General features: G+C 48.2%; 44 protein-coding genes and 2 tRNA genes (2 of these 46 cut by a window edge). 40 read left to right on the top strand and 6 right to left on the bottom strand.

The annotated features are described in order from the left end of the window. The 5 genes from hrcA to H141_RS20915 form a co-directional block, all read left to right on the top strand. Window positions 1-277: the 3' end of a heat-inducible transcriptional repressor HrcA gene (hrcA, locus tag H141_RS0108720; RefSeq protein ID WP_019675873.1), read on the top strand. It extends 752 nt beyond the left edge of the window; the window shows 277 of its 1,029 coding nt (coding positions 753-1,029); its start codon lies off the left edge, out of view; it ends in the stop codon at window positions 275-277. Window positions 278-306: 29 nt separating this feature from the next. Further along, entirely contained in the window at window positions 307-900 is a 594-nt protein-coding gene (grpE, locus tag H141_RS0108715; protein ID WP_019675872.1) for a nucleotide exchange factor GrpE, read from the top strand. A 203-nt stretch (window positions 901-1,103) separates the two neighbouring features. Next, window positions 1,104-3,857: an FAD-binding and (Fe-S)-binding domain-containing protein gene (locus tag H141_RS0108710; RefSeq protein ID WP_019675871.1), complete on the top strand. Its 2,754-nt coding sequence runs from the start codon at window positions 1,104-1,106 to the stop codon at window positions 3,855-3,857. Window positions 3,858-3,942: 85 nt separating this feature from the next. Beyond that, on the top strand, window positions 3,943-4,785 hold the full coding sequence (locus tag H141_RS0108705) for an alpha/beta fold hydrolase (protein ID WP_240473109.1): 843 nt from the start codon (window positions 3,943-3,945) through the stop codon (window positions 4,783-4,785). Then, the gene (locus tag H141_RS20915; RefSeq protein WP_019675869.1) at window positions 4,782-6,293 is read left to right on the top strand and encodes a sensor histidine kinase; all 1,512 of its coding nucleotides are present in this window, start codon (window positions 4,782-4,784) and stop codon (window positions 6,291-6,293) included. The genes H141_RS0108705 and H141_RS20915 overlap by 4 nt, the downstream gene beginning before the upstream one ends. Window positions 6,294-6,349: 56 nt before the next feature. Here the strand turns inward: H141_RS20915 and H141_RS0108695 are convergent, their stop codons facing one another. Next, window positions 6,350-8,794 (bottom strand): EAL domain-containing protein, encoded by a 2,445-nt coding sequence (locus H141_RS0108695; RefSeq protein ID WP_157610815.1) that lies wholly within the window; start codon window positions 8,792-8,794, stop codon window positions 6,350-6,352. A gap of 142 nt (window positions 8,795-8,936) precedes the next feature. On the opposite strand from H141_RS0108695, the gene H141_RS20910 reads away from it, so the two are divergent. The 12 genes from H141_RS20910 to H141_RS0108635 all read left to right on the top strand — a co-directional run bounded on the left by H141_RS20910 (window position 8,937) and on the right by H141_RS0108635 (window position 26,168). Continuing rightward, window positions 8,937-11,852, top strand: a complete 2,916-nt coding sequence (locus H141_RS20910) for a response regulator (RefSeq protein ID WP_205620361.1) — start codon at window positions 8,937-8,939, stop codon at window positions 11,850-11,852. A 4-nt stretch (window positions 11,853-11,856) separates the two neighbouring features. Further along, window positions 11,857-12,243: a response regulator gene (locus H141_RS0108685; protein ID WP_019675866.1), complete on the top strand. Its 387-nt coding sequence runs from the start codon at window positions 11,857-11,859 to the stop codon at window positions 12,241-12,243. A 24-nt stretch (window positions 12,244-12,267) separates the two neighbouring features. After that, window positions 12,268-14,760 (top strand): sensor histidine kinase, encoded by a 2,493-nt coding sequence (locus H141_RS0108680; protein ID WP_019675865.1) that lies wholly within the window; start codon window positions 12,268-12,270, stop codon window positions 14,758-14,760. After that, window positions 14,745-17,498 carry a PAS domain-containing protein gene (locus tag H141_RS0108675; protein WP_019675864.1) on the top strand — a complete coding sequence of 918 codons (2,754 nt, stop codon included), beginning with the start codon at window positions 14,745-14,747 and terminating at the stop codon, window positions 17,496-17,498. The genes H141_RS0108680 and H141_RS0108675 overlap by 16 nt, the downstream gene beginning before the upstream one ends. A gap of 21 nt (window positions 17,499-17,519) precedes the next feature. After that, window positions 17,520-19,145 carry a diguanylate cyclase gene (locus H141_RS0108670; RefSeq protein WP_019675863.1) on the top strand — a complete coding sequence of 542 codons (1,626 nt, stop codon included), beginning with the start codon at window positions 17,520-17,522 and terminating at the stop codon, window positions 19,143-19,145. Between the two features lie 136 nt (window positions 19,146-19,281). Next, on the top strand, window positions 19,282-21,195 hold the full coding sequence (gene dnaK / locus H141_RS0108665; protein WP_019675862.1) for a molecular chaperone DnaK: 1,914 nt from the start codon (window positions 19,282-19,284) through the stop codon (window positions 21,193-21,195). A 57-nt stretch (window positions 21,196-21,252) separates the two neighbouring features. Further along, on the top strand, window positions 21,253-22,398 hold the full coding sequence (gene dnaJ / locus H141_RS0108660; RefSeq protein WP_019675861.1) for a molecular chaperone DnaJ: 1,146 nt from the start codon (window positions 21,253-21,255) through the stop codon (window positions 22,396-22,398). A gap of 100 nt (window positions 22,399-22,498) precedes the next feature. Further along, window positions 22,499-23,299: a M48 family metallopeptidase gene (locus H141_RS0108655; RefSeq protein WP_019675860.1), complete on the top strand. Its 801-nt coding sequence runs from the start codon at window positions 22,499-22,501 to the stop codon at window positions 23,297-23,299. 174 nt (window positions 23,300-23,473) lie between these two features. Beyond that, a complete protein-coding gene (locus H141_RS0108650) occupies window positions 23,474-24,058 on the top strand; it encodes a hypothetical protein (protein WP_019675859.1) in 585 nt (194 codons plus the stop codon). A 3-nt stretch (window positions 24,059-24,061) separates the two neighbouring features. Further along, entirely contained in the window at window positions 24,062-24,244 is a 183-nt protein-coding gene (locus H141_RS0108645; protein WP_019675858.1) for a hypothetical protein, read from the top strand. A gap of 2 nt (window positions 24,245-24,246) precedes the next feature. Next, window positions 24,247-25,107: an HprK-related kinase A gene (locus tag H141_RS0108640; RefSeq protein ID WP_019675857.1), complete on the top strand. Its 861-nt coding sequence runs from the start codon at window positions 24,247-24,249 to the stop codon at window positions 25,105-25,107. Further along, window positions 25,101-26,168, top strand: a complete 1,068-nt coding sequence (locus tag H141_RS0108635) for a nucleotidyltransferase family protein (RefSeq protein ID WP_019675856.1) — start codon at window positions 25,101-25,103, stop codon at window positions 26,166-26,168. The genes H141_RS0108640 and H141_RS0108635 overlap by 7 nt, the downstream gene beginning before the upstream one ends. Before the next feature lie 6 nt (window positions 26,169-26,174). Here the strand turns inward: H141_RS0108635 and H141_RS0108630 are convergent, their stop codons facing one another. Then, window positions 26,175-27,500 carry a Na+/H+ antiporter NhaC family protein gene (locus tag H141_RS0108630; protein ID WP_019675855.1) on the bottom strand — a complete coding sequence of 442 codons (1,326 nt, stop codon included), beginning with the start codon at window positions 27,498-27,500 and terminating at the stop codon, window positions 26,175-26,177. Window positions 27,501-27,655: 155 nt separating this feature from the next. On the opposite strand from H141_RS0108630, the gene H141_RS0108625 reads away from it, so the two are divergent. From H141_RS0108625 to greA, 6 genes are all read left to right on the top strand, one after another. Next, window positions 27,656-29,527: an MFS transporter gene (locus tag H141_RS0108625; protein WP_026349336.1), complete on the top strand. Its 1,872-nt coding sequence runs from the start codon at window positions 27,656-27,658 to the stop codon at window positions 29,525-29,527. 111 nt (window positions 29,528-29,638) lie between these two features. Beyond that, on the top strand, window positions 29,639-30,793 hold the full coding sequence (locus H141_RS0108620; RefSeq protein ID WP_019675853.1) for an iron-containing alcohol dehydrogenase: 1,155 nt from the start codon (window positions 29,639-29,641) through the stop codon (window positions 30,791-30,793). A gap of 300 nt (window positions 30,794-31,093) precedes the next feature. Further along, window positions 31,094-31,903 (top strand): 4-hydroxy-tetrahydrodipicolinate reductase, encoded by an 810-nt coding sequence (gene dapB / locus H141_RS0108615; RefSeq protein ID WP_019675852.1) that lies wholly within the window; start codon window positions 31,094-31,096, stop codon window positions 31,901-31,903. Between the two features lie 233 nt (window positions 31,904-32,136). Beyond that, the gene (gene carA / locus H141_RS0108610; RefSeq protein WP_019675851.1) at window positions 32,137-33,279 is read left to right on the top strand and encodes a glutamine-hydrolyzing carbamoyl-phosphate synthase small subunit; all 1,143 of its coding nucleotides are present in this window, start codon (window positions 32,137-32,139) and stop codon (window positions 33,277-33,279) included. A gap of 29 nt (window positions 33,280-33,308) precedes the next feature. Further along, entirely contained in the window at window positions 33,309-36,530 is a 3,222-nt protein-coding gene (carB, locus tag H141_RS0108605; protein ID WP_019675850.1) for a carbamoyl-phosphate synthase large subunit, read from the top strand. Next, window positions 36,527-37,003, top strand: a complete 477-nt coding sequence (greA, locus tag H141_RS0108600) for a transcription elongation factor GreA (protein ID WP_019675849.1) — start codon at window positions 36,527-36,529, stop codon at window positions 37,001-37,003. Before carB ends, greA begins: the two co-directional genes overlap by 4 nt. A gap of 50 nt (window positions 37,004-37,053) precedes the next feature. Here greA and H141_RS0108595 read toward each other — a convergent pair whose 3' ends face one another. From H141_RS0108595 to radD, 3 genes are all read right to left on the bottom strand, one after another. Beyond that, the gene (locus H141_RS0108595) at window positions 37,054-38,190 is read right to left on the bottom strand and encodes an RNA polymerase sigma factor (RefSeq protein WP_026349335.1); all 1,137 of its coding nucleotides are present in this window, start codon (window positions 38,188-38,190) and stop codon (window positions 37,054-37,056) included. A gap of 4 nt (window positions 38,191-38,194) precedes the next feature. Continuing rightward, entirely contained in the window at window positions 38,195-39,127 is a 933-nt protein-coding gene (locus H141_RS0108590) for an alpha/beta fold hydrolase (RefSeq protein ID WP_019675847.1), read from the bottom strand. Between the two features lie 171 nt (window positions 39,128-39,298). Continuing rightward, on the bottom strand, window positions 39,299-41,101 hold the full coding sequence (gene radD, locus H141_RS0108585) for a DNA repair helicase RadD (RefSeq protein WP_205620360.1): 1,803 nt from the start codon (window positions 41,099-41,101) through the stop codon (window positions 39,299-39,301). A gap of 70 nt (window positions 41,102-41,171) precedes the next feature. Here radD and H141_RS0108580 point away from each other — a divergent pair, with 70 nt between their 5' ends. Further along, the gene (locus tag H141_RS0108580) at window positions 41,172-41,573 is read left to right on the top strand and encodes a hypothetical protein (RefSeq protein WP_019675845.1); all 402 of its coding nucleotides are present in this window, start codon (window positions 41,172-41,174) and stop codon (window positions 41,571-41,573) included. On the opposite strand, the gene yhbY is transcribed toward H141_RS0108580, so the two are convergent. Then, window positions 41,574-41,870: a ribosome assembly RNA-binding protein YhbY gene (gene yhbY, locus H141_RS0108575; protein ID WP_019675844.1), complete on the bottom strand. Its 297-nt coding sequence runs from the start codon at window positions 41,868-41,870 to the stop codon at window positions 41,574-41,576. Window positions 41,871-41,952: 82 nt separating this feature from the next. Here yhbY and rlmE point away from each other — a divergent pair, with 82 nt between their 5' ends. From rlmE to nlpI, 16 genes are all read left to right on the top strand, one after another. Beyond that, the gene (gene rlmE, locus H141_RS0108570; RefSeq protein WP_019675843.1) at window positions 41,953-42,582 is read left to right on the top strand and encodes a 23S rRNA (uridine(2552)-2'-O)-methyltransferase RlmE; all 630 of its coding nucleotides are present in this window, start codon (window positions 41,953-41,955) and stop codon (window positions 42,580-42,582) included. Between the two features lie 56 nt (window positions 42,583-42,638). After that, entirely contained in the window at window positions 42,639-44,561 is a 1,923-nt protein-coding gene (gene ftsH, locus H141_RS0108565) for an ATP-dependent zinc metalloprotease FtsH (RefSeq protein WP_019675842.1), read from the top strand. A gap of 135 nt (window positions 44,562-44,696) precedes the next feature. Beyond that, window positions 44,697-45,536, top strand: a complete 840-nt coding sequence (gene folP, locus H141_RS0108560; RefSeq protein ID WP_019675841.1) for a dihydropteroate synthase — start codon at window positions 44,697-44,699, stop codon at window positions 45,534-45,536. Then, on the top strand, window positions 45,533-46,867 hold the full coding sequence (glmM, locus tag H141_RS0108555; protein WP_019675840.1) for a phosphoglucosamine mutase: 1,335 nt from the start codon (window positions 45,533-45,535) through the stop codon (window positions 46,865-46,867). Before folP ends, glmM begins: the two co-directional genes overlap by 4 nt. 116 nt (window positions 46,868-46,983) lie before the next feature. Then, a complete protein-coding gene (gene tpiA, locus H141_RS0108550) occupies window positions 46,984-47,721 on the top strand; it encodes a triose-phosphate isomerase (protein WP_019675839.1) in 738 nt (245 codons plus the stop codon). A gap of 2 nt (window positions 47,722-47,723) precedes the next feature. Next, window positions 47,724-48,047 (top strand): preprotein translocase subunit SecG, encoded by a 324-nt coding sequence (gene secG, locus H141_RS0108545; protein WP_019675838.1) that lies wholly within the window; start codon window positions 47,724-47,726, stop codon window positions 48,045-48,047. A 12-nt stretch (window positions 48,048-48,059) separates the two neighbouring features. Next, window positions 48,060-48,144 (top strand) — tRNA-Leu (locus tag H141_RS0108540). Window positions 48,145-48,219: 75 nt separating this feature from the next. Next, window positions 48,220-48,296: transfer RNA gene (locus H141_RS0108535), tRNA-Met, on the top strand. 238 nt (window positions 48,297-48,534) lie between these two features. After that, window positions 48,535-48,990 carry a ribosome maturation factor RimP gene (gene rimP, locus H141_RS0108530; protein ID WP_026349333.1) on the top strand — a complete coding sequence of 152 codons (456 nt, stop codon included), beginning with the start codon at window positions 48,535-48,537 and terminating at the stop codon, window positions 48,988-48,990. A 34-nt stretch (window positions 48,991-49,024) separates the two neighbouring features. Beyond that, window positions 49,025-50,521 carry a transcription termination factor NusA gene (nusA, locus tag H141_RS0108525; RefSeq protein ID WP_019675836.1) on the top strand — a complete coding sequence of 499 codons (1,497 nt, stop codon included), beginning with the start codon at window positions 49,025-49,027 and terminating at the stop codon, window positions 50,519-50,521. Window positions 50,522-50,546: 25 nt separating this feature from the next. Beyond that, window positions 50,547-53,231, top strand: a complete 2,685-nt coding sequence (infB, locus tag H141_RS0108520; protein WP_019675835.1) for a translation initiation factor IF-2 — start codon at window positions 50,547-50,549, stop codon at window positions 53,229-53,231. A 106-nt stretch (window positions 53,232-53,337) separates the two neighbouring features. Then, window positions 53,338-53,754, top strand: coding sequence for a 30S ribosome-binding factor RbfA (gene rbfA, locus H141_RS0108515; RefSeq protein ID WP_019675834.1), 417 nt, complete (start codon window positions 53,338-53,340; stop codon window positions 53,752-53,754). Further along, window positions 53,754-54,707, top strand: a complete 954-nt coding sequence (truB, locus tag H141_RS0108510) for a tRNA pseudouridine(55) synthase TruB (protein ID WP_019675833.1) — start codon at window positions 53,754-53,756, stop codon at window positions 54,705-54,707. The genes rbfA and truB overlap by 1 nt, the downstream gene beginning before the upstream one ends. Window positions 54,708-54,806: 99 nt before the next feature. Then, window positions 54,807-55,076, top strand: coding sequence for a 30S ribosomal protein S15 (rpsO, locus tag H141_RS0108505; protein ID WP_019675832.1), 270 nt, complete (start codon window positions 54,807-54,809; stop codon window positions 55,074-55,076). A 188-nt stretch (window positions 55,077-55,264) separates the two neighbouring features. Continuing rightward, window positions 55,265-57,394, top strand: a complete 2,130-nt coding sequence (gene pnp, locus H141_RS0108500) for a polyribonucleotide nucleotidyltransferase (protein WP_019675831.1) — start codon at window positions 55,265-55,267, stop codon at window positions 57,392-57,394. A gap of 1 nt (window position 57,395) precedes the next feature. Next, window positions 57,396-57,671 carry the 5' end (the start) of a lipoprotein NlpI gene (nlpI, locus tag H141_RS0108495; RefSeq protein WP_019675830.1) on the top strand. The gene runs 621 nt beyond the window's last position, so the window shows 276 of its 897 coding nt (coding positions 1-276); it begins with the start codon at window positions 57,396-57,398; its stop codon lies off the right edge, out of view.

The raw sequence follows: 57,671 nt of genomic DNA, 5'->3' as shown, positions 1-57,671 counted from the left end.
GCAGGTTTTTCAGATGTTGGAGCAGCCAGCCGGCTTAATAAATTTATTGCAGAAAATTACTACCGATGAGCACCCAAAACTCATTCTGGGTAAAGAGTCTGGCTTTGTTGAACTGGCAGCGGTTAGTGTGATCAGCCAGCGCTACCAAACTAAGCCACACCGCTTTATTGCTTTGTTAGGACCCAGACGGATGAACTACGCCAAATTGGTACCATTAGTGGAAGCGTGCGCCCATCACTTAAATTTAAACTTGAATCGACAGAATCCATCCCCATAATACACCTACTTTCATTTGGAGTAGTTAGCATGACCGAGCAAACAAAGCCGAACGAGCAGGCTGAAGAGATTAAGCAGGACACCACCGCGCCGGAAAGTACGGCCAACGATCAGGCTGATACCGTTGAATTGTCTGGTGAGCAAGCGATCATTTCTAAACTGGAAACTGAACTGGCGCAGGCGCAAGCTAAGCTGGCTGACCAGCAGGATTTAATGCTGCGAATTAAAGCTGATGCTGAAAACGCCCGTCGTCGTGCCAGCCAGGACGTGGAAAAGGCCCATAAATTTGCCCTGGAAAAATTTGCCGGTGACTTATTACCGGTAGTGGATAATCTGGAGCGGGCGCTGGCGTTTATTAATCGCGAAGATGAAGCTTTTACCGGTATTGTAGAAGGCGTAGAGCTGACCATGAAGAGCTTCCTGGACACCGTTGCTAAATACGGTGTACAGCAAATTGACCCGCAAGGTCAGCCATTTAACCCGGATTTACATCAGGCGATGACCATTCAACCATCTGCAGATGTCGCACCTAATACCGTGACTTTTGTAATGCAAAAAGGTTATGAATTAAATGGCCGTTTATTGCGCCCGGCTATGGTTGGGGTGTCAAAGGCACCGGAATAGATTGATTTTAATAATAAAAAACCGGCTTTTGCCGGTTTTTTATTAACTACAGTAATGGCTGTCAGATAAGTCGCTCTGGTGAAACCCAATCATATCGCAAGCAAAAAACAGACTTGCTTTGCATAAATAAAATTTCGATAACTACTCTGCTGTTACCTTATTATCGGTTAGTCTACGTTAAGTGTTTTTCGCCAGAGGTTTGCATGCCACCGCAGTTTATTCAGGCTGTAAAACAGCTGATCCCCGCGTCGCGCTATTTTGACGATCCTATCGCTACCCTGGCGTATGGCACCGATGCCAGCTTTTATCGGTTACTGCCCAAATTAGTGCTGCGGGTTGAATCTGAGGCAGAAGTGGTGACACTGCTGAAGCTGGCAAATCAGCATAAAGTGGCTGTTACCTTTCGGGCGGCGGGTACCAGTTTATCCGGTCAGGCGGTAACAGATTCGGTGCTGCTGGTGCTGGGCGAGAACTGGCAGCAGCGCGAGGTGCGCGGCCTCGGTGAGCAAATCCGGTTGCAACCCGGGGTAATTGGCGCCGCGGCCAACAGCATGCTGACTAAGTTTCAGCGTAAAATCGGCCCAGACCCGGCGTCCATTAATAGCTGTAAAATTGGCGGCATTGTTGCCAATAATGCCAGTGGTATGTGCTGCGGTACTGCCCATAACAGTTTTAATACCCTGGCGGCGATGCGCCTTGTTTTATTTGATGGCACCGTGCTGGACACCGAAGATAGCGCCAGTGTTGAGGCATTTAAACACAGCCACCCAGAGTTGCTGGCTGAGTTGTCGTCATTAGCCGGGCAAACCCGCGCTGACGAGGCGTTGTGCGCTAAAATCCGCCATAAATACCGCTTAAAAAATACCACCGGTTTTTCACTGAATGCATTAACCGAATTTACCGATCCGATTGATATTCTGACTCACCTTATGGTCGGCTCTGAGGGCTGCCTCGGTTTTATCAGTGCCATCACTTATAACACTGTGCCGGATTACCCGCACCGGGCCAGTAGCCTGCTGGTGTTTCCATCTGTAGAGCAATGCTGTCAGGCAGTAACCTTATTAAAACCGTTGCCGGTAGCGGCGGTCGAGCTATTGGACCGGCGCAGCTTGCGCTCCGTTGAGCACAAAGCCGGCATGCCGGATTGGGTGAAACAAGTATCCGCTAATGCCTGTGCTTTACTGATTGAAAGCACCGCAATATCCAGCCAGACCTTACAGCAGCAATTAGCGCAGTTACGGGCGGTGGTGCAGGGCTTTGAGCTGGAGCGGCAGGTTGATTTCAGTACTGACCCTGCGGTATATAACCAGCTTTGGGCGATACGCAAGGGTACCTTCCCGGCAGTCGGTGCAGTGCGCGACACTGGTACTACAGTAATTATTGAAGATGTCACTTTTCCGCTGGCGCAACTGGCTGCAGGTGTGGCCCGGCTGCAGCAATTGTTTGCTAAATACAGCTATGACGAAGCCATTATTTTTGGCCACGCGCTGGAAGGTAACCTGCACTTTGTTTTCACCCAGGGCTTTGACACCCCGGCAGAAGTTAAGCGTTACGACAACTTTATGCAAGAAGTGACGCAGCTGGTGGCGGCAGAATTTGGCGGCTCGCTAAAAGCCGAGCATGGCACTGGCCGGAATATGGCGCCCTTTGTTGAGCTGGAGTGGGGAAAGGATGCTTATCAGCTGATGTGGAAGCTTAAAAATCTGCTGGACCCACAGCATATCCTTAATCCCGATGTGGTGCTAAGCCATAACCCGCAGTTGCATCTGCAAAATTTAAAACCGTTACCAGCGACGAACCCGCTGGTAGACAAATGCATAGAATGTGGCTTTTGTGAACCTGTTTGCCCATCGCGAAAACTGACGCTGACGCCACGGCAGCGCATTGTAACCCAGCGCGAAATTTCCCGCCTGCAGGCAACCGGCGAAGATGTAAAGCGGCTGAAGGCACTGCGCAAAGCCTATCAGTATGCCGGCAATGATACCTGTGCTGCCTGTGGTATGTGCAGTACAGCTTGTCCGGTCGGCATTAATACCGGCGAGTTAACCCGGGCGCTGCGGGCTGAACAGAACCGGCGCTGGCAGGGTATGGCGGCTTTGATGGCACGCCATTTTGCCGGTGTTAGCGCCATAGCGCGTTTTGGCCTGAGGGCAGGGCAGCTTCTCAAAAAGGTGATACCCGGCTGGCACCGGGCGATGCCTTCGGTTAATCGTAAAAAACTAACAGCCACTGATAGCACAACGCCCGCAAACAGCACCCTTACGCCAGTGATCTATCTGGCCAGTTGCAGCAGCCGGGTAATGGCGCCGCAAGCCAATAGCCGGGACAGTCGCAGCTTAATGCAGGTAAGTACTGACTTACTGGCCAAAGCAGGTTATCAGCTGATTGTTGCTGAGGGTTTGGCCAGCCAGTGCTGTGGCATGCCGTTTCAGTCAAAAGGTCAGTTTGCCGCGGCTGAACAGAAACAAACTGAACTAAACCAGTGGTTGCTGGCAACAAGTAATTGGGGTCAGATCCCGATTTATTCTGATAGCAGCCCTTGCAGTTTAACCCTGCAGGGTAAACTGGATTCAAGATTGAAGATAATCGACAGTATCGACTTTCTGTATCAGCATGTGTTACCAAAACTAACCATTACCCCGCAGCCAGAGCCGGTGGCGTTGCATATTAGCTGTAGCGCCAGCCAGTTGGGCCAGAGCGCAAAACTGCAGCAATTAACCGCTGCCTGTACCGGGCAGGTGGTGATACCCGAAGGGATCAGTTGTTGTGGCTTTGCCGGCGATAAAGGCTTTGTGTTGCCAGAGTTGAATGCGTCTGCGCTATCAAACTTAGCGGCGCAGGTAAGTAAGTGCTCACGAGGGGTGTCGAGCAGCCGCACTTGTGAGATTGGCTTATCGCGGCATAGCGGGATTGAGTATCAGCATCTGGTGTATCTGCTGGATCAACAAAGTGCTTAGATTGCTGGCGCTCACTTATTGCAGCAGTTATATTCAGCTAATCTACAGGTAAATAGATGCAGGGCTGTTTTTTTAACGGTTACTGATGCCAGAATCCCTGCCGGAGAGCATGATGAATGTCCTGAAAAGAAACAATGTAAAAGTCACGGGTTCAAAAAATGCTCCAATTATTATGTATGCTCACGGTTTTGGCTGCAGCCAGGCAATGTGGGCTGCTGTTACCCCCGCTTTTGAACATTGCAGCCAACAAATTCTGTTTGATTTTGTCGGTAGTGGCCAGTCAGATATCAGCCAGTACAGCTTTTCGCGTTATGCCAGCCTTAACGGTTATGCTGAAGATATACTTGAAATTTGTGATGCGTTAGGATTATCTGCTGATATTATTTTTGTTGGTCATTCAGTAAGTTGCAGTATTGGCATTCTTGCTGCTAATCGCAGGCCAGGGCTTTTTAAGTCAATGATTTTACTTGGCCCCTCACCTTGTTTTCTGAATGTTCCGCCGGATTACCAGGGCGGGTTTGAACAGGCAGATTTAGCAGGCTTGATAGAGCTGATGGATCAAAATTACCTCGGCTGGGCTAATTACCTTGCTCCTGTTGTCGCAGGTGCGGGCGCCGATCCGCAGATTGCCGGCCAGTTATCAGACAGTTTTTGTTCTACCGATCCTGTTATTACCAGACAATTTGCCCATGCTACTTTTTTTGCCGACAACAGAGCCGATTTTGCAAAACTTGCAGTACCGACATTGATATTGCAGCACAAAGAAGACGCCCTGGCATCAATCGAAGTTGGCCAATTTGTCCACCAGCAAATAAAAGATAGTCAATTGGTTACTCTCGATGTCGCAGGGCACGCTGCGCATATGAGTCATCCGGCGCTGGTGATTGAGGCTATGCAGCGCTTTTTGCAGCAGGAACTCAACTGTTGAACAATCTGGGTGAACTGAATGCGTTACCCTGCGCGGTAATAGTGACTGATACCGGCGGCACTATTCTGTTTATTAATCAGTGGGCACAAACAGCGTTTGCTTTAACCGAGCAGGCACTGCCTGACAGGCTGGAACGCATACTCCCCCGGGCGGGCCAGATTTTTTTGCAAACGCACATTTTGCCAATGCTACGTAAAGAGAGCGTGATAAGAGAGATATATCTGCAAGTTAACGGCGCAGCATCAACTCAAATTCCGATGCTGCTAAATGCCCAACAAGGTTTTTTTGGCGAAATAGCCTGCTTTCGCTGGGTTATGTTGCCGGCACAGCACCGGGCTGAATTCGAGCAGCAATTATTAAAAAACAGGCAGCAAATACAAGAGTTTGCAACAGAGGCTGAGTCTGGCAGACAAATCCTGCAAACGGTAATGGATGGCGTCAAGGATGTAGGCATCCTGGCACTTGCCGCTGATGGCAGTATCAGGTTTGCGAATAGTGGTGCCGGACTCATTTTCAAAACAGCAACGGATACATTGATTAAAAGTCGTATCGGAGACTGGCTTTGCTTACCAGAAAATTTGTTCAACGCTTTTTGTTCGCCGTCTGAACCAGGTGTTACTGCCGTGCAGCCAATGGTATTGCACGATTTTGAAACTAGGTTGCAGTTAACCGACGGTCGGAAAATTGATGTGCAGGTACAGTTAAGACAATTGGAGTCATTTACCACATTACAAGCATTCAGGTTTATCGTTATTATCACTGATATTCAGCAGCGCAAGCAGTATCAGGCCTTGCAGGATACTTTTATTGCCAATGTCAGCCATGAACTCAGAACGCCACTTACCTCTATTCTTGGTGCGCTTAAACTGCTGAGTGTTGATAAGAAGTCTGTTTTGACAGCGCAAAGTCAGAATCTAATAGATCTCACCGTAAAAAATGCCGACAGATTAAAGCAGCTGATTGTGGATATTTTAGATTTCTCAAAACTTTCTGCCGGTCAGCTGTCTGTAAATTTACAAACGGAATTTTTAACCAGCCTGTTGCATCAGGCAAGTGATGAACTGCTGCATTACCTGCCAGCAAAACAAATACGGATAGAAATCAGGCAACCTTTGTCAGATATCAAGATCCAGACGGACGCCGGCCGTTTTTTACAAATAATGTCTAATTTACTCTCAAATGCCAAAAAGTTTTCAGCCGCCAACAGCGTCATAAAGGTAGACGCTGAAATAATAGCTGGCTTTGTTAAAGTCACTATTACCGATCAGGGGCCCGGAATATCTGAAGATTTTATTCCTTTGCTGTTTAGTCAGTTCCGCCAGCAAGATGACGCAACAGGCAGGCAGTACGAAGGTACGGGCTTGGGTTTGTCTATTTGCAAACAGCTTACAGAGTTAATGGGCGGTGAGATTGGTTATCAGCAAAGTGCAGTGGGTGGCGCAGTTTTCTGGTTTACCACTGCGCTGGCACCGGCAGAGGATAGTGGTTTGTTGCCATCTTATAATTGAGCCGGACCAGATATTACCCAAGGTACGCAGCTTTGAATCTGAATAAAAGATCATTTTTAAAGTGACAACACCAGATTATTAATCTCTGCCGGTAGCACGGGTTTACTGAAATAGTAACCCTGAAAGTAATGGCAGTTCTCTTGTTGCAGTAAAATTAACTGTTGAGGATGCTCAACGCCTTCGGCGGTTATTTTAAGGTTTAGCTCTTGCGCCAGGTGAATAATGGCTAAAGTCAGGCGCCGTGCTTTTGTATCGTCTAACTTATTGATAAAGCTACGGTCAATTTTCAGAATATCTACCGGGTAGCGGTCCAGGTAGCTTAATGAAGAAAAACCTGTGCCAAAATCATCTAACGCGATACTGGCACCTAACTGCTTCAGGCTGGACAGCTGACTCATTACAACATCACTTTGCTCTATCAGAATACTTTCTGTAATTTCTATGATAAGTGCTGTTGCCGGCAAAGCATGTTTAGCCAGCAAGGCCGTTAAATGCGGAACCAGATCAGGGTTAGCAATATCAGCTGCGCTAAAATTAATGCTTAAACGCAGATTAGGCTTGGTTTTACGCCAGTGAGCCAGCTGGCAGATACCCTGTTGCAACATTTGCATCGTTAAAAAGGTTATCAGGCCTTCTTCTTCCAGCATTGAAATAAAAACCTCCGGGCTGATAAAGCCCAGCTCAGGGTGTTGCCAACGGGCCAAAAGTTCGACACTACAAAGTTGAGCGCTGTTATCAACAATGGGTTGGTACAGCGGATAAAAGGCCTGTTGCTGCAGTGCTGGTTTCAGACCTTGCTGTATCTGATAGCGCCGGCTGATCTCAGATTGCATACTACTGTTGTAATGTCGAATTTGATAACCGCTATTTTTCTTAGCTTCATGTAACGCCATATTAGCTTGCTGCAGCAATGTGTCGGCCTGTTCACTATGATTTTCCGGCCGGCAGATACCAATACTGGCCGTCAGGTTAATGTCTTTGAGTAAATCGTCAGTGTATTGCGACAGTTGAAACAAGAGTTTTTCAGCCAGTTTATTCACACTTGCGGTATCGTCGGTAGGCAACAGCAGCCAGAATTCATCACCGTTTTGCCGGTACAACTTATCTTCCGTTTCCAGTTGTTGCGCCAGGCGCCACGCTGCAGTTTGCAGTAGTAAATCGCCCGTGCTGTGGCCATATACATCATTTACCAGGTGAAATTTATTTATATCTAGTTTTAACAAATAAAATGGTAGCTGCTGCTGTTGTAAAACGGTAATGTCCCGCTGCAGCTGCCGTAGCGTCGGTAGTGCTGTTAAGGTATCTAACTGTTGAATCAGTTCCGGCTGGCGCATTAGCTGGCGCTTTTGCTGGCGCAGCAAGCGGCTACGCTTCACTCTGGCCTCTACCACCATCAGCAAGCGCCACGGTGCTATCGGTTTATGAATAAACTCATCACCGGCCAGGCGCACTGCCGCCAGTTTTTCATCAACGCTTTCATCTGCGGACATAAACACCAGCGGGGTGTCGATGAGTTCACTGTGCTGACGGATAATTTGCCCCAGCTCCAGCCCATGACACTCTGGCATATGCAGATCAATCAGCACCAGCTCGGGTAAATGTCGCAAGATCAGTTGCAAAGCTTGTTTGGGCTGCTGACAACAATAGACCTGGTAGCCAGCAAGTTTTAGTATCTGGCGGTAAAAACGTAGTACATCGTTATCGTCATCAATCAGCATGACACGGTAAGGGTCTTGCTCTGGTTTTTGTAACAAAGTAGCTAACATTTGGCATAATTTTTCTGCACTGACCGGTTTGGCTAAATAGTGGCTGCTGCCTGCCCGGACTGCCGCCAACCGGTTACTAAAATTATCGTAAGCTGAAATAAACAACACCGGAAAGGAGGCTCCCTGCTCTTGTCTAACCTGTTGTATATAATCGGCCCCGGCAGTTTCGCCTTCGGGAAATTCCATATCACAAATTACCGCCAGCGGTTGCTCCTGCCGAACGGTCTCGGCTAATTGTTTAACATCCTGTAGCGCAATTACCGCATAACCAGCGTCAGTTAAAGCCTGAGCATGATGCTGTAATAAATCGGTATCGTCATCAACGAATATCACCTTGATTTTGCCAGAGCCAGCAAGGCTAAAGCTACCGCCAAGGCTTGGTGTCACCGGAGTTATAGTGCTGTCATTTATAAGTTCATCGACAAGTGCTAACACGGCGTTGTGGATAAAGCTTAGCGTGGCGTTATCGCTGACATAATCGCTATACAGCAACTTATTTAGCTGTAATGCCTGCTGCGAGACTTCAGGAAAACCATATATGGCGCCCGAGCCAGCCAGTTGATGGCTTAGTCGCTGCAATTGCTGTAATGCATCCTGGTTGGCATTTTCGTTAAACAACAACCAGCTTTTTTGTAGCTCAGCTGCTTTATGTAATAAATTTCTACGGTACTGCAGTTGCATAGTGCGCCATTTGTTGCCGCTGAGTGAGTTAGCCATGCTGGTTTTAATAGTCATATTTAATATGTTTATTAACTTTAGCAAAATAATTTACATAAAAGTCGACTATTTTCCTTTTTTAATTACAGCTCATCGTTACGCTTGCAATTCAGTGTCAGCTGGTTAATGCTGAAATGATATGAAAGGAGTGGTTAAAGCGATGATTAACAAAATAAAGCAGCGTTATTTTTCTGACACTAACCTTTATCTGTTGATCACTGCCGCCGTATTGCTGATTATGCTGGCTTCGGCCTGGTATGCCATGCAGCAGCGCCAGCAAAGTTTTACTGCCCGGCTAAGCCATTTACATCAGTTGCAATTAAACCAGTTAGCACAATTAAATTATGATGCCCGACAGCAAGTTATGTTATCTGCGCAGCTGGTTGCAGCGGATCAGCAAATTAAACAATTACTGCTCTCTGCAGCTGCGAGCTATCGAATAAATGACCAGGAAACTGAACTTGGTCTGTTACGTGCCCAGGCGTTACCACTGTTAAACCACTACTGGCAAACCTTACTTCCTTATGGTGCAAGCCAATTGCACTTGCATCTTGCACCTGATGCTTACACTTTTTTACGTGCTCACCGGCCAGAGCGGCACAGTGATCGGTTAGCCGATGTTCGGCCTTTGGTTATGCAAAGCCTTAACAGTGGTGAAAGCACGGTCGGGATAGAATTGGGACGGCATGGTCTGGGGCAACGTGCTGTAGTGCCGGTAACTGATCAGCAGGGTAAGGTACAGGGTGCTGTTGAGTTTGGCGTAGACTTACAAAAAGCCTTTTTACAGGTTCAGGCCGGTTTAACTGATACCGGCAGTGATAACAGCTCAGCTATTATTTCGATGGCACTGTTAGTGGTGCCAGATATTACTGATGTACTTAACCCCGAGCTGCAGCAAAATTGGTATCAGAGTGAATATTGGAGCACGCCGGCATCATTTTCGCCATTACGTTATTGGCTCGACAGTAACGCCCTGCCGCAACAGCTTACTGAAGCACGGCAACTACAGCTTAGCTACGATGACAGAGACTATCTGGTCTCACTGCTGCCGATACCGGTTTGGGGTGAAAACCAACCCGAAGCACAACTACTTAGCATAAGTTGGCAGGATGTTACCGCACAAATTTATACCCAGCAAAAAGCGGACAATCTCATCTGGCTGATCTGGTTAGCTGCAACGTTATTGCTGCTTGCGCTGGGGCTGGTGTTGGTGTCTCACCTGCGACGTCAGGCACAGCATGAGGTGGCTGATCAGCAAGCCCTATTACGACAGTCAGAGCAAAAACTATCAGCGCTGTATCAGCTCTCGCCGCTTCCAATTTTACTAAACCGTTTTAGTGATGGTGCTTATATTGAAGCGAACCCTGCCATGGAGCAGCTGGTGGGCTATACACCAGAGGAGTTAAAGCAGCTTAGTTACTGGGATTTAACCCCGGAACGTTATGCCGAGGCTGAGCAGCAACAACTCAAAGCACTGACAGAAACCGGGCGTTACGGCCCTTACATAAAGCAATATCGCCACAAGAATGGCGAGCTGATAGATATTGAACTGAACGGTGTCCTGTTTAGCGACGCGCAGGATGAAAAGTTTATCTGGACGATTATCAAGGATATCAGTGACATTAAACGTATCGAAAAACTCAAAGATGATTTTGTATCAACCGTTAGTCATGAACTTAGAACGCCACTAACGTCTATTGGCGGTTCGCTTGGCTTAGTGTTAGGTGGTATTGGTGGTGAATTAAGCCCGAAGGCAGAAAAACTGTTAACTATTGCTCATAAAAATAGCCAGCGTTTAAATATATTAATTAATGATTTGCTGGATATAGATAAGCTAACGGCTGGTAAGCTTCGTTTTGAAGCAGCACCGGTTTTTTTACCAAAACTGTTGCAAGACGCGATTGAGCACAATCAGCCTGTTGCTACGCAGCATGCTATAACGCTAAACGTAGTGAGTTGTCCGCCAGTGCATTTATTGGTAGACGCAGCGCGAATTCAACAAGTGTTAACCAACCTATTGTCCAATGCCATTAAGTTTTCACCGGCTAATGCAGAAGTTTCACTGGCCGCTGAAATTACTGATGAACGTGTGCGAATTTCAGTACAAGACCAGGGGCCGGGCATTTCGGAGGTTGATCAGCAACGCCTGTTTCAGCGCTTTTCGCAATTAGATCAGAATACTGAACAGGTAAAATCCGGTACTGGCTTAGGTTTGGCTATAAGTAGAGAAATAGTGCTGCAATCCGGAGGTGAGATTGGAGTCAGTTCATGTCCGGGTGAGGGCGCAACGTTTTGGCTGGAATTACCGCTTTACCGGGCAGCCTTGCCGGTAAATAGCCCTGATGCCATTCTGGTTATTGAAGACGACCCAGATACGGCGCATTTGCTCTGCGAGTTTTTAAGAGCTGAACAATACCAGGCAGACTGGGTTGCCGATAGCCAGGCAGCTTGGCAGAAAATGGCTGAACGAAAATATGCCGCCATTACATTGGATTTAAAATTACAAAACGAAAATGGCGCCGACTTTTTTTTGCGGTTACGGGATAATCCTGCGACCGAAAATTTGCCAGTGTTAGTTATTTCAGCACATATTGAACGTGGCAAACTGCAACTGGCTGCTTTAGCTAATGCCATAGACTGGATAGAGAAGCCGGTAAGCCCGGAAATTCTCAGTTTAAAACTGGGGCAGTTATTAAGCCAGCTGCCCCGGCAGGAGCGCAATCATCGAATTTTGCATGTCGAAGATGACAGCGATATTGTCGCCATTATGCGTTTGCAACTGGAGAATCAATGTGAATACTTTGCAGTCGCAACGTTATCACAAGCCAGAGCAACATTAGGCAAAGAGCATTTTGATTTGATTTTGCTGGATTTAGGTTTACCTGATGGTAATGGCATCAGTTTGCTCACTAGTATTTCTGAAACACAGGGCAATATTCCCGTGGTCATTTTTTCAGCACAGGACGTAAGTGTTGAAAATAAACTAAAAGTGCAGGCAGTATTTAGTAAAAGCCGGATAAATACTGAATTATTAGCTAAATATCTTAAAAGAACCTTAACTGAACTATCGAGGTAAACCAATGACTTTACAACGGGTAATGCACGTAGAAGATGATGAGTCTATTAGGGCCGTGGCAGAAATAGCCCTGACTGATGTTGCTGGCTTTACCTTATTAAGCTGTGACAGTGGTCAAAGTGCCTTAGCTCAGGCGGAGGCGTTTGCCCCACAGCTAATTTTATTGGATGTAATGATGCCACAGATGGATGGCCTGCAAACGATGGCTGCGTTGCTCCAGTTGCCTTCGCTGAAAAATACGCCAGTGGTGTTTATGACAGCAAAAATACAGCAATCGGAGAAACAACGGTATTTAGATGTCGGCGCAATTGGTATTATCGAAAAGCCGTTTGAGCCAATGGAACTGGGCGACACCCTCAGCGAGCTTTATCAACAACACATTACATCCTAGATTGCAGGTCAGAGGGCAGGTGTTATGACCAATACGGCTAAGCAAGGCATAATTACTGCGCCCAGCCCCAGATATTTGTGTTTGTTACTGTTATTTGTGCTTGCCGCAGTTGGTTTGAATTATACCAGGCTACCGCTGTTTTTCAGTGTTGAGTTTATTTTTGGTTCAGCCATCGCCGTACTGGCGTTATTGGTGTTGGGACGCACTGCCGCAATTGTAGTTGGTTGTGCGGCTGCTGCGGTTACGCTGTTTATCTGGGGCCATCCTTATGCCTGGTTAGTTTTTACCGCTGAAATTATCTGGTTAAGTTGGCGTTGGCGGCCGGAGAACGGTCTTAATCTGGTAAAGCTGGATCTGTTGTTCTGGTTATGCGCCGGCTTACCAGCCGTCAGCCTGTTTTACGCATACGGCCTGGATGTTAAATGGCAAACCGCGGTGCTTATCGCCTTGAAACAGATGACCAATGGGGTGTTTAACACCTTACTTGCCAGCCTGCTGATATTGGTATTGCAGTCGCAGCATTGGGCTGACCGCTTTTTGGTTTTGCCGTTAATTAGTTTGCGCCAGCTGTTATTCCATATTCTGATTGCCTTAACCTTATTTGTCGGTTGCACTCCTTTATTAATGGATGCCCGAAAGCTGCAGGCTGAATACACTTTTAATGTTGAGCAAAGGCTGCAATGGCTGGCCGATACGTTACACAAACAATTGCAGAAGCACGCATCCCTGCAACAGCTTACAACCACTGAGGTTACTGGATTGCTGGAACAGGCTTTACCTGAAGAGAGTATCAGTGTACTGGTACTCGATAACAATGGCAGGGTGCTAAATAGCTCAGGGTTAATCACAAGCCTGAATAACGTTGTAAATTCGATGCCTGAGCCAGGTTTTTCGCACTGGCAGCCGGAGGGGGTGTCGCCACTTTTGCAGCGTTGGGGCCAGAGCCGCTTTGTACTTGTGCAGCACCCTGTCACCTTAGAAGGTGTTGGTGCTATTGTTATTGAATTCAGCGCCCGGGAGGTGATGAGTAAACTTGAACAGGATAGTGCCCGTCATCTAACCCTGTTAGTGGCCTTTTTATTGCTGGTCACCTTAGTTGCAAACTGGCTGAGCAGGGTTATCAGTTTGCCACTGCACAGGTTGGCGCTCGCCAGCGAAAGATTAAAGTCCAGTATTGCTGCCGGAGCTGATACGGATATTCCGACCAGTAAAGTCGAAGAATACCATACCCTGGGACAGAACTTGCAGGCTATGAGCCGGGAGCTAGCTGCCGCTTTTACCATTGGCAAAGCGAATGAAACTGAGCTGGTCAGAAAAGTTAATGAGCAAACTAAACAATTGCAGCAGGCAAACAGTCAGCTTGAAGCCATTCTGGCTGCTGCTTCCGATTTCTCTATTATTGCTACGAATAAGGATGGAATTATCAGTTATTTCAGCCGCGGGGCAGAAAAGCTGCTTGGTTACAGTGCTGCAGAATTAGTGGATAAGCAATCACCGGCCATCCTGCATGTGGCTGATGAGGTAATGCAAAGATCGCAAGAGTTAACAGTACAGTTAAAGCAGCCTGTTGCAGGTTTCCGGGCTTTTGTGGTGCTGGCAGAGCAGCAGGGTACTGACACCCGGCAGTGGCAATATGTTCGGAAAGATGGCAGTTGCTTGCCAGTATCGTTGACGGTAACACCTATTTTAAGTGAGTCTGGGACTGTCACTGGCTATTTAGGGGTAGCAAAAGATATTTCAGAGCGGCATCGTAATGAAAAGCTGAAGAATGAATTTATCTCTACCGTAAGCCATGAGTTACGTACACCATTAACATCCTTATATGCCGCGTTAAAGATGGCTAACTCTGGCAGACTGGGTGAGCTACCAGGAAAAGTCGCTAGCCTGCTGCAATTAGCTGAGAACAACAGTAAGCGACTTGGCCGCTTAATCAATGATTTGCTTGATATAGAAAAACTGACTGCCGGCAAGTTCCAGTTGTCACTGGAGGTGCAGCCATTACAGCCGCTGGTAATACAGGCGATTGATGAAATTTCCAGTTACGCCGCTCAGTACAAAGTGACTTTGCAAACTGATTTTGCCACTGAGCCGTTATTTGCCCGGATAGATGCTGGCCGCTTTGTGCAGGTAGTGACCAATTTATTATCGAACGCCATTAAATTTTCGCCTGCTGATGCCATAGTAAAGGTTAAAATGTATGCTGACGCTGCTTTTGCCAGGCTTGAGGTAAGTGATTTGGGTCAAGGTATAGCTGATGATTTTAAAGAGCGGATATTTGAAAAATTTGCTCAGAATGACGCGGCCAGTACCAGGCAGCAGGGCGGCACCGGGCTGGGACTGGCAATAAGTAAAGAGCTCACTGAGAAAATGGCAGGTAATATCGGTTTTGTTTCTGAGCCTGGCCAGGGGGCAACCTTCTGGTTAAGCTTTAACCTTTGTGTTTCGCCTGTTCAACAGCCTGTTAATGTTGTGACTAACGCAACGGGATCCCCGGAGAACCAATGCAGCCACCAATAATACCATCAAACGAACACAGCCGCTTGCTGGCGCTTGCTGGCACTGAATTGCTGGATACTGCCGCTGAACCCAGGTTTGATCGGTTAACCTCGTTGGTGCAGCAATGTCTGGGTACTGAAATTGTCTTAATTTCGCTGGTAGATAAAGACCGACAGTGGTTTAAATCGCGCCAGGGATTGAATGCTTGCGAGACAGGCCGTGATATTTCCTTTTGTGGCCATGCTATTTTAAGTGACGATATTTTTGAAATCCCAAATGCCAGCCAGGATCCGCGTTTTGCTGATAACCCCCTGGTTACCGGCGCGCCCAATATCCGTTTTTATGCCGGAGTGCCGTTAGCTCATCAAGGCCATCGCATTGGCACCCTTTGTATTATTGACCAAAAACCCCGCCAGCTTAACCAGGGCGAGCGCCAGATCCTGGCTAATTTTGCCAAAGTAGTAGAGCAGGAAATTACTGACCGGTTGCAAGAACAGTCGCATCAGCAACTTGCCGCCAGTGAACTGATGAACCGCTCGGTACTGGAGGGGACCCAGATTGGTACCTGGCAGTGGAATGTGCAAACCGGTGCCACGATATTCAATGAGCGTTGGGCAGAGATATTGGGTTATACCCTGAACGAGTTGTTGCCGGTAGATATCAATACCTGGTTATCTTTTGCCCACCCGGATGATCTGGCTGAATCAGCCCGGTTGTTAGAATTGCACTTTGCTGGCCAGTTGGCATTTTACGACTGTAAATGCCGGATGAAACACAAAAATGGCGATTGGGTTTGGGTGCATGATCGGGGCCGGGTAGTAAGCTGGACCGAAGATAACAAACCATTGATGATGTACGGCACCCATGCTGATATTACCGAGCAAAAACAAGCTGAGCTGGAGCTCAAAGCCAGCCGTGATCAGTTTCAAACTCTGGTTGCTAACATTCCTGGTATTACCTATCGCTGCAAGGCTGATAAAGACTGGACTATGCTGTATATGAGTGGCAGCATCGACCCGCTTTCCGGTTATCCGGCCAGCGATTTTATTAACAATGAAGTTCGCAGCTATGCCAGTGTTATTCATCCTGATGACCACGAACGGTTAGATTTAGCTGTGGGTCAGGCCATTAATGATAACCAAAGCTGGCTATTGCAGTATAGGATTATTCATAAGTGCGGCGTTATACGTTGGGTAGAAGAACGTGGCCGGGCAGAATATAACGAGCAAGGTGAAGTGAACTTTCTTGATGGTTTTATTCTGGATATCACTGAAGAAAAAACATTAAAACAACAGTTGTTAAAGCTAACCTCTCAGTTACCGGGCGTAGTGTATCAGTATCAGCAGTGGCCGGATGGCCGGGCATGTTTTCCCTACGCCAGTAATAATCTTCAGAAAATTTATGGTGCTTTGCCTGAGCAGGTAAAAGACGATGCGACATTTATTTTCAGTAAAATTCATCCGGACGATCTGGCTGAACTGGCTAACAGTATCGAACAATCAGCGGCAAACTTGTCACTCTGGCAACATCAGTACCGGGTTTTTCTGGATAACAAACAGCTAATCTGGCTGTCTGGCCGCGCTACGCCAGAGGCTATGCCCGATGGCAGTACCCTCTGGCACGGTTATCTTGAAGATATTACTACCACAAAACAGCACTATTTAGAGCTGGAACGGCTTAACAAAGAATATAAGCTTAGCCAGCAACGGCTGGAAATGGCCAGTGAAACGGCATTAATTGGTTTTTGGCAAGCGTCGCTGGTTACTGGTGAGCTGTGGTGGTCACCGGTTATTTACCAGATTTTTGGTTTTGATGAAAATATTACTCCCAGTGTTGCCTTATTTAAAAGCACCTTACACCCTGATGACAGAGATCTGGTTACGGCCAGTGAACAGCATGCACTGGAAATGGGTTTACATGATGTCGTACACCGGATTATCCGCCCTGACGGTGCTATTCGTTGGGTGCATGAACTGGCCAGATTACTACCGGTTGCAGACAACCCTGATCAAATTCTGGTTGGCTCGGTGCAGGATGTAACCGAGCGGATGCAGTTGCAGCAAATGAAAGACGCTTTTATTTCAACTGTGAGTCATGAGCTCAGAACGCCGTTAACCGCCATTAAAGGTGCGCTTGCTCTGCTGAATTCGGGTAAATTAGGTCAGGTGCCTGAAAAGTTGCAGAAATTAATGCAGGTGGCCAGCAGTAACAGTGACCGTTTGGCGCAACTGATTAATGATTTGCTGGATGTTGAAAAGCTTGCAGTTGGCAAAATGCCATTTGACATCCAGTCACTGCAAGTACAAGCAGAGTTAAAGCAAGCAATTGATAATCTGCAACCTTTTGCGGGGCAGCATCAGGTTAATATCACCTTGCAACCGCTTGCCGCCGGGTTAATGGTACAGGCGGATTCATTGAGGTTGCAGCAGGTGCTTACTAATTTATTATCAAATGCGATTAAATTTTCACCTAAACAAGCCGAAGTACTGGTTACCGCAAAGCAACAGCGAGATAAAGTGCTTTTTGAAGTAATTGATGCTGGGTCAGGTATTCCTGTTGCGTTTCATGCCCATATTTTTGAGCGTTTTGCCCAGGCCGATGGTTCAAATTTGCGTCAGAGCGGTGGTACCGGGCTGGGTTTGGCTATTTGTAAAGAGCTGGTACAGCAAATGGGCGGTACTATTGGTTTTAGTTCGAAGCAAGAAAAAGGTTCGACCTTTTATTTTGTTCTGCCAGCAAAGGCAGATATTATAAGCTAAATGAACGTCAGGAAGTATGTAATGCCGTCATCAAAAACGCAGGTTGATATTAGCGAGGCTTTTAGCCGGGTAAGGCAACGTTTTGAACGAAGCCTGCCAGACAGGGCCGACGCTATGCTTGCTTTGGCGCTAGACCAAAAAACCGGTAACGAATTGAGCCAATTAAAGGCAGAAGCTCATAAACTTGCTGGTGCCAGCGGTACTTTTGGTTATGCCATACTTGGCAATCTTGCTCGCAAGATTGAGCAACTGGTGGTGGACATTCTTGCATTACCGCCTGAACTTCGCGCTTTAAAAATACCGGAATTGAATAAGCAACTCTTTGTTTTTAAACAAACTGTTTCGCAAGTGCTAGGCTCATCCGAACCTTTTGCATCATCAGATGCAAAATTGAAAGCTGAGCAGCGTGACATTTGGTTAATGCTCGACAACACGCAGTTATTAACTGAACTTAGCACGCAGTTGCAGGCTTTTGGCCATAAAGTTCAACAAATATCCAATTTTGAAGGGTGTATAAAACGCCTCCAAACTGAAAACCCGGCACTGCTATTTAGTCAGGTAAAGCAGTCAGATGGTGCTGACTTGTTTAAGCAAAGTTTATTGCTGAATTTACTACAGCAGCGACAATGCCCGTTATTAGTTTTTTCAGAGCAGGATGATTTTTCACTAAGGATTAAGGCCGCGCAGCAGCATGCTGACGACTTTTTTGTCCAGCCACTTGATGTGTCAAACATGATTAGCAGGATCTCAGAACTGCTTGAGCAGGCAGCGGGTAGTAAAGGCAGAGTTTATATAGTTGATGATGATTTAATGCTGGCAGAGCATTATCAACTGGTATTACAAAATATAGGTATTGAAACCCAGATTAATACGCAACCACAGAAAATTGTTGACGAGTTAATATACTTTCAACCTGATTTAATTCTGATGGATATGTATATGCCGCATTATAATGGTGCTGAGTTAGCTGGTGTAATAAGGCAATATCCTCAGTTACGCCGTCTGCCGATCGTATTTTTGTCATCTGAGCAAAATAAAAGTGTGCAAAACCGGGCGTTGGCGCATGGTGCAGACGATTTTGTAACTAAGCCGATTGATGATCTTCAACTGGCGCAGGCGGTGACTGTCAGGCTTGCCCGCAGTTTACAAATTAAAAATCTGATTGAGAAAGACAGCTTAACCGGTTTAATTAAGCACAGTGCCATTAAAGAAGCTGCCGAGCTGGAATATGAGCGAAGTGAGCGCAGCGGTAAACCCTTGAGCATAGTAATGCTGGATATTGATAAGTTTAAATTGGTGAATGATACCTATGGTCATGCTACCGGTGATGTGGTTATTACTGCCTTAGCAACCTTACTAAGAAAACGGATCCGAAAAACTGACCGCGCCGGCCGCTACGGTGGTGAGGAATTTATGTTGGTGTTGCCCGATTGTGATGCAAAGCAGGCGCAGCAGCTGACCATGAAGATTTTGGAAAACTTTGTCATATTGCATTTTAATACAGCCCGCCAGCCATTTACCTGCACTTTTTCTGCAGGAGTAGCATCGACCGCAGATCAGGCATTTGAAAATGCCGAGCAACTAATAAAAAATGCAGACGAAGCTCTGTATCGTGCCAAACGTGCGGGCCGCAATCAGGTCTGTTAGTTCCGTCTGCAAGTTCAGCCTGAGCGCTGCTTAATTCTAAAATTTTTTAACTAATAACCTTGAATCGATCAGGGCTAATCCCCATTGAATGCTCAACGCAATTTTTAATTGTTCAGAATATAAGTGGAGAGCAGTTATGGGTAGAATAATCGGTATTGACTTGGGTACAACCAATTCATGTGTTGCTGTGTTAGATGGCGACAAACCTCGGGTGTTAGAAAATGCAGAAGGCACGCGTACTACGCCTTCAATTATAGCTTATGCCGAAGATGGCGAGGTACTAGTAGGTCAGCCGGCAAAACGGCAGGCTGTTACTAACCCTAAAAATACCCTGTATGCGATTAAGCGTTTAATTGGTCGTCGCTTTGAAGACGAAGAAGTTCAGCGCGACATCAAAATTATGCCGTTTAAAATTGTCAAAGCGGATAACGGTGATGCCTGGGTTGAAGTGAAAGACAAAAAGCTGGCTGCACCGCAAATTTCAGCTGAAGTACTGAAAAAAATGAAGAAAACCGCCGAAGATTTCTTAGGCGAGCCGGTTACTGCTGCGGTAATTACCGTACCAGCCTATTTTAATGATGCGCAGCGTCAGGCGACCAAAGACGCGGGCCGGATTGCCGGCTTAGACGTAAAACGGATTATCAACGAGCCAACTGCTGCGGCGCTGGCTTATGGTATGGACAAAAAGAAAGGCGACACCAAGATTGCGGTTTATGACTTGGGTGGCGGTACTTTCGATATCTCTATCATTGAAATTGACGACGTTGACGGCGAACAAACCTTTGAAGTGTTATCGACCAACGGTGACACCCACTTAGGTGGTGAAGACTTCGACAACCGGGTAATTAACTACCTGGTAGACGAATTCAAAAAAGAGCAGGGTATGGATCTGCGCAACGATCCGCTGGCCATGCAGCGCTTAAAAGAAGCGGCTGAGAAAGCTAAGATTGAGCTGTCATCAGCATCGCAAACTGAAGTTAACCTGCCGTATATCACGGCAGATGCTTCAGGCCCGAAACACTTAAACATCAAAGTGACCCGCGCTAAGCTGGAGTCACTGGTTGAAGACTTAGTGCAGCGTACTTTAGAGCCGCTGAAAAAAGCCTTAGCCGATGCAGATTTAAGCGTTAGCGAAATTAACGAAATTATCCTGGTGGGTGGTCAGACCCGGATGCCAAAAGTACAGGAAGCCGTTACTGCTTTCTTTGGCAAAGAACCGCGCAAAGACGTGAACCCGGATGAAGCCGTAGCGGTAGGTGCTGCCATTCAGGGGGCGGTACTGTCTGGTGATGTAAAAGACGTATTGCTGCTGGACGTAACGCCATTGTCGCTGGGTATTGAAACAATGGGTAGCGTAATGACGGCGCTGATTGAGAAAAATACCACTATTCCGACCAAAAAGTCGCAGGTGTTCTCAACCGCTGATGATAATCAGGCTGCAGTAACCATTCACGTGTTGCAGGGTGAGCGTAAACGCGCTACTGATAATAAATCACTGGGCCAGTTCAATTTAGAAGGTATTCGCCCGGGTCGTCGTGGCGAGCCGCAAATTGAAGTGACTTTTGATTTAGATGCGGATGGTATTTTACATGTGTCGGCGAAAGATAAAGACACCGGTAAAGAGCAGAAGATCACCATCAAGTCTTCTTCTGGTTTATCGGAAGATGAAATTGCCGCCATGGTGCGTGATGCTGAAGCCCATGCTGAAGAAGATAAAAAATTCGAAGAGCTGGTACAAACCCGCAACCAGGCAGATGCCATGGTGCATGCTACCCGCAAACAACTGGAAGAAGCGGGTGACAGTTTAGCCAGCAATGACAGAGCCGCTATTGAAACCGCTATCAGTGAGCTGGAAACCGCTCTGAAAGGTAGTGACAAAGCGGAAATTGATGCCAAGTCACAAGCATTAATTCAGGCTTCGCAAAAGCTGATGGAAGCTGCCCAGGCTAAATCCCAGCAGGGTGACGCCGATGCCGGCCAGCAACAAGCTGCTGGCAATGACGATGTTGTTGACGCTGAGTTTGAAGAAGTAAAAGACGACAACAAATAATACGGGCCCGGGCTGCAGCATGCTGCAGCCCTTTGACAAGAAGTAAGCACTGAATTTATGTCAAAGCGTGACTACTATGAAGTATTGGGTGTCGCTAAAGGCGCCGATGATAAAGACATCAAAAAGGCTTATAAACGCCTCGCCATGAAATTTCACCCTGATCGCACTCAGGGCGATAAAGGCATGGAAGAGAAGTTTAAAGAAGTCCAGGAAGCCTATGAGGTTTTATCAGACGAGCAAAAACGCGCTGCCTACGATCGTTTTGGCCATGCCGGGGTAGATCCTAACCGCGGTGGCGGTGGTTTCGGCGGCGGCGGAGCGGGTGCCGGTGACTTTGGTGATATATTTGGCGATGTGTTTGGCGATATTTTTGGTGGCGGCGGTCGTCGCGGCCAGTCGCGGGCGCAACGTGGCTCAGACTTACGCTATAACCTCGAACTGAATCTGGAAGAGGCAGTTAAAGGTAAGTCGGTAGATATTAAAGTACCAACCTACGTTAACTGCGACAGCTGTGATGGTTCAGGCGCTAAAAAAGGCACTTCGGCCAAGAGTTGCCCAACCTGTCACGGTGCAGGTCAGGTAACGATGCGTCAGGGCTTTTTTGCGGTGCAGCAAACCTGTCCAACCTGTAATGGTCGCGGTAAAATCATTCCTGAGCCCTGTACTAAGTGTCATGGTGAAGGCCGGGTTGAGAAAACCAAAACCTTGTCAGTGAAAATTCCGGCAGGGGTTGATACTGGCGATAGGATCCGTTTAACCGGTGAAGGTGAAGCAGGCATGCATGGCGCGCCGGCAGGCGACTTATATGTGCAGGTAAACGTTAAACCTCACCCGATTTTTCAGCGGGATGGCAATAACCTGTACTGCGATGTACCACTAAGCTTTGCTACTGCAGCACTGGGTGGTGAAATTGCGGTACCAACCCTGGATGGCCGGATCAAACTGAAGATCCCTGCGGAAACCCAAACCGAAAAAATGTTCCGGTTACGCGGTAAAGGCGTGCAGTCGGTGCGCGGTGGTGGTGTCGGTGATTTGGTTTGCAAGGTGGTAATTGAAACCCCGGTTAACCTCAGTGATAAGCAGAAAGAGTTGCTGCGGCAACTGGACGAAAGTATGGCTGGTGAGAGCGAAGCGAAGCACAGGCCCAAATCAAAAGGTTTTTTTGACGGAGTCAAAAAATTCTTTGACGATTTAACCGGTTAACTAAATTTAAAAGCCACCTTCGGGTGGTTTTTTTTTCAACTACCGATACAATTAACAACATGGGTACAATTGCTGACCATGCATTAATAAGGATTTTGCTATGTTGAAGAAGTTTTCCCTGGCCGCGGTTGCCGCTATTACTATGGTGGCGTGTGTTCAATCGCCTACTGGCCGCAACCAGATTATGTTATTTAATGACAGTCAGCTCAGCGCCATGGGTGCCCAGACTTTCGAAACGATGAAAGCGGAAACGCCGATTAGTAAAGATGTCAGAACCAATGATTATGTGCAGTGTATTGCCAGTGCCTTGTTGCGGGTGACGCCGGAACAATATCTGAGCAAGCCCTGGGAAGTGGTAGTTTTTGACAGCGAGCAGGTTAATGCTTTTGCGCTGCCTGGTGGTAAAATCGGCGTGTACACCGGTTTGCTAAAGGTGGCCGAAAATCAGCAGCAGTTAGCGGCGGTAATTGGCCATGAAATTGCCCATGTTATAGCAAGTCACAGCAACGAGCGGTTATCAACCAATCAGTTTATGCAGTCGGCGCTGGCACTCGGTGATGCTGGTTCCAAAGCCTACGGTGTGCGCTATCAGCAGGAGATTATGGCAGCGTTAGGGGTGAGTTCTCAGCTGTTTGTAACTTTGCCCTTTAGCCGCACCCATGAATCAGAGGCTGATATTATTGGCCTGGATTTAATGGCAAAGGCTGGCTTTGAACCGCGCCAGGCGGTAAACTTATGGCAGAATATGGCGGCTGCCAGCAACAATAATACGCCACAGTTTTTGTCCAGCCATCCGGTGCCTGAAAACCGGATAGCAGAATTGCGGGCCAGAATGCCGCAAGCCATGGCAACATTTAACGAGCGGAAGAAGGCTGGTCAATTGCCAAATTGCCGTAAATAGCTAGCTTAGGATGAGTTGAGGCGTCAGTTAAATTTACAATTTTAGATTTAACTGATGCTGTGCGCTTAGGAATTTAATGAATTTCAAGTGATTACAGCTTTGGATTGATTTTTGCATGTTTCAACGGAATAGCAAGCTTTACGCTGAAACATCAGGACAAGGGTGACAGAGTCTATGGACAATAAGGATATCAAAGCAGCGAGTGGCCGACGTAAGTTTTTAGTACGTGCGGGCATGGGATCGTTGCCGGTTTTAATGGCCCTCAAAAGTAAAGGCGCCTGGGGTTACAGTACCCAAAATTGTAATTTAAGTGCCAGTATGTCAAAAATGCAATCGGTGCAGGCCGAGCAGTTTGAGGATTGTCATAATCAGTTTCTTTCGCATGGAAATGCCAAGCAATATTTTATGACTGGTCCGGGTAATGGTAGTGAACGTAAAGGGTATTTTCACTCTGGCTCACCTAACTACCATAAATATGCCAGCCATACCTATACTCATAACGGTATAGCCATTAATGAGACTACCTTGTTCAGTAATTTTTTTGCCGGTGGTTTTGACGGTACTTTGCAACAAGCTGTAGAAGAGGGACCTACTTCACTGGTTCGGGACAGTGCGTCATTATTTTTGCATTCATTGTTTTATTATGACCAAGGCATCTATCCGAAACCTGAAGCATTTGTTGATGCCTACAATAAATCTATGTTGACCGGCGAAACCGATGCTCTGGCGAAAGTACTGCAACTTTATATCGAAGGCTAAGGGATGTTCAGCAATGAGCACAGTAGCAATTATGCTGCTTGGTTAAGCCAGACCAGGCAGCAGCATAGTGAGCAACAACACCTTAGTTTTCTGCGTTTTTCTGCTGATAATACTACTGTCAGCTTTGATCATATCAGTTATGCTACTGCCAAGGTTATCCCGGAACACTCTGCTGAGCAGGAGTAAGTTTGCCGCTTTTTTCATTACACACCCCCCCCTTTACGGTCCGTATTGATACTGACAGCCCGGCATTATTCAGTGATTTAGCCCGGCTTTATCCGGCTGATGTGCTGCGGCCCGTACCTGATAATGACCATGTTTATGACTTTCATATAGACTATAAGCGACGTTTCAGCGGCAAAAGCCGGCCTTACCATTTTCGTACTGGGAGCGAACATTTCCGGATGGCTGATGCTAACCAGCTGATCCCAACGTTTGAATGGGGATTGAACTGGTGTGTATCGGCTTATCAGCAACAATATCTGGCTATTCATGCTGCGGTATTGGAAAAAGATGGCAAGGCCCTGATTATGCCAGCACCACCAGGCAGCGGTAAAAGCACTTTATGTGCTTTGCTGATGCTGCGAGGCTGGCGGTTATTATCTGATGAGATGTGTTTGATTGACCCGGCCAGTGGCCAGTTGCAGCCCTATGTGCGTCCAGTCAGTTTAAAAAACGCCTCGATAGAGGTTATTCAGCACTATCAGCCAGGGGTAGAAATTTTTCACCGCACGGCTGATACTGAAAAAGGCACTGTAGCTTATTTACGGCCAACTGATAGCAGCTGGCAGCAGCAAAATAGCAGTGCACAGCCAATGTGGATTATCTTTCCCGCCTATCAGGCAAATGCAGCAGAGCCCGTCGCGCTGTTTACTATGCCCAAAGCGGATACTCTGCTTTATCTGGCGCAGAATAGTTTTAACTATGCGGTATTTGCAGCTGAGGGCTTTAATTTGTTAAGTCAGCTGGTGGAAAATACCGAGAGCTTTCGCCTGGAATACAGTGATACCAGGCAAATGCTTGAGTTGCTGGAGCAGCTGCTATGTTAGTGCCGCTGTTGATTCAGTGCTTTCGCGACCCGCAGCGCTTTCAGGCTAAAGCCGGTGCCGCTTGCTGGACTGATTTGCTGCAACAGGCACGGAGTCTGGGGTTAACGGCACAACTGCAAGCACTGTTTGCGCGGCATAATATGCTGGGCGATTTACCTGAAACAGTACAGAAACACCTTGCCTGGGGCTGGCGCTACTATCAGAAGCAGCGGGCCAGTTTATTTTACGAGTTATTGCAACTGGAGCCCTGTCTCGGTCAGGCAAATTATCCGTGCTTGCTGCTAAAGGGCGCAGCCTATCAGGCGTTGGCTCTGACAGTCAGCGAAGGCCGGTTATATTCTGATATTGATTTGCTGGTAAGCCGGCAGCAGTTGAATGACTGTAAATCAAAACTGTTTTTTGCCGGTTTTTTTGAACCGGCTATGTCGGCCTACGATAAACACTTTTACCTGGAGCTGTCTCACGAAAATCCGCCGTTTTATCATGTGAAGCGTGGTACTGCACTGGATTTGCACTTTGCATTGTTTCCATTGGCTGGCCGTAAAAACCTTGTCACTGAGCACGTTTTTGCAAGTGCCTGTCAGATAGAGGGGTCATGTTTTCAGGTGCCCAGCCTTAGTTTTTTATATATTCATGCTGCTATCCATTTTTTCTGGCAGGAAGAGCAGCATAAGCTGGTAAAAGATTTAATTGATTTAGACCTGCTCTATAGCCAGTTGGCAGAACAACAGCTGTTGCCGCAACTATTGAGTGACGCTGAGCAATTCGGCGCCATAGAGCCAGTGGTAAATACTTTATTGCTGATTGAAACGCTTTTTAAGCGCAGTCTGCCAGATGCTATCGCCAGGCAACTCGACCAGAGCCCGGCGCGGCGGGATAGCGCCAGGGCCTTGCTGCTAATGCAGCTGCAACCTGGGGTAAAAGCTAAAATAGCTGGCGCACTGTGGTACCTGCGCGGCTACCGGCACAAGATGCACTGGCGGGCATTAATCCGCCATATTTGGGTAAAAAGCTGCCTGGCCTGGCGGCAGCGTGGTGAACCAAAGGATAGCAATAATTAATCAGGTTTAACCTGACGCCCTGGTGTCAGCGCGACGCAGTAAAACAATACCGCTGGCTACAACCAGTAAAATCAGGCAGTAAAAGCTGTAACTGACCACCTGCCAAGGCGAAATGCCGAAACTTGCCCCTAACAACAAGGCCTGGGCACCATAGGGCACCAGGCCTTGGCTGATACAGGCGAAAATATCCAGTAAGCTGGCACTTCGTCTTGGCGGGATCTGATGTTGTTGTGCCAGATTTTTTGCCACATCGCCAGTCAGCACAATAGCAACGGTATTATTGGCAATACACAGGTTACTGCTGAAAGCCAGTGCTGCTATCGCCAGTTGCTGTGCTTTATTACCTGCCAGTCTGAGCTTGCTGGTCAGATTCTGAATGACCTCAGAGATCCAGCTTAAGCCCCCCTGTTGTTTGATAAACTCACTTAAACCGCTTACCAGCATCGCCAACAGGAAAATTTCCTGCACGCTGGCAAACCCGGCAGCAATATCTTTGCCTAAGCCGGTGATTTGATAGTCAGCAAACACGCTGCCTTGTAGCGCTGCCAGTACAATTCCCAGTAATAACACCAGAAACACATTTAAGCCCATCACTGCCAGCACTAAAATGGCGGCATAAGGCAATACACCGGTCCAACTGAATTCGGCGGCGGCTACCGGCGCGGTAGCACTGGTAAGCAGGGTATACACGATTAATGTCAGGACGGCCGCAGGCAGGGCAATTTTAATGTTTTCTCTGAATTTATCAGACATTTTGGCACCCTGCGTGCGGGTGGAGGCGATAGTGGTGTCGGAGATAATGGATAGATTGTCGCCAAACATGGCGCCGCTTAACAGCACTCCTGCAACCAGTGCCGGGTCCAGATTAGCCTGGGTTGCCAGACCGGCAGCGATAGGGGCCAATGCTCCTATGGTACCCATCGAGGTGCCCATGGCGGTTGAAATCAGGGCGGCAATTATAAATAAGCCCGGTAGCAGCCATGCTGTGGGCACTATGCTCAGGCCAGCATTAACGGCTGCATCCACACCACCGGTTGCAGTTGCCACGCTGGCAAAAGCACCTGCCAGCAGATAAATAAGACACATGGTAATAATGTTATGGTTGCCGGCGCCTTTAATCAGTACGTCTATTGATTGTTGCAGGGGTGCGCGGTGCAGCCAGATAGCCAGGATCAGCGCCGGAATTATCGCTACATGGCCGGGTAGCTGGTAAAAGGCATATTCAACGTTTTGCGCCTGAAAATATAAACCACTGCCTAAAAACAGTAGAATAAACAACCCCAGTGGGATAAGTGAGCGTTTAGCGCCCGGCTGGCTAACAGGGTTTACCATGAATTACCTCAACAAAAATGGGTTGCGAACTATATAGATGGCCAGACGTCTTGTCAAGAATTGCAGGAACTGCTGGCGCCAGGTAACTAACTTAGGGTATTTTGTTGAAAAAACCTACCGTTTTCAGCAGTTAACGGTTGCAACCGGATGCCACTATGTCTGCCAGTAAAATCATTAGAAGCCGTCGTTTTTTGCCATTTTTCTTAACCCAGGCGCTGGGGGCCTTTAATGACAACGTATTTAAAAATGCCTTGATGCTACTAATGGCGTTTACTGCCGCTAATGCTTTGCCCTGGAGTATCGATGTCACCATGAACCTGGCAGCGGGCTTGTTTATCCTGCCTTTTTTACTGTTTTCTGCCACTGCCGGCACCCTGGCCGACAGCATGTGTAAAACCCGGCTGATCCGCCTGCTGAAGCTAACGGAAATTGTGCTGATGTTGCTGGCGGCTGCGGCTTTTTATTTTCAGCAGTACTTAGTGTTATTGGGCTTATTATTTCTGATGGGCAGCCAGTCGGCGTTTTTTGGCCCGGTAAAATACGCTATTTTGCCGCAGCTGCTTGACGATAAAGAGCTGTTGGCAGGCAATGCCTGGGTAGAAATGGGCACTTTTATCGCTATTTTAGCAGGCACGATTGCCGGTGGCTTGCTGGTGGGTACTGAGCATGCCCAGCTATGGGTTGGTGCTATTGTTGTGCTGTTTGCGGCATTGGGTTATTTCACCAGCCGTGCTATTCCGGCGGTGGGCCAGGTGGATAAAGCCGGGCGTTTCAACTTTGCTCCCGTTAAGCAAACGTTGCAGACCATTAAAATCAGTTATACCAATCGCACCTTATATCTGGCCATTATGGCCATTAGCTGGTTTTGGTTTTTGGGCGCCAGTTATTTAACCCAATTCCCTAATTTTACCAAAACCATGCTGGGTGGTGACAATACGGTAGTCACTGCGTTGTTGGTGGCGTTTTCTGTTGGGGTGGGCCTGGGTTCAATGTTGTGTGAGCGACTATCCGGCAATCGGGTAGAACTAGGGATAGTGCCTTTGGGCTCTATTGGCTTAACGGTATTTGGCTGTAGTTTGTATTTCAGTACGCCTGAACTGGTATCGGCGGAGTTGCTCAGTCTGGGCGCATTTTTACAAAGTAGTTATGGCTGGTGGGTGTTGGTTGATCTTACCTTGATAGGGGTGTCAGGCGGCCTGTTTATTGTACCCTTGTATGCCCTGCTGCAAAAGCGGGCTGAGCCCGGCCAACGAGCCAGAATGATCGCGGCTAATAACATTTTTAATGCGCTGTTTATGGTGGCCAGTGCTATTGCCGGTATCGTGTTTTTAAGTGTGCTGGGTTTAACCATTCCACAGTATTTTTTAATTCTGGCCATTATGAATGCCGTAGTAGCCTTTTATGTCTACAGTCGGGTACCAGAATTTGCGCTGCGGTTTGTTATATATCTGCTTAGCCATACTTTGTACCGGGTACGTAGCCAGGGGCTTGTTCACATTCCTGAAGACGGTGCGGCGGTATTGGTGGCAAACCATGTCAGTTATGTTGATGCGTTGCTGATTGCCGGCGTGGTGCGGCGTCCGGTGCGGTTTGTGATGGAGAAAGCCATTTATGACCTGCCGGTAGCTAACTGGTTATTCCGGGCCGCCCGCACTATTCCTATTTGCAGCAAACAAAAAGATGAACAGGTTTATGAAGCGGCTTTTGCGGCGATAAAACGTGAGCTGGCCGCAGGCAATCTGGTATGTATTTTCCCGGAGGGCCGGCTGACCAAGACCGGTGAAATAGATAACTTCCGGCCGGGCATTGAGCGGATTATCAGCGAAAGCCCGGTGCCGGTGGTGCCGATGGCCTTGCAGGGGCTGTGGGGCTCATTTTTCAGCCATTATGGTAAAGGCGCGTTTAAATTAAAAGGCCGTTGGTGGTCAAAGGTGCAGTTAATTGCCGCTGATGCCATACCGGCTGCTGCCGTCAGCGCTGCTGAATTAGAATTACGCGTGCGCGCATTGCGGGGTGACAAGCGCTGAATGCAGGGATAAATGGGATATAAGCAAGGGCAACAGCCCTTGAAGCAAGCCGGCGCTGCCCACATAAAATGAAGATGTCTGATATTCAGCTGTAGTTTACCCGGAGTATAAATGCTTAACTTTTCATATCAAAACCCCACCCGTATTGTGTTTGGTAAAGATCAGCTTAGCCAGCTGACTAAATTAATTCCTACCGGCAGTAAAGTGCTTATGTTGTATGGTGGCGGATCAATTAAACATAACGGCGTGTATGATCAGGTAGTGGCAGCCCTTGCTGACTTTGACTGGCAGGAATTCAGTGGCATCGAGCCCAATCCCAGCTTTGAAACTCTGATGAAAGCCGCTGATTTAGTGCGCGAACAAAAAATTGATTTTCTGTTACCGGTTGGTGGTGGTAGCGTGATTGATGGCGCTAAATTTGTCGCCGCTGCGGCGGTATATCCTGGCGATGCCTGGGATATTTTAGCCAATCGCGGCAAGGTTGAAAATGCAGTTGCGCTCGGTTGCGTGCTGACTTTGCCGGCCACCGGCACCGAGAGTAACGGTAACTCAGTGGTAACCCGTTATGAAACCCAGCAAAAGTTGTCATTCAGCAGCCCGCTGGTGTACCCAAAGTTCGCTATTCTGGATCCGACTGTTACCTTTAGCTTACCGCCGCGCCAGGTAGCTAATGGCGTGGTGGATGCATTCGTGCATGTTATTGAGCAGTATCTAACTTACCCGGTGCATGCGCCGGTACAGGACCGTTTTGCCGAAGGTTTACTGCAAACCCTGATAGAAGAAGGGCCGAAAGCGTTGAGCGACCCGGATAACTACGATGTGCGGGCCAATATTATGTGGGCAGCCACCATGGCACTGAATGGCCTGATTGGTCAGGGCGTGCCGCAAGACTGGGCAACTCATATGATTGGCCATGAAATCACCGCGGTCTATGGCCTGGACCATGCTCAAACTCTGGCCATCGTGTTGCCGGCATTAATGCAACAGCAGCGAGTGCAAAAACGCGAAAAGCTATTACAGTTCGGCCGGCGGGTCTGGCAGCTTAGCCATCAGGATGAAGAGCGCTTGATTGATGATACCATTAGCCACACCCGGGCTTTTTTTGAGCAAATGGGCGTGCCCACCCGCTTGGCTGATTACAGTATAGCGGCCGATGCGGTGGATAAGCTGGTAGCTAAACTGGAAGCCAATGGCATGCTGAAACTGGGCGAGCATGGCGATATTGACCTGGACGTATCGCGGCAGATTTTGCAAAAAGCGGTATAACGAGATTCAATCGGGGAGGGTCCTAACACCTGATGGGGCGACACAGAGTGTCTGAGCGAACGCGCAAGCGGTAGCGACAAATTCGTCTGGAACGAATTTGAACAGCTTAGCTGGCCCCAAGGGCGAAAGGCAGGATGCCTGACGTAGTTGCTGTGGCGAGCCCGGCAGGTGTTAGGACCCGGACTACGAGCTATCATTTATAATTAGTCAGAAATAGCCATCTTAATGGCTATTTTGCTTTCTAGTATTGGCCGCTTTTGTTTTAATAGCGGCCATTGTTATTTTTATACCGAGTAAATTATGCCTGCTATCGGAATTTTCGGCGCTAACGGCCGGATGGGTCGTGCCCTTACCATTGTTGCCAACGAGCAGCAGTTAAACTTAACGGCGGCCACTGTGCGGGCCGGCTCGTCCTTAGTGGGCGTCGATGCCGGCGAGTTGGCCGGTTGTGGCAAGCTGGGGCTGGACTTAAGTGAAACCGGCACCAGTAGCATTAACAATGCTGACATCTGGGTCGATTTTACCATGCCGGAGGCGATGCTGGCGCACCTGCAATTGGCGGTAGCAGCAAAAAAAGCCATGGTAATCGGGGTTACCGGGCTAACCGATGACCAGTATCAGCAGCTGCAACAAGCCAGTGCGCATATCCCGATAGTATGGGCGCCGAATATGAGTGTTGGGGTTAATCTGCTGCTGCATTTGGTGCAAACCGCGGCCCGGGTAATGGGCCAGACTGCCGATATTGAAATTACTGAAGCACATCACCGCTATAAAAAAGATGCGCCCTCAGGCACCGCGATGGCCATTGGCGCTACTATCGCGAAAACCCTGGGCCGTGATTTGAATGAGGTTGCAGTGTATGGTCGCGAGGGGATTACCGGCGAGCGAGCGCAACAAACTATTGGTTTTGCCACGGTGCGTGGCGGCGACATTATTGGCGATCACACCGCACTTTTTGCAGATTTAGGTGAAAGGCTGGAAATTAGCCACAAAGCATCCAGCCGTAATACCTTTGCCCAAGGCGCGCTGCGCGCTGCTTTGTGGTTGCAAAATAAGCAGCCCGGACTTTATTCCATGCAGCAAGTGCTGGGATTGGCAGACTTAACATAAGCTTTTGGGCAACTAAACTTAAAAACGTGTTAAAGAAGGTATATTTGTAAAAAACTAAAATAGCCATAGCCAAAAGTACGCTTTTCGCCTAAAATAAGCAGGTTTGCCCGGTCTCTGGCTCGCGCCACTCGATCGGACCTCTCATCCGTTGAAAACGGGATTAGAATTTTGGGTCAAAACGGGTTGTAAAACACAAATAGTTTTCGCCCGTTTTTTGCTGTTTGGAGGTTATTTTGACTAAGTCCGCCCTGCTCGTACTGGAAGACGGCACCGTATTTCGCGGTACAGCCATTGGCGCTGAAGGAGTTTCTGTAGGTGAGGTGGTGTTTAACACCTCGATGACCGGGTATCAGGAAATCTTAACTGATCCTTCATACGCAGAGCAGATAGTAACACTTACTTACCCGCACATTGGTAACACCGGAACCAATAGTGAAGACGAGGAATCCGGACAGGTTTGGGCTAAAGGCCTGATCATTCGCGACCTTCCTCTGTTAGCCAGTAACTTCCGTAACCAACTCTCACTTAGTCAATATCTTTCCCAACATAACATCCTTGGTATTGCTGATATCGATACCCGCAAGTTAACCCGTATTTTAAGGGAAAAGGGCGCGCAGAACGGTTGCCTTATGGCCGGTGATAATTTGGATCAAGCCAAAGCGCTGCAACTGGCTCAGGGCTTCGCTGGTTTAGCCGGCATGGATCTAGCGAAAGAAGTCAGCGTTAAATCATCTTATCAGTGGACCGAAGGTAGCTGGGTATTAGGCGAAGGCCATCGTGCTGCAGCCGCAGAGCAGTGCAAGCAGCAGTTTCATGTTGTTGCTTATGACTTTGGAGTAAAACGCAATATCCTGCGGATGCTGGCTGACCGAGGCTGCAAGCTAACTGTAGTGCCGGCACAGACCCCTGCCAGTGATGTATTAGCGCTTAATCCGGACGGTATCTTCTTATCGAATGGCCCTGGCGATCCGGCGCCGTGTGATTATGCCATCGAGGCGATTAGAACCTTGTTAGATACTGACATTCCGCTGTTTGGTATTTGTTTAGGCCATCAGTTACTGGCACTGGCCAGCGGTGCAAAAACCTCGAAAATGAAATTTGGCCACCATGGTGCTAACCATCCGGTGCAAAATCTTGATAGCAAAAAAGTGCTGATCACCGCCCAAAATCATGGGTTTGCGGTAGATGAAGTCACGTTACCGGCCAATTTACGGGCCACCCATAAATCGCTGTTTGATGGTTCACTGCAAGGTATTCATCGCACCGACAAGCCGGCATTTAGTTTTCAGGGACACCCTGAAGCGAGCCCCGGCCCGCATGAAGCCTCTGAGCTGTTCGACCACTTTATTGCGCTGATGCAACAGCATAAAGCCTAAGCAAACACGAATTACGGAGAGAGCGACCCATGCCAAAACGTACCGACATAAAAAGCATTCTGATTATTGGCGCCGGCCCAATCGTGATTGGTCAGGCCTGTGAATTTGACTACTCAGGCGCTCAGGCCTGTAAAGCCCTGCGGGAAGAGGGTTACCGGGTTATTCTGGTTAACTCTAACCCGGCCACCATTATGACTGATCCGGAAATGGCCGATGCCACCTACATCGAGCCTATTCACTGGCAGGTAGTAGAAAAGATTATTGAAAAAGAGCGGCCGTGCGCTGTGTTGCCGACCATGGGTGGCCAAACGGCGCTGAACTGTGCGCTGGAATTAGAGCGCCATGGTGTGCTGGCTAAATACAATGTAGAAATGATTGGCGCGACCGCCGATGCTATCGACAAAGCAGAAGACAGAAGCCGTTTTGATAAAGCCATGCGTTCAATTGGCCTGGCTTGCCCGCGTGCTGGTTTAGCCCATTCGATGGAAGAAGCCTATCAGGTGCTCGAAGACATTGGCTTTCCGTGTATCATCCGGCCATCTTTTACCATGGGTGGCTCAGGTGGCGGTATTGCTTATAACCGCGAAGAATTTGAAGAAGTCTGTACCCGCGGCCTTGATTTATCGCCCACCAAAGAGTTGCTAATTGACGAGTCGTTAATTGGTTGGAAAGAGTATGAAATGGAAGTGGTGCGCGATAAAAACGATAACTGCATTATCGTATGTGCCATTGAAAACTTCGACCCGATGGGTGTGCATACCGGTGATTCCATTACTGTTGCGCCAGCTCAAACCCTGACTGACAAAGAATACCAGATTATGCGCAATGCCTCTTTGGCAGTATTGCGTGAAATAGGCGTCGAAACCGGTGGTTCAAACGTCCAGTTTGGCATTAACCCGGTAGATGGCCGGATGGTCATTATTGAGATGAACCCGCGGGTGTCACGTTCATCGGCACTGGCGTCAAAAGCCACCGGTTTTCCGATAGCCAAAATTGCCGCCAAATTAGCAGTAGGCTACACCCTGGATGAACTGGCCAATGACATTACCGGTGGCAGAACACCAGCGTCGTTCGAGCCAAGCATCGATTATGTGGTCACCAAAATACCGCGCTTTAACTTTGAAAAGTTTGCCGGTGCTAACGATCGCTTAACCACCCAGATGAAATCAGTCGGCGAAGTGATGGCGATTGGCCGTAACCAGCAGGAATCGCTGCAAAAAGCGTTGCGTGGTCTGGAAATTGGCGTGTCGGGCCTGGATCCGATTATTGATATTGCGCAGCCAGAAGCGAAAGAAAAGCTGACCCGCGAACTACGTGAGCCTGGTTCGCACCGGATTTGGTATATTGCCGATGCCTTCCGGTTTGGTATGAGCATGGATGAGATATTCACCCTGACCAATATCGACCGCTGGTTTCTGGTACAAATTGAAGATTTAGTCAAAGAAGAGCAGGCGCTGGCGACCGACGGTTTTGCTGCCCTGGACCAGGCTCGCTTAACGCGCTTAAAGCGCAAAGGTTTTGCCGATGCCAGGATTGCTGAGGTATTAGGGGTTAGTGAAAACGAAGTACGGAAAAAGCGCCATGGTTACAAGCTGCACCCGGTATACAAGCGGGTAGATACCTGTGCTGCTGAGTTTGCTTCTGACACCGCTTATATGTACAGCACTTACGACGAAGAGTGTGAAGCCGCTCCGACTAGCCGCGATAAAATTATGATTATTGGCGGCGGCCCGAACCGGATAGGTCAGGGTATCGAATTTGATTACTGCTGCGTACATGCGGCACTTGCGCTGCGTGAAGACGGTTATGAAACCATTATGGTGAACTGTAACCCGGAAACCGTATCAACCGATTATGATACTTCTGACCGTTTGTACTTTGAGCCGATTACCCTGGAAGATGTACTGGAAATCGTCCGGATTGAAAAGCCCAAAGGGGTAATTGTCCAGTATGGTGGCCAGACGCCATTAAAATTAGCCCGGGCGCTGGAAGCTAATGGGGTGCCAATTATAGGTACTTCGCCTGATGCGATTGATCGTGCTGAAGACCGCGAGCGTTTCCAGCAGGCGGTTGAGCGCCTAGGCTTAAAACAGCCGCAAAACGCCACCGTGACCAGTGTAGAAGAAGCCTTATCGCGCGCTCATGAAATCGGTTTCCCGATGGTAGTTCGTCCGTCTTATGTGCTGGGTGGCCGCGCCATGGAAATTGTGTACGATGATCAGGACTTACGCCGCTACATGACCGAAGCGGTCAGCGTGTCGAATGACTCGCCGGTATTGCTGGATAATTTCCTGGATGATGCGATTGAAGTTGATATCGATGCTATTTGCGATGGCAAGGAAGTAATTATTGGTGGCATTATGGAGCATATCGAGCAAGCCGGGGTGCACTCGGGCGACTCGGCCTGTACTTTGCCACCACATAGCTTGAGCAAAGAAATTCAGGATGTGATGCGCGAGCAGGTGAAAAAGCTGGCGTTAGAGCTGGGCGTAGTGGGCTTGATGAACACTCAGTTTGCGGTAAAAGACAACGAAGTGTATTTAATTGAAGTGAACCCACGTGCCGCCCGTACTGTGCCATTCGTGTCAAAAGCCACCGGTGTGGCAGTGGCCAAAGTGGGTGCCCGTTGTATGGTGGGCCAGTCGCTGGCAGCCCAGGGGATCACCAAAGAAATTATTCCGCCGTATTTTTCAGTGAAAGAAGTGGTGATCCCGTTTAACAAGTTCCCTGGCGTTGACCCTATTCTTGGCCCGGAAATGCGTTCAACCGGCGAAGTAATGGGCATTGGCGATACCTTTGAAGAAGCTTTCGCCAAAGGTGAATTAGGCTCAGGTACTTTAATCCCAACCGGTGGCCGGGCCTTGCTTTCGGTACGCGACAGCGATAAAGTGCGCGTTGTTGAGTTGGCTAAGCGAATGGTTGAAATTGGCTTTGAGCTTGACGCTACAGGCGGTACAGCCAAGGCACTGGCAGCAGCCGGTGTGCCGTGCCGTACTGTAAACAAAGTATACGAAGGCCGGCCGCATATTCTGGACCGGATTAAAAACGGTGAATACAGTTACATTGTAAATACCACTGAAGGGCGCCAGGCGATTGAAGATTCGAAAGTATTACGCCGTGGTGCACTGCAGCATAAAGCCAACTATACTACAACGCTTAATGCGGCGTTCGCGACCTGTAAAGCGAACGCGGCCAGTGCCTTTAATAACGTTAATTCAATTCAGGAATTACATAAGAGAGTGAACGGATGAGTCAAATTCCGATGACAGTGCAGGGCGCAGAAGCATTGCGGGTTGAACTGCATGAGCTTAAATCGGTAAAACGGCCAGCGATAATTCAAGCCATTGCTGAAGCCCGCGCCCATGGCGATTTAAAAGAGAATGCCGAATACCATGCTGCCCGCGAGCAGCAAGGCTTTTGTGAGGGGCGCATTCAGGATATCGAAGGTAAGTTATCCAATGCCCAGATTATCGATATCAGCAAAATGCCCAACAACGGCAAAGTCATTTTTGGCGCTACGGTATCTATTTTAAACCTGGATACCGACGAAGAAGTGACCTACCGGATTGTTGGTGACGATGAAGCTGATATTAAAAATAATTTAATTTCGGTTAATTCGCCGATTGCCCGCGGCCTGATTGGTAAAACAACGGACGACGTAGTTAATATCACTACCCCGAAAGGTGTGGTGGAGTTTGAAATTACCGCCGTTAGATACATCTGACGGTAACCGCTTAAGCTGAATCACAACGCCAGGCATGCCCTGGCGTTTTTTTAGCCCCAGAACCACCTGTTACTACTGACCAGACCGCTAATTAAGCCAGCAAAACCTGCCAGGGTGCCACCCAGCATGCCAAGCCAACACCATAAGCGGTTACGACGATAAACCTTAGCTGCTGCTGCATCATGCTGCATTTTTGCCAGTAAACGCGGCTTAATAGTTTGCCATACGCCGTATTGCAGGTAACCGAGGCCGGCCAGAAACAAACTGAAACTAAGCACAGGTGCCACTGCCCCGGCAGTGAACTGATAAGACAGTGCTAACAAAATACCGCTTAGTAATACCCAGCCAATACTGATGTTGCGGTATTTAAGCAGCTGCTGCCGTTCCTGGTTACTTTCAGCTCGTTTTAGTGGCTGGCGCATGCCCAGAATAACACCAAGCACACCACCCAGGGCGCCCAGCATGGCTCCACCAAACAACCAGCTAATTTTGGCCAGGCCGCTACTGTTTACAGCCAGCGCGCTGGCTGATGCTGCAGCCACCGGCGGGCTGGTCAGGGTTAGCGCACTGCAAATGGCGGTGGTTAAGCCCATGCCGGGCGCAGTAGTTAAAATTAGTTTGCCATATTTTGCCAGTAACTGGTCTTTTAGTAATTCCCGTACCCGCTGCAATTTTTTGCGGACATTGCTCTCTGTTATCCCCAATAATTCGGCTACCTGTTGGCTGTTTTGTTCTTCCCGATAAAACAGCAGCACTATTTCCCGGCTATCAGAGGGCAACTTAGTGATAAAATCGGCCATTATCTGGTTTTGCTGAGCTTTGGCTAAGTCGTCAGTCAGTTGCGTATCGCTGGCAAACTCTGCCAGAATAGCGTCTGCCTGCTCGCCACTGACTTTACTGCCAACTTTATTGTCACGCAGATAATTAAAAGCCCGATAGCGGGTAGTCTGGCGCACCCAGGGCAAAAAGCTGGCCGGGTTTTGCAGCGTATTGAGTTGTTGCCAGATATGAATAAACACTTGTTGCGTAATATCTTCACTGGCATCTAAATCTTTAACAATGGCCAGCGCAATACTGCTGACACTGCGCTGGCATGCTTTAACCAGCCGGGCAAAGGCATCTTTATCACCCAGACTAGCGGCTTGCACATCTGGGATCAGTTGTTGTTCAGTAATCGACATGCTCATGCTGTTAGTCCTTTAATGCGGCAGTGATACGTGCAATAAGCCAGGCGGGTTGATCCAGCATAATAAAATGCCTTGAGTCGGTATTAAACTCAAGCGTAGCGTTAGCAATAGTGGCAATTTGTTGCTGATACAGTGCTGTGGCCGCTGTCTGCTGCTGAGCATTTTGCAAGGCGCCACCGGCACCAATTAGCAGTACTTTGCTTTGAATCGTATGAACCTGCGGCCGTAAATCCGTTGTCAGTAATTCATACAACGCCTGGCCAACGCTGGCCGGATCTGAGGCGGTAGCCATCGCCACCACTTGCTGTTGATGTTCAGTTGAACTTGCCTGAATTTGCACTCCTTGCGCAGCCATGTTTGCCAGTTGTTCAGCGGTCATACCCTGGTAAAGCGTTCTGAAATATTCGGCTTGCGGTGTTACCTGAGCTACTGTGGTGCTGGCATCACGGCTAAACACGGGCGCCAGAAAGGGCAGGCCATCTACCGCAATTACATTACCTATAACATCAGGTGCGCTGCTGGCTAAACTAAAGGCCAGAAAGGCCCCCAAGCTATGGCCCACCACTGCTGGTTTATCCAGATGTTGTTGCTCAATATACTGCAGCAATTCGCGCTGTACTTTTGGCAATAACTCGCCGCTAATGGCCGGCGTACCGGCAAAGCCGGCAATGCTGATTAAGTGCAACTGATAGTCACCAGCCAACGCTTCGGCAGTTGGTCGCCACACCCGGGCGTCTGACATTAACCCCGGGATCATAATCACCGGCTTACCACTGCCAATAACTTCAACCCTAAAGCTGTCAGCAGCGTGGCTTTTAAAATTGGCAGCTAACATGCCGCCAATAATGGTCAGGCTGATAGCAAAGTAAGTCCAGAAACCGGGTTGTTTTTTATTGCTGCTGTTGTTATCAATGCCGTTTTTCATACTGTTGTTCATAAAAAATTCCTTAGTAATAAGTGAGTGTCATTACTAAGTACCGGTAGCAGGATGTGCTGTGACAAAAAATATGAAAAAGTTTCGGCTTTAAAATTTGGAGCGGGTGGTATTAATCGCCGGGGTAGCAAAGATAGTCAACTAAGATGAACTACGCGGTGATAAGTATTCAGTTTAATTAACGGGATCAGAATAAGTGTCGGTGTTGTGATAGCGACCACTGTAATCAAAAAAGCTGTCCAGCAGCTGCCAGCCTTTTGCCTGCTTTTTTAGCAGAATAAGCTGCGGCATCCGGAATTTATGCTGATCGGCTACCAGCTCGCTGGCGCTTTGGTAGTTTTTCGGTTTGAGCCCCGGGGTGCGGCTGTGGGGGTGGACAAATAAGGCATAGAGTGCCCGGCGCTGGGCGGCGGTGTCCAGTTTGAAATGACGATAGAACGGGTTACCGTCGACGTCCAGATATTGCACCTGCAGCACGCCTTGCTGATCGGTGAGTAACATTTGCTGACAACGAAATAAATGATGATGCTGCTTACTTAACACCTCTTTTAAGCGTTTATCCGGGTCGATAAGCTGCGACTGACAGTGCTGACAAACCCTGGCTGCAATATCGTTTTCACCGCCGCAGTCCGGACAAATCCGGGCTCTGAACCGATAGTTGCATTGTTTTGGCGCAGCGTTACTACTGTGCTCCACTAAGCCCTGACAGCGCCGGCCATAGTGTTCAATAATATCGCCGTCGTTATCAAGCAGCCCCCAGAAAATATTGGCAAACTGGCAGTGTGGGCAGGGTACCTGCACCGGTACTGCTTTGCTTGCTGGCCGCGGGCTGCCCACTTCCGGGTAGAATATGTCGTAGCCATTGGCTGCGTAATCAATAATCAGACAGTGACTTTTACCCGGTGCACTACGCAGGCCCCTGCCTACCATTTGCTGAAATAAACTGACCGAGGCAGTGGGGCGCAAAATAGCAATTAAATCAACATGCGGCGCGTCAAAACCGGTCGTTAACACGGCGACATTGACCAGAAACTTCAGCTGTTTTGCTTTAAAGGCGGCTATCAGCTGGTCGCGTTCGCTATCAGCAGTGGTGGCAGTTAGCAGTGCGGCTTGCTGGCCCTGCTGTTGAAGCAGGTTAAGCACTTCTTTAGCATGACGTACTGTAGCCGCAAATATAATTACCCCTTGCTTACTGGCCGCCAACTGGCAAAGTTGGCCAACAATAAGTTTGGTGGCCCGGCCCATTTTGCCAAGTACAGATTCAATTTGCTGTTCACTGTAATCCATACCACTTAACGGCTGCAGGCCACTAAAGTCGTACTGAGCTGTTAAGCCATCTAACAATACCGGTTTGGCTAAATAGCCCTTGTTAATAAGGGGGCGCAGCGGCAAGTCAAATATGCAGCGGTCGAAACTTGCGTATTCTGTTGAGCCGACCCGGCCATGGTAATGGCTCTGATAAATCCAGCCGGTACCCAACCGGTAAGGGGTGGCTGTCAGGCCAAGTACTTTCAAATTTGGGTTCTGTTGGCGCAAATGACTGAATAACTGTTGGTATTGGCTGTCGTCATTAAGGCTGACCCGGTGACACTCATCAATAATTAACAGTGAAAAAGTCTGGTTAAACTGCGTCAGATTGCGTCCTGCAGATTGAACACTGGCAATAACGGTTTTAGCTGAACTGTCTCTTTGCTTAAGGCCTGCCGCGAAAATACTACCCGGTTGACTCATTAAACCTACTTTTTCGGCATTTTGCGCCACCAGCTCTTTTACATGGGTAACAATAAGCACCCGGCCTTTGGCTACTCTGGCCAGCTCGGCAAGTACCAGGCTTTTACCTGCGCCGGTCGGTAACACCATTACCGCTGACAGGTTACTTTGCTTAAAATGCGCAATAGCCGCGTCAACGGCCTGTTGCTGATAATCTCTTAGTTGCATAGCACCAATAGTTGTTTTAGTAGAGTATGGTTTTGTCAAAATAGCACAGGTCAGAGTTTTGATTTACGGTGTTTAGGGTACAGTAACCGGTAATAGACCGGAGTGACTAATGAAAAATAGAAAAGCATTCAGCCTGAGCCTGGAACAGAGGGTATTGTGGGTGCGGGCAGATGGCGTATGGAATGAGCGTACAGCAAATGATTATGTGCAGGAGTTTCGGCAACTGGTACAGCCGATCTTGACTGAACCCTGGGCTGTGGTGCTTGATATACGGCACTGGCAATTAAGTACGGCTCAGGTATTTAGCGTGTTAAAGGACAATACCCGTTGGTGTTTCGAGCATAACTTACACCATGTTGAAACAATCTATGCTGATAATGCGGTAGTGATGTGGCAGTTTGTGAAAGCGACAGAAGTAAGCAACCGCCCAGCAAACCTGATAAGCCAGCTGGCAACAAATGAAACTGCTGCCCGCAGTGTTTTACAGGCAGCAGGTTTTTTAACTGACTAATCAGCCCCGCGGCAACTGAATTTTTTTCGCTTCACTCTGGCGATACAATACCAGGGTTTTACCGATAACCTGTACCTTGTCGGCTTTGGTTTCACGAATTATCGCATCCATAATCAATACTTTTTGTTCGCGATCTTCAGTTGGTACTTTAATTTTAATTAATTCATGAAAGCTCAGTGCTACTTCAATTTCAGCTACAACGCCCTCGGTCAGGCCATTACCACCCAGCAAAATAACGGGTTTAAGCTCGTGTGCTTTGGCTTTTAAGAATTGTTTTTGTTTATTGGTTAAACTCATAAAGGTAGAATATCCGGATTCAAGCTTGATTTTCGACTATTGTAGCGCCATCTCAGGCATAACACTATTTAAGAGTGGTACCATGACCAAGAAAAAACGCTCTGCCAGTTCTACTCGCTGGTTAAAAGAGCATTTTGATGATCACTTTGTCCAAAAAGCGCAGAAGTTGGGGTTACGTTCCCGCGCGTCGTTTAAGTTAGAAGAAATTCAGCAGCAGGACAAGCTGATGAAGCCAGGCATGACCGTGGTTGACTTAGGCTCGGCACCTGGCAGCTGGTCGCAGTATGTGGTTGGTGTAGTTGGCACATCAGGTACCGTAATTGCTTGCGATATCTTACCGATGGACCCGCTGGCAGGCGTGGCATTTTTGCAGGGGGACTTTCGGGAAGACGCAGTGTTGGAAGCATTACTGAGCCGGATCGGTGGTAAGACCGTAGATGTGGTATTATCTGATATGGCACCGAATATGAGCGGTAACGACACGACCGATCAGGCCCGTTCGATGTACCTGATCGAACTGGCATTGGATATGTGTCAAAAAGTTTTGAAGCAAAATGGCAGTTTTGTGGTCAAAGTGTTTCAGGGGGACGGTTTTGAAGCCTTTTTAAAGGATGTCAGAGCCATGTTCACCACTGTAAAAATACGTAAGCCCGATTCATCCCGTGCCAGGTCTCGGGAAACATATATCGTGGCGACCGGCTTCAAAGTTTAGTACAGTAGCCGGTAACTTTTTATTAAGCGAAAAATGAGGTTATAACCTTGAGCGACATGGCAAAAAATCTGATTGTCTGGTTGGTTATCGCAGTGGTACTAATGTCGGTGTTTAACAGCTTCGGCCCTAGTGAAAATGCAGACAGGCAAACCAGTTACACCCAGTTTATTAAAGACGTAAATCAAGGCCAGATCCGCGAGGTCAAGATTGAGCGCAGCGGTGTGATAACCGGTTTGCGTAGCAGTGGTGAGCGTTTTGAAACGGTGTTACCGGTAAACGATCCGCAACTAATGGCTGATCTACTTAACAACGACGTTCGGGTTATTGGTGCTAAACCAGAAGAAAGTAGCTGGCTGGCAACTATTTTTATTTCCTGGTTCCCGATGTTGTTGCTAATTGGCGTCTGGATTTTCTTTATGCGCCAGATGCAGGGCGGCGGTGGCAAAGGCGCCATGTCGTTTGGTAAAAGCAAAGCGCGCCTGATGGGCGAGGATCAGATTAAAACCACTTTTGCGGATGTTGCCGGTTGTGATGAAGCAAAAGAAGAAGTATCTGAGCTGGTTGATTACTTGCGCGACCCTTCACGCTTTCAGAAGCTGGGCGGTAAAATTCCGAAAGGCGTATTGATGGTAGGCCCGCCGGGTACCGGTAAAACCTTGTTGGCTAAGGCTATTGCCGGCGAAGCGAAAGTACCTTTCTTTACTATCTCTGGCTCTGACTTTGTTGAAATGTTTGTTGGTGTTGGTGCCTCGCGTGTTCGTGACATGTTTGAGCAAGCCAAAAAAGCATCACCCTGTATCATCTTCATCGATGAAATTGATGCGGTAGGTCGCCAGCGTGGTGCCGGTTTAGGCGGTGGCCACGATGAGCGCGAGCAAACCTTAAACCAGATGCTGGTAGAAATGGATGGCTTTGATGGCAATGAAGGTATCATTGTTATTGCTGCCACCAACCGGCCAGATGTGCTTGACCCGGCGTTATTGCGTCCGGGCCGGTTTGACCGTCAGGTAGTGGTAGGTTTACCAGATGTTAAAGGTCGCGAGCAGATTTTAAAAGTTCATATGCGTAAAGTGCCATTGGCAGATGGGGTTGACCCGTCGGTTATTGCCCGCGGTACCCCGGGTTTCTCTGGTGCTGATTTGGCTAACCTGGTTAATGAGGCAGCGCTGTTTGCCGCCCGCGGTGGTTGTCGGGTAGTGTCGATGGACGAGTTTGAAAAAGCCAAAGACAAAATCATGATGGGTGCTGAGCGCCGGTCTATGGTTATGACCGAAAAAGAAAAAGAAGCGACGGCGTATCACGAAGCAGGCCATGCCATTGTTGGCCGGTTAGTGCCGGACCATGACCCGGTTTACAAGGTGAGTATTATTCCGCGTGGCCGGGCGCTGGGCGTAACCATGTACCTGCCTGAGCGGGATCGTGTTAGCCACAGTAAGCGTCATCTGGAAAGTATGATTAGCTCGTTGTTTGGTGGACGGATAGCTGAAGAAGTAATTTACGGCTTTGAGTCTGTCACCACCGGTGCATCAAATGATATCGAGCGTGCCACCGAGTTAGCCCGGAAAATGGTTACCCAGTGGGGCTTCTCAGAAAAGCTGGGGCCGTTATTGTATGCTGATGAAGACGGTGAAGTATTTTTAGGCCGCTCTGTCAGCAAGAACAAGCATATGTCTGAAGATACTGTTAAGGCGATTGATGCTGAAATACGCGCCTTCATCGACCGTAATTATGTGCGGGCTAAGAAACTGATTGAAGAAAACATGGATATATTACACGCAATGAAAGATGCGTTGATGAAATATGAAACCATAGATGCCAAACAAATTGATGACCTGATGGAGCGTCGTGAAGTTCGCCAGCCAGAGAACTGGGAACCACGCGATAAGGGTAACAATGATGATGACAGTGCTGGTAAGGCTAAAACTGAAAGTGAAGGCCCGGTAGCAACCGATAAACCTTCTGAAGGTAACTTACATTAGAAAACACATTAGAAAACACATTAGAGCATGCACCTATAGTGTACTCTGGTTATAATCCAAACCCCGGCTGGCCGGGGTTTGCTTTTTTTAAGAACTCTATGTTTTTCAGCAGCGCTATCTTCAAAGGTAAGTAATATGCAGATACAACTTCCCCGCCAGCGGCAATTAGATTTATCTTACCCTGTTGTTATGGGTATTTTAAATATTACTCCCGACTCGTTTTCTGATGGTGGCCAGCATTTTTCGCCGGACGCGGCGTTACGCCAGGCAGAACAGATGTTAGCTGATGGTGCGGTGATTCTGGATGTGGGGGGTGAATCGACCCGGCCCGGTGCAGCCGCGGTGCCACTGCAACAAGAGCTGGACAGGGTGATACCGGTAATCGAGGCTATCAGGCAGCGCTTTGACTGTGTTATCTCGGTAGACACCAGTAAAGCCGGGGTGATGTCAGCCGCGGTTAAGGCAGGCGCCGATATGATAAATGATGTGCAGGCCTTGCAAGGCGATGGTGCGCTGGTGTGTGCAGCAGAATTAAATGTGCCCGTTTGTCTGATGCATATGCAAGGACAGCCCAGCACTATGCAACAGCAACCGCAGTACGATGACGTAGTTGCTGAGGTAGTAAAATTTTTACAACGACGGGCATTAGATTGCCAGTTCTCCGGTATGACTAAACAACAACTTATACTTGATCCCGGTTTTGGCTTTGGTAAAACGCTCAGTCATAACTATCAGTTGCTGGCAGCACTGGAACAGCTGGTAGAACTGGGTTACCCGGTGCTGACAGGAATGTCACGTAAGTCGATGATTGGCCAGCTGCTGCACGTGCCACTGGAACAGCGTTTGGCAGGCAGCCTTGCGTGTGCCACAATTGCCGCACTACAAGGAGCCCGGATAATTCGGGTGCATGATGTAAAAGAAACGGTACAAGCATTGCAGGTAGCTACTGCAGTGCGCTATGGAGTAAAAGCATGAGCAGAAAATATTTTGGGACCGATGGTGTGCGTGGCAGGGTTGGCGAGTTTCCGATCACCCCGGAATTTGCGATGAAACTGGGCTGGGCCGCTGGTCGGGTATTGTCGGCCCGCGGCACCCGAAAAGTGCTAATTGGTAAGGATACCCGGATTTCAGGCTACTTGCTGGAAACAGCATTAGAGGCAGGTTTGGTTGCTGCAGGGGTCGATGTGCGGCTGTTGGGGCCGATGCCAACGCCTGCTGTTGCTTATCTAACCCGGACTTTCCGGGCTGAAGCTGGCATCGTCATCAGCGCTTCTCACAATCCTTATTATGACAATGGCATCAAATTTTTCTCCGCCGATGGCACTAAGCTACCCGATGAGGTTGAGCTGGCCATTGAACATGAGCTGGAACAGCCAATGGTGTGCGAACCGTCCGAGAAGTTAGGCCGGGCGATGCGGATTGAAGATGCAGCCGGACGATACATCGAGTTTTGTAAGAGTCATTTAAAAAACCATTTGTCATTAAAAGGGCTGAAAATCGTTATCGATTGTGCCCATGGTGCTACTTATCATATTGCACCAGCCGTTTTTAAAGAACTTGGCGCTGAAGTGATTGCTATTGGCTGTAAGCCGGATGGTTTTAACATTAACGATAAATGTGGGGCAACCCATACAGATTTGTTGCAACAAACAGTATTGGAACAGCAAGCGGATTTAGGGATTGCGTACGATGGCGATGGTGACCGCGTCATGATGGTTGACCAGCAAGGACGGGTACTGGATGGTGATGAAATTGTTTATATTATTGCCCGTTATGCTCAGCGTGAAAATATTCTGCAAGGCGGGGTTGTAGGGACTTTAATGAGTAACCTGGGGCTTGAACTGGCCCTTGCAGCGCTGAATATTCCTTTCGCCCGCAGTGCTGTTGGCGATCGCTATGTGATGGAGTTGCTGCGCGAGAAAAACTGGCGTATTGGTGGTGAAAACTCGGGACATGTCCTCAATCTGGATCATGCCTGCACCGGTGATGGCATTATTGCCTCGTTACAGGTATTAAATGCTATGCTGGTAACAGGCGAGAGTTTGACCCAGCTATGTGCAGGTATGCATAAACTGCCTCAGGTACTGGTTAATGTTAAATTTGAAAAAGGTACTGCGCCGCTTGAAAAACAGCACGTAATCCAGAAAATAGCTGAAGTGGAAACTTTACTGGCCGGGAAAGGCCGGGTATTGATCCGTAAATCCGGTACAGAGCCGCTAATCCGGGTAATGGTTGAAGGTGAAGATGCTACGCTGGTGCGCGATTATGCCGAGCAAATTGCCGCTGCGGTAAAACTGGCCAGTTAACTGCGCCATATAGCTAGCCCTGTTAGCCGTTGTTAAATCGCTGACAGGCGCTAAAAGCTTGTGCTTGGCGCCGTGCTTGGGTAGTATCGCGGCGTTTTTACTCAGGAAGATATGTGATGACTGCAAAAAAACTGATCGCTGCCAACTGGAAAATGAATGGTTCCCTGGCACTGGTAGAGGCTGTTACCCAGCAGTTAACAAGCTTGAGTTCTTCGGTTGACGTATTGATTTGTCCACCCGCTACCTTGCTGGCACATTTTCCGGTAAGTCAGCACTATTCGTTAGGCGCTCAGAATTTGAGTGAACATAGCGGGGGAGCCTATACTGGTGAACTTAGCGCTGCGCTGGTTATTGAAGCGGGCGCAAGTTATGTACTGGTTGGCCATTCTGAGCGACGGCAGTATTTTGCCGAAACAGATGAGCTGGTTTGTCTGAAAATGCAGCAGGCAGTTAGCGCAGGTTTGACGCCAGTGCTTTGTATTGGCGAAACTTTGACAGAACGCCAGCAAGAAAATACCGAGCAGGTTATTGCGAAACAATTAGCGGCGGTGTATGCTTCGCACCCCGAATTACTTGCGAAATCAGTAATTGCGTATGAGCCGGTTTGGGCCATAGGCACGGGTGAATCGGCAACACCGGAACAAGCGCAAACGACCCATGCGTTTATCCGCCGGCAGCTGGCACAGTTTGACAGTGCAGTGGCTGCAAAGGTAAGAATTTTATATGGTGGCAGTGTTAACGCAGCAAATTGTCAGGCGTTATTCACACAAGCCGATATTGATGGTGCTTTAGTTGGCGGTGCCAGCTTAAAACCAGCTGAATTTATGCAAATTTGCCAAAGCGCAAAGGAATAAGCATGTACGAAATAATTATTGTAGTTTACTTACTTGTTGCACTGGCTTTGATTGGTCTGGTTTTGATCCAGCATGGCAAGGGTGCTGATATGGGGGCCGCTTTTGGTGCGGGCGCTTCATCAACGGTATTTGGTTCTTCTGGTACCGGCAATTTCTTAACGAAAACAACCACAGTTCTGGCAACCTTATTTTTTGTACTGAGCATTGTGTTAGGTAATTACACCGCTAAACAAAGTGCGCCGGTTGACGAATGGGATTTGTCTGTTCCTGCTGTAGAACAAGCGCCTGTTAAGAAAGACGATAACAGTGACATTCCGGTAGGCTAATCTCTCTTTTCCGCCGAGGTGGTGAAATTGGTAGACACGCTATCTTGAGGGGGTAGTGTCTTCGGACGTGCGGGTTCAAGTCCCGCTCTCGGCACCAACTAAATCAGTAGCTTTGTGATGCAAGGCTTGCGGTTAAAGGCAAGGCGCTATATAATGTGCGCCATTACACGGACGCGGGATGGAGCAGTCTGGTAGCTCGTCGGGCTCATAACCCGAAGGTCGTCGGTTCAAATCCGGCTCCCGCAACCAACTTTAGGTTAAACAGTTATATTGAGAATGTGCCCTCGGGCTCCTCTTTATAACCGCAGGGCGAAGGTCGCAAATCCGGCTCCCGCAACCAAATCAAAACAATACTTCATTGGCGATATGGGTGTTGTTCGGATGTTACTTCGCCCCGCTTGTTCGGGGCGTTTTCGTATCTGGCGTGTCAGTTTTAAGCAGTAATGGGCGCTATGCCCATTTTTTATTGGTGTATTCGGAGGTCTTTTTGACTAAACAAGAACAACAACTGGTAGAGTTGTTGAGCCCGACAGTTACCGCTGCCGGCTTTGATTTATGGGGCATTGAACTGTTGCGGGCTGGCAGGCATACCACGTTGCGACTGTATATTGATCATAGCGACGGTATTACCGTTGAGAATTGTGCTCTGGTGAGCCGTGAAGTAAGTGCAGTGCTGGATGTTGAAGATCCTATCCCTACCGAATATACCCTTGAGGTGTCATCACCTGGTTTGGCCAGGCCGCTGTTTACCGAAGCGCATTTTACTCAGGCAATCGGTCAGCAAATTGAAGTAAAGCTGACAATAGCACAAGAAAACAGAAGAAAATTCAAAGGCATGTTGCAGGCTATAGACGCTGACATGTTGGTAATGGAAATCGATGGCAAACCCTATCGTTTGCTGATGGATAATATAGACAAAGCAAACGTAGTACCGGTTTTTTAAGGTATTCGGGTCGCGTCAGAACGAGGCAGATACAATGGCAAAAGAAATATTATTGGTTGTCGATGCAGTATCGAATGAAAAATCAGTTCCACGGGAGAAAATTTTCCAGGCATTGGAGTTTGCATTAGCTGCAGCCACTAAAAAGAAAAACGAAGGCGACATTGAAGTGCGGGTAAGTATTGACCGCAAAACCGGCTCTTATGAAACGTTCCGGCGTTGGGAAGTGGTCGCTGACGATGCAGTGCAGGAACATCCTACCCGCGAAATTACCCTTTCTGCTGCGCAGTATGATGCGCCGGAAGTGCAAATAGGCGATTTTTACGAAGAGCAAATCGACTCTATCGAATTTGACCGAATCACCACCCAGATGGCTAAGCAGGTTATCGTGCAGAAAGTGCGCGAGGCTGAGCGGTCTCAGGTAGTTGAAGCCTATATCGATCAGGTAGGCGAACTCGTCACCGGTATCGTCAAAAAAGTGAACCGCGACAGCATTATTGTTGATTTAGGCAATAACGCCGAAGCCATCCTGCCGCGGGAAGAAATGTTACCACGGGAAACTTACCGTCCGGGCGACCGTATTCGTACCTTACTATTTGATGTGAAGCCAGAGGCGCGTGGTGCCCAGTTGTTTTTAAGCCGCGCCCGGCCAGAAATGCTGCTTGAATTGTTCCGGATTGAAGTACCGGAAATTGGCGAAGAGATGATTGAACTGCGCGGCGCAGCTCGTGACCCGGGGTCACGTGCTAAAATCGCGGTGAAGAGCAACGACCGCCGGATCGATCCGGTAGGTGCCTGTGTCGGCATGCGAGGTTCACGGGTGCAGGGCGTATCAAACGAACTGGCCGGTGAGCGGGTTGATATTGTGTTGTACGATGATAACGATGCGCAATTTGTTATCAATGCTATGGCGCCGGCTGAAGTTGCCTCCATTATTGTTGATGAAGATGCCCATTCAATGGATATCGCGGTTGAGGATTCTAACCTGGCGATGGCGATTGGTCGTAATGGCCAGAACGTGCGGTTAGCCAGTCAGCTAACCGGTTGGGAACTGAACGTGATGTCAGTTTCAGATATGAAGAAAAAGCATCAGGAAGAAACTGAGAAAGTACGGCAGGCCTTTATGGATGCACTGGAAATTGATGAAGACTTCGCTGATGTGTTGGTTGAAGAAGGTTTTTCTACCCTGGAAGAAGTGGCTTACGTACCAATTAGTGAACTTCTGTCGATCGACGGTTTTGATGAAGAGATCGTGGAAGAGCTTCGTGGCAGGGCGAAAGCCGTGTTAACTACCCGTGCCCTGGCCAGTGAAGAGTCACTGGAAGATGCCAAGCCAACCGAAGCGCTGTTAGCGCTGGAAGGTTTAGATACCCATACTGCTTATGTGATTGCCAGCAAAGGTGTAACCACCCTTGACGATTTAGCTGAGTTAGGTGTCGACGATTTATTAGATATAGCAGATATAACTGAACAAAAAGCAGCAGAGCTAATTATGGCTGCACGTAATATTGTTTGGTTTAGTGAAAGTAACTGAGTAGTCAACGGAGGTAACAACACAAATGGCAGAAGTCACCATAGAGAAGCTGGCCAGTGATGTCGGTACAACTGTTGATCGGTTAGTACAACAATTTGCTGATGCAGGTATCACCAAGGCTGCAGGGCAGCAGGTATCTGAAGATGAAAAAAAGACGCTGCTTTTGCATTTAAGTAAGCAGCATGGCGGCACATCGTCTGAGCCTTCAAAACTGACCTTAAAGCGTAAAGAAAAAACCACCTTAAGTGTGGCCGGTGGCGCCGGGCGTAATCGTGAAATTCAGGTTGAAGTGCGTAAGCAAAAAACCTATATCAAAAAGCCGGTAGTCGATGAAGCGACATTAAAAGCTCAGGAAGAAGCGCGTTTAGCTGAAGAGAAAGCTAATGCCGAAGCAAACCGTGCCCGTCAGGAAGCTGAACAGAAAGCACGTGAAATTGCCGCTGCCAAAGCGAAAGAAGAAACCGAACGTAAAGCTGCTGAAGCGAAAAAACGTGAAGAAGCCAAGCAGGCTCAGCTGTTAAAAGATGACCCTGAAGAAGCCGCACGCCGCGCAGCTAAAGAAGAAGCAAAGCGTGAAGCTGAGCATATTCGGCAGCAACAGGAAGCGGAAGCACTACGCAAGCTGGAAGAAGAAGCCAAAAAACAAGCTGAAGCAGCCCGTAAACTGGCTGAAGAAAACAGCGAGCGCTGGGCACAGGAAGAAAAAGCCAAGTCTACCGAAAAAGACGACTATCACCTGACCAGTAACGAGTTTGCCAAGCAGGCTGAAGACGAAGTCGACGCCAAAGAAGAGCGCGCTGGCCGTCGTGGTGTCGGTAAAAAAGCCCCACCAGCCAAGGGTAAAAAGAAAGACGACGGCAACGATAAAGAAGCTTTTAATCGTGCTAACCGTCATACCAAGAAAAAGAAAACGCCAACCAGTATGCAGCATGGCTTTAACAAGCCTGCCCAGCCGGTAGAGCGCGAAGTCAAAATTGGTGAAACCATTACTGTTGCTGAACTGGCATCGAAAATGGCGGTTAAAGCGTCTGAAGTAATTAAAGCCATGATGAAAATGGGTGCGATGGCGACCATTAATCAGGTGATTGATCAGGAAACTGCGGCCATTGTTTGTGAAGAAATGGGCCACAAATTTACCCTGACCAAAGAAAATGAATTAGAAGAAGCGGTAATGTCTGACCGTGCCGGCGAAGGTGAGCTGGAGCCGCGGGCACCGGTAGTTACCGTAATGGGTCACGTTGACCATGGTAAAACTTCCTTGCTGGATTATATCCGTAAAGCCAAGGTTGCCGACGGTGAAGCCGGTGGTATTACTCAGCATATCGGTGCTTATCACGTTGAAACTGAACGCGGTATGGTGACGTTCCTGGATACACCAGGCCACGCTGCTTTCACCTCTATGCGGGCCCGCGGAGCCAAAGCTACCGATATCGTTATACTGGTTGTAGCAGCAGATGATGGCGTAATGCCACAAACCCGTGAAGCAATTCAGCACGCAAAAGCGGCGGGCGTGCCATTGGTTGTTGCAGTTAACAAAATCGATAAGCCTGAAGCTGACCCGGACCGGGTTCGTAATGAGTTATCGCAGTTTGATGTTATTTCTGAAGAATGGGGCGGCGATACCCAGTTTGTTCAGGTATCAGCTAAATCCGGCCAGGGTATTGATGACTTGCTGGAAGCTATCCTGAACCAGGCTGAACTGCTGGAATTAAAAGCGGTTAAGAATGGTCTGGCACGTGGTGCGGTAATTGAATCACGACTTGATAAAGGCCGTGGTCCGGTAGCGTCTATCCTGGTCCAGGAAGGTACCTTGAATCAGGGCGACATCGTTCTTTGTGGTTTTGAATATGGCCGGGTTCGGGCAATGCGCGACGAAAATGGTCGTGAAGTAAAAGTTGCCGGCCCGTCTATTCCGGTAGAAATACTGGGCTTATCCGGGGTGCCACAAGCCGGTGACGAAGTTACCGTGGTTAAAGATGAGCGTAAAGCACGGGAAGTTGCCTTGTACCGTCAGGGTAAATTCCGCGATGTGAAACTGGCGCGTCAGCAAAAAGCCAAGCTGGAAAACATGTTCGCTAACATGGAAGAAGGCGATGTATCAGAACTTAATCTGGTACTGAAAGGCGACGTGCAGGGCTCAGTACAGGCAATTTCTGAATCTCTGGCTAAACTGTCTACTGATGAAGTGAAAATTAAAATCATCGGTAGCGGAGTAGGCGGAATTACTGAAACAGATGTAACCCTGGCTGCAGCGTCACAAGCTATTATTATTGGCTTTAACGTGCGTGCCGATGCTTCTGCCCGCAAGATGATTGAAGATGAAGGCCTTGACCTGCGTTACTACAGCATCATTTATGAGCTGTTAGACGAAGTCAGAGCGGCAATGACCGGCATGCTGGCACCAGAGTTTAAACAACAAATTATTGGTTTGGCTCAGGTACGTGATGTGTTCCGCTCGCCGAAGTTTGGTGCTATTGCCGGCTGTATGGTTACCGAAGGCCTGATTAAACGCAACGCCCCTATCCGGGTTCTGCGTGATAATGTGGTTATCTTTGAGGGTGAACTGGAATCGCTGCGTCGCTTTAAAGACGATGTTAACGAAGTCAGAAACGGCTTTGAATGCGGTATCGGCGTTAAAAACTACAATGATGTTCGTGAAGGCGATCAGATTGAAGTATTTGAAACCATTCAGGTTGAACGTACTTTATAAAGTAGTGCAGGCCAGCACGCAGCTGGCAACAAGATAGTACACTAGTACAGGGGCCTTTCGTGCCCCTGTTGTGTTCTCCCTGGCTCCAAATTTGGATTAGACAATTATGGCAAAAGAATTCTCCCGCGTTGACCGGTTGTCACAACATATTAAAAAAGAAATGGCGGTTATTCTGCAGCGCGAAATTAAAGACCCGCGCTTGCACTCAATGATCACCGTTTCTGACGTTGAGGTTTCACGCGACCTGTCGCATGCCAAAGTGTTCGTTACCTTTTTAGGTATGGATGACAGCAAGGTTGAAGATAATCTTAAAATCCTTAATGACGCCGCCGGTTATGTCCGCAGCTTGATAGGTAAGCGCATTCAGACCCGGATAGTGCCGCATATCCGCTTTGCGTTTGACCAATCACTAAACGAAGGTATCCGGATGGCAACCTTAGTGGCCTCGGTACGCCAGGAAGATGAGCGCAAACGTAAAGATGCCGGCTTAGAGCCCACTGACAGTGACGGAGCTGATGAGTAATGGCTCGTAAAAATGCCAGAGCAGTTAATGGCATTCTGTTGCTGGATAAACCACTTGAAGTAAGCAGTAATGGCATTTTACAGCGGGTACGCTGGCTATATCAGGCACAAAAAGCCGGCCATACCGGCGCGCTTGACCCGCTGGCTTCAGGTTTACTGCCAATTTGTTTTGGTGAAGCCACTAAATTCAGTCAGTTTTTACTCGATACTGATAAAACCTATCTGGTAACGGCCTGTTTTGGTATTCGTACCAGCACCAGCGACTCAGAGGGCGAGGTTATCAATGAGCGGCCGGTGAGTTTCAGCGATGCTGAACTGGAGCAGGCATTGCAGTCATTACGTGGTGATATTTTGCAAGTGCCTACCATGTTCTCGGCCTTAAAGCATCAGGGCCAGCCGCTATATAAATACGCGCGGCAGGGCATCACCATTGAACGCGAAGCGCGGCCAATCAGTATCTTCCGCTTTGAGCTGTTAGAACGTGACGGCAACCATGCTGACTTCATTGTCCATTGCTCTAAGGGTACTTATATCCGTACCTTAATTGATGATTTAGGTGAACTGCTGGGTTGTGGCGGCCATGTCAGCAAACTACATCGTACTCAGGTCGGGCCTTTTTCGGCAGCACAAATGGTCAAGCCGGGGCAGTTAGATGCGTTGGCAGAGCAGTGCCACAGTTCGGCTGATTTTAGTGCGTTGGATGCACTGTTGCTGCCATTGGATGCCGGTATTGTTACTATGCCAGCATTACAGTTAAACCTTGAGCAGCAGCATCAGCTGCAACATGGCCAGAACTGTAGTGTGGTAGCGGATGATATAGATGCTATCAGATTACTGGGGCCGGCAGAGCTCTTTATCGGCATTGGCCGGGTGCAGCAGGGCGTGCTGAGCTCGCGCCGCTTGCTAAACACCAGTGCAGTGCAAAAGCCTGCTACACAGATAAACGCCTTGTAAAAAGGCGGCAAAGTGCTATTATACGCCGGATTTTCCGGGGTCTGCTGGATGAGTGATCGGCGATTCCCTTATTTTAGTTCACTCACATTGGAGTTAAACATGTCATTAAGCGCTGCTGATAAAGCAAAAATTGTTGCTGACTACGCTGTAAAAGAAGGCGATACCGGTTCACCAGAAGTACAGGTTGCCCTGTTAACTGCGTCAATCAGTCACCTGCAAGGCCACTTTGCCGAGCACAAGCACGACTTCCATTCTCGTCGTGGTTTGTTACGGATGGTTAGCCAGCGTCGTAAGCTGTTAGATTACTTAAAAGGTAAAGATCAGAGCCGTTATGCTACTCTGATTGGTCGTTTAGGTTTACGTCGTTAATCGCGAAGCGATAACGCTGTAAAAAAGAGGCTTGCGAGCCTCTTTTTTTATGGGTTTGTTACAGGAATTATTTTCATCGCTGTTTTGACTGAACTATCTTTTGTAACAGGTTACAGAGTATACTGTGCCGGTAGAAAACACAGAGAAAAACATCGCAATTCGGCGATTAAGATAAAGGAAATACACACGTGACTCCCATCGTAAAATCATTTCAGTTTGGCCAACATACATTTACTTTAGAAACCGGCGTAATCGCCCGTCAGGCAGACGCCGCAGTTCTGGCTAGCCTGGGAGATACCTCCGTTTTAGTAACAGTTGTTGGTAAAAAAGAACCTAAACCTGGTCAGGATTTCTTTCCGTTAACCGTTAATTACCAGGAAAAAATGTATGCAGCTGGCCGGATCCCGGGTGGCTTTTTTAAACGTGAAGGCCGGCCAAGTGAAGGCGAAACCTTAATTTGTCGTTTAATCGACCGTCCAATCCGTCCGTTATTCCCGGAAGGCTTTACCAATGAAGTTCAGGTTATTGCTACTGTAGTATCAGTACAGCCGGAAATTCAGCCAGATATCGTTGCCTTAATCGGTACATCTGCAGCTTTAGCCTTATCAGGTATCCCATTTGCCGGCCCTATCGGTGCTGCGCGGGTTGGTTATATAAATAACCAGTACGTGTTAAACCCATCTGAAGAAGAGCTGAAAAGCTCGAAACTGGATTTAGTGGTTGCCGGTACCCATAACGCGGTATTAATGGTTGAATCTGAAGCCAACATCCTGTCAGAAGATGTGATGTTAGGCGCTGTAATGTATGGCCATGAGCAAATGCAAACCGCCATCAATGCTATTAATGAGTTAGCGGCTGAAGGTGCTAAGCCATCTTGGAACTGGCAGGCACCTGCTAAGAACCTGCCGTTAATTGCTAAAGTGGCTGAACTGGCTACTGCTGATATCGGTGTGGCTTATCAGATCACTGAAAAAGCCAAGCGTTATGAGCGTATCGCAGAAATTAAAACCGCCCTGCACGCTAAGCTGACAGAAGAGCTGGCTGAAGGCGAAGCGCTGGATAAAAACGAGTTTGGTGATATTTTCCATGACCTGGAAAGTAAAGTGGTACGTAGCCGTATTACTAAAGGCGAGCCTCGTATCGATGGCCGTGACCCGGAAATGATCCGTGGTTTAAGCGTCATGACAGGTGTGTTACCTCGTACCCATGGTTCATCACTGTTTACCCGCGGTGAAACTCAGGCGCTGGTAACCTGTACCTTAGGAACAGCCCGTGATGCGCAAAATATCGATGACTTATTAAGTCAGAAAACCGATACCTTTATGCTGCACTACAATTTCCCTCCGTACAGCGTCGGTGAGACTGGTATGGTAGGGTCGCCGAAGCGTCGCGAAATTGGTCATGGCCGTCTGGCGAAACGTGGCGTACTGGCTGTAATGCCTGATTTTGAAGATTTCCCGTACACAGTTCGTATCGTGTCTGAAATCACCGAATCTAACGGTTCAAGCTCTATGGCATCGGTATGTGGTTCATCATTAGCCTTAATGGATGCCGGTGTGCCAATTAAAGCCTCTGTTGCCGGTATTGCTATGGGTCTGGTTAAAGAAGGCGACGATTATGTCGTTCTGTCTGATATTTTAGGTGACGAAGACCACTTAGGTGATATGGACTTTAAAGTAGCTGGTACTACTGAAGGTATTACTGCGCTGCAGATGGACATTAAAATCGACGGTATTACTCAGGAAATCATGCAAACTGCGTTAAAGCAGGCCAAAGCTGCCCGTTTGCATATTCTGAACGTAATGGATCAGGCAATTAGCGGTCACCGTGAAGAAATGTCTGAATACGCACCGCGTATCTACACCATGAAGATTAACCCGGAGAAAATCCGTGAAGTTATCGGTAAAGGCGGTGCCGTCATTCGTCAGATCACTGAAGAGTCAGGTACTACTATTGAGCTGGAAGATGACGGCAGCATAAAAATTGCTGCTACTACTGCTAAAGCAGCACAAATTGCCATTGATAAAATCAATGCCATTACTGCTGATATTGAAGTGGGTGCTATCTATCAGGGCGAAGTGGTGCGGATTGTGGACTTCGGTGCCTTCGTTAACGTTCTGCCAGGCAAAGACGGTTTAGTGCATATTTCGCAAATCTCTGATGAGCGGGTAAGTAATGTCTCTGAACACTTACAGTTAGGCCAGAAAGTGGCAGTTAAAGTACTGGAAGTGGATAAGCAGGGGCGGGTACGGTTAAGTATTAAAGAAGCCAATACTAAACCAGCCGAAGCCGCTGCGAACGCAGAGCAAGACGCGTAATATGTTCAGCGTTAAATCTGGTGTAGCAGCGCTGATGTTAGCGCTGTTAGCCTTAAGCGGTTGTGTTTCGACCCAACCGTTATCGTCTGCGGCCTGGCTTACGCCAGAGCCGTTGGCGGTACCCTATCGTACTGAGCTGGCAATTGCCCGCTTAACAGAAATTCTGCAACGTGCTGAGTTATCAGAAGAGCAGTCAGCACGTCTATACTATGACCGCGGCGTGATGTATGACAGCGCAGGCTTGCGTTCACTTGCCCGGCTCGATTTTATGCGGGCA

This window comes from Arsukibacterium perlucidum DSM 18276 (assembly GCF_000382165.1).
GTDB lineage: Bacteria > Pseudomonadota > Gammaproteobacteria > Enterobacterales > Alteromonadaceae > Alishewanella > Alishewanella perlucidum.
This window is presented reverse-complemented; position numbering and strand designations above follow the sequence as displayed.

What these genes read in the sequence shown, in the direction of transcription:
- grpE (WP_019675872.1), top strand. Translation starts at nt 307, where the DNA reads ATGACCGAGCAAACAAAGCCGAACGAGCAGGCTGAAGAGATTAAGCAG.
- H141_RS0108710 (WP_019675871.1), top strand. Translation starts at nt 1,104, where the DNA reads ATGCCACCGCAGTTTATTCAGGCTGTAAAACAGCTGATCCCCGCGTCG.
- H141_RS0108705 (WP_240473109.1), top strand. Translation starts at nt 3,943, where the DNA reads ATGCCAGAATCCCTGCCGGAGAGCATGATGAATGTCCTGAAAAGAAAC.
- H141_RS0108695 (WP_157610815.1), bottom strand. Translation starts at nt 8,794, where the DNA reads ATGACTATTAAAACCAGCATGGCTAACTCACTCAGCGGCAACAAATGG.
- H141_RS20910 (WP_205620361.1), top strand. Translation starts at nt 8,937, where the DNA reads ATGATTAACAAAATAAAGCAGCGTTATTTTTCTGACACTAACCTTTAT.
- H141_RS0108685 (WP_019675866.1), top strand. Translation starts at nt 11,857, where the DNA reads ATGACTTTACAACGGGTAATGCACGTAGAAGATGATGAGTCTATTAGG.
- H141_RS0108680 (WP_019675865.1), top strand. Translation starts at nt 12,268, where the DNA reads ATGACCAATACGGCTAAGCAAGGCATAATTACTGCGCCCAGCCCCAGA.
- H141_RS0108675 (WP_019675864.1), top strand. Translation starts at nt 14,745, where the DNA reads ATGCAGCCACCAATAATACCATCAAACGAACACAGCCGCTTGCTGGCG.
- H141_RS0108670 (WP_019675863.1), top strand. Translation starts at nt 17,520, where the DNA reads ATGCCGTCATCAAAAACGCAGGTTGATATTAGCGAGGCTTTTAGCCGG.
- dnaK (WP_019675862.1), top strand. Translation starts at nt 19,282, where the DNA reads ATGGGTAGAATAATCGGTATTGACTTGGGTACAACCAATTCATGTGTT.
- dnaJ (WP_019675861.1), top strand. Translation starts at nt 21,253, where the DNA reads ATGTCAAAGCGTGACTACTATGAAGTATTGGGTGTCGCTAAAGGCGCC.
- H141_RS0108655 (WP_019675860.1), top strand. Translation starts at nt 22,499, where the DNA reads ATGTTGAAGAAGTTTTCCCTGGCCGCGGTTGCCGCTATTACTATGGTG.
- H141_RS0108650 (WP_019675859.1), top strand. Translation starts at nt 23,474, where the DNA reads ATGGACAATAAGGATATCAAAGCAGCGAGTGGCCGACGTAAGTTTTTA.
- H141_RS0108645 (WP_019675858.1), top strand. Translation starts at nt 24,062, where the DNA reads ATGTTCAGCAATGAGCACAGTAGCAATTATGCTGCTTGGTTAAGCCAG.
- H141_RS0108635 (WP_019675856.1), top strand. Translation starts at nt 25,101, where the DNA reads ATGTTAGTGCCGCTGTTGATTCAGTGCTTTCGCGACCCGCAGCGCTTT.
- H141_RS0108630 (WP_019675855.1), bottom strand. Translation starts at nt 27,500, where the DNA reads ATGGTAAACCCTGTTAGCCAGCCGGGCGCTAAACGCTCACTTATCCCA.
- H141_RS0108625 (WP_026349336.1), top strand. Translation starts at nt 27,656, where the DNA reads ATGTCTGCCAGTAAAATCATTAGAAGCCGTCGTTTTTTGCCATTTTTC.
- H141_RS0108620 (WP_019675853.1), top strand. Translation starts at nt 29,639, where the DNA reads ATGCTTAACTTTTCATATCAAAACCCCACCCGTATTGTGTTTGGTAAA.
- dapB (WP_019675852.1), top strand. Translation starts at nt 31,094, where the DNA reads ATGCCTGCTATCGGAATTTTCGGCGCTAACGGCCGGATGGGTCGTGCC.
- carB (WP_019675850.1), top strand. Translation starts at nt 33,309, where the DNA reads ATGCCAAAACGTACCGACATAAAAAGCATTCTGATTATTGGCGCCGGC.
- greA (WP_019675849.1), top strand. Translation starts at nt 36,527, where the DNA reads ATGAGTCAAATTCCGATGACAGTGCAGGGCGCAGAAGCATTGCGGGTT.
- H141_RS0108595 (WP_026349335.1), bottom strand. Translation starts at nt 38,190, where the DNA reads ATGAGCATGTCGATTACTGAACAACAACTGATCCCAGATGTGCAAGCC.
- H141_RS0108590 (WP_019675847.1), bottom strand. Translation starts at nt 39,127, where the DNA reads ATGAACAACAGTATGAAAAACGGCATTGATAACAACAGCAGCAATAAA.
- H141_RS0108580 (WP_019675845.1), top strand. Translation starts at nt 41,172, where the DNA reads ATGAAAAATAGAAAAGCATTCAGCCTGAGCCTGGAACAGAGGGTATTG.
- yhbY (WP_019675844.1), bottom strand. Translation starts at nt 41,870, where the DNA reads ATGAGTTTAACCAATAAACAAAAACAATTCTTAAAAGCCAAAGCACAC.
- rlmE (WP_019675843.1), top strand. Translation starts at nt 41,953, where the DNA reads ATGACCAAGAAAAAACGCTCTGCCAGTTCTACTCGCTGGTTAAAAGAG.
- ftsH (WP_019675842.1), top strand. Translation starts at nt 42,639, where the DNA reads ATGGCAAAAAATCTGATTGTCTGGTTGGTTATCGCAGTGGTACTAATG.
- folP (WP_019675841.1), top strand. Translation starts at nt 44,697, where the DNA reads ATGCAGATACAACTTCCCCGCCAGCGGCAATTAGATTTATCTTACCCT.
- glmM (WP_019675840.1), top strand. Translation starts at nt 45,533, where the DNA reads ATGAGCAGAAAATATTTTGGGACCGATGGTGTGCGTGGCAGGGTTGGC.
- tpiA (WP_019675839.1), top strand. Translation starts at nt 46,984, where the DNA reads ATGACTGCAAAAAAACTGATCGCTGCCAACTGGAAAATGAATGGTTCC.
- secG (WP_019675838.1), top strand. Translation starts at nt 47,724, where the DNA reads ATGTACGAAATAATTATTGTAGTTTACTTACTTGTTGCACTGGCTTTG.
- nusA (WP_019675836.1), top strand. Translation starts at nt 49,025, where the DNA reads ATGGCAAAAGAAATATTATTGGTTGTCGATGCAGTATCGAATGAAAAA.
- infB (WP_019675835.1), top strand. Translation starts at nt 50,547, where the DNA reads ATGGCAGAAGTCACCATAGAGAAGCTGGCCAGTGATGTCGGTACAACT.
- rbfA (WP_019675834.1), top strand. Translation starts at nt 53,338, where the DNA reads ATGGCAAAAGAATTCTCCCGCGTTGACCGGTTGTCACAACATATTAAA.
- truB (WP_019675833.1), top strand. Translation starts at nt 53,754, where the DNA reads ATGGCTCGTAAAAATGCCAGAGCAGTTAATGGCATTCTGTTGCTGGAT.
- rpsO (WP_019675832.1), top strand. Translation starts at nt 54,807, where the DNA reads ATGTCATTAAGCGCTGCTGATAAAGCAAAAATTGTTGCTGACTACGCT.